At 46.3% G+C, this 57,671-nt stretch carries 47 protein-coding genes, 2 tRNA genes and 1 pseudogene (1 of these 50 only partly in view); 36 read left to right on the top strand and 14 right to left on the bottom strand.

What is annotated here, in order from left to right; genetic code table 11:
* Positions 1–176, top strand: partial view of a transcriptional regulator NrdR gene (nrdR, locus tag NLBNIHML_RS27155; RefSeq protein WP_036609807.1) — the end only. The gene continues 292 nt to the left of window position 1, outside the view; 176 of the gene's 468 nt are visible here — the last part of the coding sequence; the start codon falls outside the window, past its left edge; it ends in the stop codon at positions 174–176.
* Positions 177–361: 185 nt separating this feature from the next.
* Positions 362–434 (top strand) — tRNA-Ala (locus tag NLBNIHML_RS27160).
* 231 nt (positions 435–665) lie between these two features.
* On the opposite strand, the gene NLBNIHML_RS27165 is transcribed toward NLBNIHML_RS27160, so the two are convergent.
* Positions 666–4,286: an S-layer homology domain-containing protein gene (locus NLBNIHML_RS27165; RefSeq protein ID WP_494353225.1), complete on the bottom strand. Its 3,621-nt coding sequence runs from the start codon at positions 4,284–4,286 to the stop codon at positions 666–668.
* Positions 4,287–4,735: 449 nt separating this feature from the next.
* Here NLBNIHML_RS27165 and NLBNIHML_RS27170 point away from each other — a divergent pair, with 449 nt between their 5' ends.
* From NLBNIHML_RS27170 to NLBNIHML_RS27185, 4 genes are all read left to right on the top strand, one after another.
* A complete protein-coding gene (locus NLBNIHML_RS27170) occupies positions 4,736–12,778 on the top strand; it encodes an immunoglobulin-like domain-containing protein (protein ID WP_494353226.1) in 8,043 nt (2,680 codons plus the stop codon).
* Between the two features lie 349 nt (positions 12,779–13,127).
* Positions 13,128–13,940: an alpha/beta hydrolase gene (locus tag NLBNIHML_RS27175; RefSeq protein WP_494353227.1), complete on the top strand. Its 813-nt coding sequence runs from the start codon at positions 13,128–13,130 to the stop codon at positions 13,938–13,940.
* A 47-nt stretch (positions 13,941–13,987) separates the two neighbouring features.
* Positions 13,988–14,515, top strand: a complete 528-nt coding sequence (locus NLBNIHML_RS27180) for a MarR family winged helix-turn-helix transcriptional regulator (protein ID WP_339241037.1) — start codon at positions 13,988–13,990, stop codon at positions 14,513–14,515.
* A 179-nt stretch (positions 14,516–14,694) separates the two neighbouring features.
* On the top strand, positions 14,695–16,053 hold the full coding sequence (locus tag NLBNIHML_RS27185) for an FAD-binding oxidoreductase (RefSeq protein ID WP_494353228.1): 1,359 nt from the start codon (positions 14,695–14,697) through the stop codon (positions 16,051–16,053).
* 283 nt (positions 16,054–16,336) lie between these two features.
* Here the strand turns inward: NLBNIHML_RS27185 and NLBNIHML_RS27190 are convergent, their stop codons facing one another.
* The 3 genes from NLBNIHML_RS27190 to NLBNIHML_RS27200 form a co-directional block, all read right to left on the bottom strand.
* Complete coding sequence (locus NLBNIHML_RS27190; protein ID WP_339241040.1) at positions 16,337–16,633, bottom strand: putative quinol monooxygenase; 297 nt, start codon at positions 16,631–16,633, stop codon at positions 16,337–16,339.
* Positions 16,634–16,728: 95 nt separating this feature from the next.
* Positions 16,729–17,379, bottom strand: a complete 651-nt coding sequence (locus NLBNIHML_RS27195; RefSeq protein ID WP_339241043.1) for a nitroreductase family protein — start codon at positions 17,377–17,379, stop codon at positions 16,729–16,731.
* A gap of 26 nt (positions 17,380–17,405) precedes the next feature.
* Positions 17,406–17,825 carry a MarR family winged helix-turn-helix transcriptional regulator gene (locus NLBNIHML_RS27200; protein ID WP_253433129.1) on the bottom strand — a complete coding sequence of 140 codons (420 nt, stop codon included), beginning with the start codon at positions 17,823–17,825 and terminating at the stop codon, positions 17,406–17,408.
* 552 nt (positions 17,826–18,377) lie between these two features.
* On the opposite strand from NLBNIHML_RS27200, the gene NLBNIHML_RS27205 reads away from it, so the two are divergent.
* The 9 genes from NLBNIHML_RS27205 to NLBNIHML_RS27245 all read left to right on the top strand — a co-directional run bounded on the left by NLBNIHML_RS27205 (position 18,378) and on the right by NLBNIHML_RS27245 (position 31,155).
* Positions 18,378–19,979, top strand: coding sequence for an AraC family transcriptional regulator (locus NLBNIHML_RS27205; protein ID WP_494353229.1), 1,602 nt, complete (start codon positions 18,378–18,380; stop codon positions 19,977–19,979).
* Positions 19,980–20,087: 108 nt separating this feature from the next.
* Positions 20,088–21,068: an ABC transporter substrate-binding protein gene (locus tag NLBNIHML_RS27210; protein ID WP_494353230.1), complete on the top strand. Its 981-nt coding sequence runs from the start codon at positions 20,088–20,090 to the stop codon at positions 21,066–21,068.
* A gap of 33 nt (positions 21,069–21,101) precedes the next feature.
* A complete protein-coding gene (locus NLBNIHML_RS27215) occupies positions 21,102–21,881 on the top strand; it encodes a hypothetical protein (RefSeq protein WP_494353231.1) in 780 nt (259 codons plus the stop codon).
* A 333-nt stretch (positions 21,882–22,214) separates the two neighbouring features.
* Positions 22,215–22,736 carry a TetR/AcrR family transcriptional regulator gene (locus NLBNIHML_RS27220; RefSeq protein WP_339242991.1) on the top strand — a complete coding sequence of 174 codons (522 nt, stop codon included), beginning with the start codon at positions 22,215–22,217 and terminating at the stop codon, positions 22,734–22,736.
* Positions 22,737–22,853: 117 nt separating this feature from the next.
* Positions 22,854–23,807, top strand: coding sequence for an SDR family NAD(P)-dependent oxidoreductase (locus NLBNIHML_RS27225; RefSeq protein ID WP_494354768.1), 954 nt, complete (start codon positions 22,854–22,856; stop codon positions 23,805–23,807).
* Between the two features lie 987 nt (positions 23,808–24,794).
* Entirely contained in the window at positions 24,795–28,415 is a 3,621-nt protein-coding gene (locus tag NLBNIHML_RS27230) for a beta strand repeat-containing protein (RefSeq protein WP_494354769.1), read from the top strand.
* A 111-nt stretch (positions 28,416–28,526) separates the two neighbouring features.
* Complete coding sequence (locus NLBNIHML_RS27235) at positions 28,527–28,763, top strand: DUF896 domain-containing protein (RefSeq protein ID WP_339241052.1); 237 nt, start codon at positions 28,527–28,529, stop codon at positions 28,761–28,763.
* A gap of 334 nt (positions 28,764–29,097) precedes the next feature.
* A complete protein-coding gene (locus NLBNIHML_RS27240; protein ID WP_494353232.1) occupies positions 29,098–30,528 on the top strand; it encodes an NAD(P)-binding domain-containing protein in 1,431 nt (476 codons plus the stop codon).
* 135 nt (positions 30,529–30,663) lie between these two features.
* Positions 30,664–31,155 carry a hypothetical protein gene (locus tag NLBNIHML_RS27245; protein ID WP_339241055.1) on the top strand — a complete coding sequence of 164 codons (492 nt, stop codon included), beginning with the start codon at positions 30,664–30,666 and terminating at the stop codon, positions 31,153–31,155.
* Between the two features lie 119 nt (positions 31,156–31,274).
* Here NLBNIHML_RS27245 and NLBNIHML_RS27250 read toward each other — a convergent pair whose 3' ends face one another.
* Positions 31,275–31,958, bottom strand: coding sequence for a G1 family glutamic endopeptidase (locus NLBNIHML_RS27250; RefSeq protein WP_494353233.1), 684 nt, complete (start codon positions 31,956–31,958; stop codon positions 31,275–31,277).
* Between the two features lie 189 nt (positions 31,959–32,147).
* Here NLBNIHML_RS27250 and NLBNIHML_RS27255 point away from each other — a divergent pair, with 189 nt between their 5' ends.
* The 4 genes from NLBNIHML_RS27255 (at position 32,148) to NLBNIHML_RS27270 (ending at position 36,863) form a co-directional block, all read left to right on the top strand.
* The gene (locus NLBNIHML_RS27255; RefSeq protein ID WP_494353234.1) at positions 32,148–32,894 is read left to right on the top strand and encodes a DeoR/GlpR family DNA-binding transcription regulator; all 747 of its coding nucleotides are present in this window, start codon (positions 32,148–32,150) and stop codon (positions 32,892–32,894) included.
* A 2-nt stretch (positions 32,895–32,896) separates the two neighbouring features.
* A complete protein-coding gene (gene pfkB, locus NLBNIHML_RS27260) occupies positions 32,897–33,808 on the top strand; it encodes a 1-phosphofructokinase (RefSeq protein ID WP_494353235.1) in 912 nt (303 codons plus the stop codon).
* 92 nt (positions 33,809–33,900) lie between these two features.
* Positions 33,901–35,868 (top strand): PTS fructose transporter subunit IIABC, encoded by a 1,968-nt coding sequence (locus NLBNIHML_RS27265; RefSeq protein WP_494353236.1) that lies wholly within the window; start codon positions 33,901–33,903, stop codon positions 35,866–35,868.
* Positions 35,869–36,074: 206 nt separating this feature from the next.
* On the top strand, positions 36,075–36,863 hold the full coding sequence (locus tag NLBNIHML_RS27270) for a class I SAM-dependent methyltransferase (protein WP_472478898.1): 789 nt from the start codon (positions 36,075–36,077) through the stop codon (positions 36,861–36,863).
* Positions 36,864–37,002: 139 nt separating this feature from the next.
* Here NLBNIHML_RS27270 and NLBNIHML_RS27275 read toward each other — a convergent pair whose 3' ends face one another.
* The 3 genes from NLBNIHML_RS27275 to NLBNIHML_RS27285 all read right to left on the bottom strand — a co-directional run bounded on the left by NLBNIHML_RS27275 (position 37,003) and on the right by NLBNIHML_RS27285 (position 40,502).
* Positions 37,003–38,142 (bottom strand): zinc-dependent alcohol dehydrogenase, encoded by a 1,140-nt coding sequence (locus NLBNIHML_RS27275; protein ID WP_339241074.1) that lies wholly within the window; start codon positions 38,140–38,142, stop codon positions 37,003–37,005.
* Between the two features lie 77 nt (positions 38,143–38,219).
* Complete coding sequence (locus NLBNIHML_RS27280) at positions 38,220–39,383, bottom strand: oxalate decarboxylase family bicupin (protein WP_494353237.1); 1,164 nt, start codon at positions 39,381–39,383, stop codon at positions 38,220–38,222.
* Positions 39,384–39,623: 240 nt separating this feature from the next.
* Positions 39,624–40,502: an SDR family NAD(P)-dependent oxidoreductase gene (locus NLBNIHML_RS27285; protein ID WP_494353238.1), complete on the bottom strand. Its 879-nt coding sequence runs from the start codon at positions 40,500–40,502 to the stop codon at positions 39,624–39,626.
* Positions 40,503–40,665: 163 nt separating this feature from the next.
* Here NLBNIHML_RS27285 and NLBNIHML_RS27290 point away from each other — a divergent pair, with 163 nt between their 5' ends.
* The 4 genes from NLBNIHML_RS27290 (at position 40,666) to NLBNIHML_RS27305 (ending at position 44,719) form a co-directional block, all read left to right on the top strand.
* A complete protein-coding gene (locus tag NLBNIHML_RS27290) occupies positions 40,666–41,103 on the top strand; it encodes a MerR family transcriptional regulator (protein ID WP_339303152.1) in 438 nt (145 codons plus the stop codon).
* A gap of 33 nt (positions 41,104–41,136) precedes the next feature.
* The gene (locus NLBNIHML_RS27295; RefSeq protein WP_339241083.1) at positions 41,137–42,039 is read left to right on the top strand and encodes a LysR family transcriptional regulator; all 903 of its coding nucleotides are present in this window, start codon (positions 41,137–41,139) and stop codon (positions 42,037–42,039) included.
* A gap of 161 nt (positions 42,040–42,200) precedes the next feature.
* Positions 42,201–42,944: a spermidine synthase gene (locus tag NLBNIHML_RS27300; RefSeq protein ID WP_494353239.1), complete on the top strand. Its 744-nt coding sequence runs from the start codon at positions 42,201–42,203 to the stop codon at positions 42,942–42,944.
* A 158-nt stretch (positions 42,945–43,102) separates the two neighbouring features.
* Complete coding sequence (locus tag NLBNIHML_RS27305; protein ID WP_339241085.1) at positions 43,103–44,719, top strand: sensor domain-containing diguanylate cyclase; 1,617 nt, start codon at positions 43,103–43,105, stop codon at positions 44,717–44,719.
* Between the two features lie 47 nt (positions 44,720–44,766).
* Here NLBNIHML_RS27305 and NLBNIHML_RS27310 read toward each other — a convergent pair whose 3' ends face one another.
* From NLBNIHML_RS27310 to NLBNIHML_RS27320, 3 genes are all read right to left on the bottom strand, one after another.
* On the bottom strand, positions 44,767–45,129 hold the full coding sequence (locus NLBNIHML_RS27310) for a winged helix-turn-helix transcriptional regulator (protein WP_339241087.1): 363 nt from the start codon (positions 45,127–45,129) through the stop codon (positions 44,767–44,769).
* A gap of 222 nt (positions 45,130–45,351) precedes the next feature.
* Entirely contained in the window at positions 45,352–45,747 is a 396-nt protein-coding gene (locus NLBNIHML_RS27315; RefSeq protein WP_494353240.1) for a DoxX family protein, read from the bottom strand.
* 55 nt (positions 45,748–45,802) lie between these two features.
* Positions 45,803–46,795, bottom strand: coding sequence for a Gfo/Idh/MocA family protein (locus tag NLBNIHML_RS27320; RefSeq protein ID WP_494353241.1), 993 nt, complete (start codon positions 46,793–46,795; stop codon positions 45,803–45,805).
* A gap of 222 nt (positions 46,796–47,017) precedes the next feature.
* Here NLBNIHML_RS27320 and NLBNIHML_RS27325 point away from each other — a divergent pair.
* Positions 47,018–47,102, top strand: a tRNA-Leu gene (locus tag NLBNIHML_RS27325).
* Positions 47,103–47,203: 101 nt separating this feature from the next.
* Here NLBNIHML_RS27325 and NLBNIHML_RS27330 read toward each other — a convergent pair.
* Positions 47,204–47,389, bottom strand: coding sequence for a hypothetical protein (locus NLBNIHML_RS27330; protein ID WP_339241093.1), 186 nt, complete (start codon positions 47,387–47,389; stop codon positions 47,204–47,206).
* 158 nt (positions 47,390–47,547) lie between these two features.
* On the opposite strand from NLBNIHML_RS27330, the gene NLBNIHML_RS27335 reads away from it, so the two are divergent.
* Positions 47,548–48,696, top strand: a complete 1,149-nt coding sequence (locus tag NLBNIHML_RS27335; protein ID WP_494353242.1) for a sn-glycerol-1-phosphate dehydrogenase — start codon at positions 47,548–47,550, stop codon at positions 48,694–48,696.
* 227 nt (positions 48,697–48,923) lie between these two features.
* On the opposite strand, the gene NLBNIHML_RS27340 is transcribed toward NLBNIHML_RS27335, so the two are convergent.
* Positions 48,924–49,520: a helix-turn-helix domain-containing protein gene (locus NLBNIHML_RS27340; RefSeq protein WP_017689431.1), complete on the bottom strand. Its 597-nt coding sequence runs from the start codon at positions 49,518–49,520 to the stop codon at positions 48,924–48,926.
* A 438-nt stretch (positions 49,521–49,958) separates the two neighbouring features.
* Here NLBNIHML_RS27340 and NLBNIHML_RS27345 point away from each other — a divergent pair.
* The 10 genes and pseudogenes from NLBNIHML_RS27345 to NLBNIHML_RS27390 all read left to right on the top strand — a co-directional run.
* Positions 49,959–50,351, top strand: a pseudogene (locus NLBNIHML_RS27345) (phage holin family protein); the annotation flags it as partial.
* A gap of 285 nt (positions 50,352–50,636) precedes the next feature.
* Positions 50,637–50,924 (top strand): Dabb family protein, encoded by a 288-nt coding sequence (locus NLBNIHML_RS27350; RefSeq protein WP_339241097.1) that lies wholly within the window; start codon positions 50,637–50,639, stop codon positions 50,922–50,924.
* Positions 50,925–51,097: 173 nt separating this feature from the next.
* Positions 51,098–51,559: a DUF86 domain-containing protein gene (locus tag NLBNIHML_RS27355; protein ID WP_494353243.1), complete on the top strand. Its 462-nt coding sequence runs from the start codon at positions 51,098–51,100 to the stop codon at positions 51,557–51,559.
* Positions 51,560–51,569: 10 nt separating this feature from the next.
* The gene (locus tag NLBNIHML_RS27360) at positions 51,570–52,484 is read left to right on the top strand and encodes a DUF4261 domain-containing protein (protein WP_339260238.1); all 915 of its coding nucleotides are present in this window, start codon (positions 51,570–51,572) and stop codon (positions 52,482–52,484) included.
* A gap of 187 nt (positions 52,485–52,671) precedes the next feature.
* On the top strand, positions 52,672–53,052 hold the full coding sequence (locus NLBNIHML_RS27365) for a YtxH domain-containing protein (RefSeq protein ID WP_339241104.1): 381 nt from the start codon (positions 52,672–52,674) through the stop codon (positions 53,050–53,052).
* Between the two features lie 219 nt (positions 53,053–53,271).
* Positions 53,272–54,081, top strand: a complete 810-nt coding sequence (gene racE / locus NLBNIHML_RS27370; RefSeq protein ID WP_026081161.1) for a glutamate racemase — start codon at positions 53,272–53,274, stop codon at positions 54,079–54,081.
* 227 nt (positions 54,082–54,308) lie between these two features.
* Positions 54,309–55,520 carry a M14 family metallopeptidase gene (locus NLBNIHML_RS27375; protein ID WP_494353244.1) on the top strand — a complete coding sequence of 404 codons (1,212 nt, stop codon included), beginning with the start codon at positions 54,309–54,311 and terminating at the stop codon, positions 55,518–55,520.
* Positions 55,521–55,716: 196 nt separating this feature from the next.
* Entirely contained in the window at positions 55,717–55,974 is a 258-nt protein-coding gene (locus tag NLBNIHML_RS27380; RefSeq protein WP_017689423.1) for a hypothetical protein, read from the top strand.
* A gap of 141 nt (positions 55,975–56,115) precedes the next feature.
* Positions 56,116–56,418 (top strand): heme biosynthesis protein HemY, encoded by a 303-nt coding sequence (locus tag NLBNIHML_RS27385; protein ID WP_036670085.1) that lies wholly within the window; start codon positions 56,116–56,118, stop codon positions 56,416–56,418.
* A gap of 21 nt (positions 56,419–56,439) precedes the next feature.
* Complete coding sequence (locus NLBNIHML_RS27390; RefSeq protein ID WP_091032287.1) at positions 56,440–56,661, top strand: YuzB family protein; 222 nt, start codon at positions 56,440–56,442, stop codon at positions 56,659–56,661.
* A 105-nt stretch (positions 56,662–56,766) separates the two neighbouring features.
* Here the strand turns inward: NLBNIHML_RS27390 and NLBNIHML_RS27395 are convergent, their stop codons facing one another.
* The gene (locus tag NLBNIHML_RS27395; protein WP_342572493.1) at positions 56,767–57,165 is read right to left on the bottom strand and encodes a hypothetical protein; all 399 of its coding nucleotides are present in this window, start codon (positions 57,163–57,165) and stop codon (positions 56,767–56,769) included.
* Between the two features lie 150 nt (positions 57,166–57,315).
* On the opposite strand from NLBNIHML_RS27395, the gene NLBNIHML_RS27400 reads away from it, so the two are divergent.
* A complete protein-coding gene (locus NLBNIHML_RS27400; protein ID WP_091017568.1) occupies positions 57,316–57,597 on the top strand; it encodes a hypothetical protein in 282 nt (93 codons plus the stop codon).
* Positions 57,598–57,671: the final 74 nt, after the last annotated feature.

Here is a 57,671-nt window from a genome sequence, read left to right on the forward strand (position 1 = left end):
CAGCTGATGCTGAAGTGGAGAGTCGTCAGATTGGTGAGCTATTGATGGAACAGTTGTTTCCAGTCGATGAAGTGGCGTATGTCCGTTTCGCGTCGGTATATCGTCAGTTCAAAGATATCAATATGTTCATGAAAGAACTGAAATCCCTGTTGTCCAAAGACGATCTGGAGGATTAGTGAAGTGGGAAAGGGAGAAGAGCAGTCTGGAGTTCCAGTCCATGTGTACCAGTGAAATCGGTTGTTCTTCTCCAATCATTTTGGATCTTGAAAAATTGATTGACAGCGAAAGCTGGATTTTATATGATATAGGAGTCGCCTGTGGAACGTTAGCAGTGTTGGACAAGTTATCTATTTCATATCCTGGGGCCTTAGCTCAGCTGGGAGAGCGCATCGCTGGCAGCGATGAGGTCAGGGGTTCGATCCCCCTAGGCTCCATAACGAAGAACGCCATCACATTAGTGTGATGGCGTTTTTTATGTGGTGAAATAAATCAGAACATGATTAATGAAGTAGAAGGAATTGGGGACGTATATTCTAAATACCAAAAATCGAGGGTTTAAAGTCCTGACCGGGGAGTTGTCAAAAAAAGTGCAGTTTGAAAACAGGAGACCCATCCGGCTTGATATTGTCCAGCCGGGAGGGGTCTCCTTAATTCTGTATACGCTTTCACTTAGCCAGATATTCAACGAACCTTACAAAGATCGTGGCTACTTCGGCGCGGGTGGCGGTGGCTTTGGGAACAAAAAAGTTGCCCGGTTTGCCTAATATAATGCCGTTGCCTTGAAGCGTCTGAACGGCCTCCAACGCCCAGGAGCTGATCTCACTCTGATCCGTGAAGGGTTTAGAGTAGCTTTCAGGTATCTCATAGCCCTTGTAGTTCATGTAGTTGTAAAGTATCACCAGCAGCTGCTCACGCGTTAACGGCGAATTGGGGTCAAACAGGTCTGCGTTTGTACCGTTGACTATGCCTTTTTCGGCCGCCCACTCGGCTGCCGCGGTGTACCATTGTCCGTCCGTCACGTCATTAAAGCGGGAACTCGTGTAGCTGGAGAGGTTTACGTTCTCAAGATTGGCCAGTACCTGCACGAACATTGCACGCGTCATTGCGCTGCCCGGTGAGAACATTGTGGACGTCGTGCCGTTGAAAAGATCGTATGTGTAGGCGAAATTTATATCGTTGTAGAACCAGTCTTCCATGTTGGCATCCCTGAAAGGGTTGCCCGATATCACGAGGAAGCCCAGTGGGGTGGCGTCATCGAACACCAGCTCCGTACCCTCACGGATGTTCAGCGACATGCCGTTGTTTAAACCGACTCTTGCTCCGTCCGGTCCTACCACAACCGCTCCGCTGCTCCGTATCTTCGATCCACCGTGGAGATGCACCTGGTTGCCGTTTGACAGGTTCACATGCGCTTCTTTGCCGCCTATTGTGACCGTACCATCGCTCGCGATCGTCGAGCCACCCGAAATGGTCACTCTGCTGTTGCCGCCGGGTAGTGTCACTTCGGCGCTTTTGTCTGCCGGAATGATTACCTCACCGTTTGCGTCTATCGATGTGCCTTCGGGTACTTTAATCTTCGTCCCGCCTTTGGTCGCAATCTCGCCGCCGCCAGGCAGGGTGGTGTTGCCGTTTTTGTCAGTGATCACGGGCTTATCCTTCGGTGTATTCACTGTGTAGGTCGACTTCGACGTTCCAGCGTCTGTCCCGGTGCCCGTATTGTTGGTGTTGTGTGTATTACCACTGTTGCTTGTATTACCGGTGTTGCCCGTATTGCCGCCAGAATCAGGTACAGTGGGAGTCGTCGTCTTCATCGGTGTCGCCGTAGCACTGATCTCCGCGCCGTCTCCCTTCGCGTTCACCGCGATGATGGTGAAGTTGTAGCCTTGGCCGTTTGTCAGATTGTTGAAGGTATATTTGGTCTCCGCCGCTTCCAATGCAACCGGTGTTACATTTCCATACCATACCTTGTAGCCCAATATCGCGCTGCCACCATCGTCAGCAGGAGCATTCCAGCTCAATGTGACCTGTCCGTCACCCGCTGTCGCTTTGAAGCCACTCGGTGCACCAGGCACGGACGGTTTTCTCTGCGCGAACATCCAATCAAAGACGTCTGTGTAATCATTGTCCCAAGCCGGTAAGTTAGAGGACTGCGCCGTGGGAGCTATGCTCCAATTCCCCATAGTGATCTGGTTATAAAGCACCGCCGCTTCAACTTCATGCGCTATATAATCAGCCAGAACAGGTGTGTTGGCCGGATTCGGCCTCAGATTCGGCTGATCAAATTGATTGTAGGGCCACGTAAGAGCCTCATTACTCTCAAAGCGCGAAGCCCTCGCGTTGACCATTTTTGGCATATTGTTATTGATGAAGTTATTGAGGTTCGTCTGGTAGCCACCAACATTATGAGCATTTAAAAACATCCAATAGGCCAGGTTGTTGTGAGCGTCATTGTCTTTAGCGTTCGGTGAACCGCTTACCGGGGCCATAGGTGCGGCGGCAGCGAAGAAGCCGGGATAGCTGTTAACTAAGTTATTCGTATACTGGCCGCCCCATGAGAAGCCTGCTGCGTAAATACGGTTAGGATCTACTTCACCACTGGCAATCAGGGCGTCTATGACCTTCTTAACATTTTCTGTGGAGGGAACAGATACGCCATTATAGGAAAGATTCAGTATATGGCTGGCGTACTTATCGGGATTTTGCTCCATCTTTTTCATTAAAGCGACGGAACCGTTGGCGGATTTCATGGCTGCTTTTTGGTCTGTCGCAGCGTTTGTGCCGCCGCGTGACATGCCGTGGGTATATACATACAGCGGCAATCCTTTCATCACGTTACCTCCGTCATCCTTGTGAAGGTAGAGCGAACGATTGACCGAATTGTCCGTGAATGTTGTAAATTTATCGAGGATTGGATTCACAACTTTTTCCTGTTCAAAAACCACATTGTGAAGCGAATTCCCCTCTGTCAGTACGATTTCGCCCTTTTGAACAAGGGTGTAGACCTGCCTAGTCGAGTTACTGCTGCCATCCAGCGTTGTACTGCCGCCGCTCTCTGAATAAAACTCAGACTCAACAACGATGTAACGACCGCTCACCAGTCCGTCCTGATAATCTGGTGAATGGCTAATCGGCCCGACATAGCCGCGTACCTTTGGCTCGTCATTAGCGTATACCCTTGTGATCTTGCGTGGTCCTTCAAAGGTCACTGCTTCGCCGTTCAAGGTCGTGTTCCTAGCCGATAAGGCAAACAAGTCTGGATTAAGCGCGGAGCCTAATGCCGACTTCCCCTCGCCTAAATCAATGATAACAGCCGTTGTGTACTCGCCACTGGCGAAGTTGTCATTCCATACGATAAAAGGAAGTATCCCCGCGTCCGGATCGTTTCTGAAGGTCACATGAATGGCATGATCAGCCTCAATATTTGTAAAGGTATAAGTGCTAGCAGGTAGAGTCACAGTCTCGCCATCTACCGTTACGGTATCCACAATTTTGCCGTAATCGGGGGTAAACGTAATTTCTTTGTTAGAGCCCCGATCTACTCTCAGGACATCGCCGGGTGGGTTCGACATGATTGAGCCGCCTGGTCCCGCAGTGGCGGTAATTGATAATCTGGTGTCTAATTCATTGGCTGGGATGAGCTGCAGGCTGTCTGTAAATGAATCAGAGCTGGTGTAAGCTGCGTCTGGAACTCCAAAAGAGGAAACGACTTCATAGCGGTCAGCGCCATTTTCTGTCGAGTTATTGATGTAAACCTCAAAGGTAAGCTGTCCCTCCTCAAAGGTCAAATTTCTTTTGGGTATTCTCATTTCCACGATGTATCCGGTTTCCGTGATCTGGGTCCATGCAGCCCTGCCTGGAGCGGCCTGCCCTGAAAACACACCCGTCGAGCTGACTCGCCATTGATTTGAGCCGCCGCTTCCGGTACCAACATAAAACTCCAGGCTGTCATACCGGTGATCTGCGCCAGCTCCCTGATATAGATTACTGTCATTCACATCGACGCGGGCATACAGGTAGTCATGATCCCAAAGGATTCTGGCTGTACCCATGGCATGGGGTCTGGGGTCGGTGGGTACCGTGCTTTTGTTGATGTGATGCTCCATGGTTTGGCCCCAAAGTGGGTCGTTTGCCCCGAGTTCGGGAGTTCCAAAAATGGCGGTGGGTGTTTCATTCGCTTCTGCGTTCTCGATGTTGTCAGTGGCGGCAGCATAGCTGGTAGGCATTAGCGACGCTACCATGACCAAGCAACAGAGGAATGCGAGCATTCTGCTAAATCGTTTTGGCATAAATGAAAATCCTCCTTATTTTTTTGATCCGGTTCGCCCACGGCTTACCGACATCTTATTCGGACACGTTGTCAATATGACAAGCGTCCAACTATATATATTAAGTCTATCAGGAGTTAAATCCTTTAATTTACACATAAACCATACGTATACATCCAGAACGGCAGAGGTGCCGTTTTATTGCTTTGATAATCTTGTACGCATCTGTACATGTAGATTGCTTCATATGAAAGGTGTCGCAGTTTGCATTCATTTCAAATTGCAATAAAAAAATCCACTTTATGAACAAGAAACTACATTGAATTGGAAAGGTGGAAGACGTAATATGAGGAGAAATGTAAGCGCATTCATATCAGGGTGTTTCTTTAGCTCCTTGAGCGAGGTGCTCTTGTTTTAAAGGTGAAGTAAGGATTGTGTGCTTTTGAATATTAAACGAGGGGAAGAATGCTATGCGAAAGCGGATTTCAATCATAACGTTAGTTTTATTTTTGACCTTCAATAACTGTTTGAGTTTTGTTCTGCCATTTAACAATCAAGCTTCAGGGGACCCCGTAACACCAACGATATTGGCACATTATCCACTGCTTGAGGATGTACAGGATACATCCGGTAATGGCAAACATGGAACGGCTGTAGGCAACATTACGTATGCCGATGGTCTTACTTTACCTGGAGGAACAGATAGTACTACGAACTACGTGCAGCTTCCTACTGGATTGTTTGATCATCAAGAAAATACAACGATTTCTGTATGGATCAAAAATAACACGGGGAGCGGGAACTACTCCGCATTATTCTACGGTACGCCAGCAGCTGAAAATAAATTACCAACGAACTATTGGCTGTTTAATCCATCGAATCCAAGTGGTGATTTCAAGTCCGTATTTACGGATCGCAATAATGTGGACCAGCCTTGGACAACTGAGATTGGAGTATCAGGCGCTTCTACCTCACAATATCAAGGTCAATGGGTTCACTATACGACGGTCATCACAGAACGCTCTATTACAGGTTACATTAACGGTGTAAGTATAGGCACGGCCGCCAAAGAGAAAACAACAGCCAGCTTTGGTACGGATTTGCAAGCATACATCGGTCGCTCCAATTATTCAGGGGATGCTACTTTTGCGGGCAGCTTTCAAGATTTGAGAATTTACGGAGAGGCACTAAATAATGAAGATATCGCGGCAGTATATGAACAATCATTTAATGAAAAGCAAGTACAACAAGGAAAAATAGAGCTAACGTTAGGTGATATATCTGCCGTGACAGAATCTCTTGAACTTCCTTCTACCAATAAGTATGGCGCATGGATATCGTGGACTTCCAGTGATGAGAGTGCGGTTAGTACAACTGGGGAAGTGACCTTACGAGAAATGGAGCAACAAGTGACGTTAACTGCAACCATTTCTTTAGGTGGAAGCCAGGCAACGAAGGAGTTCGTGGTTACCTTACTACCTAAAGGTGCTACTGTGGAGCAGATTGCCGTTAAGGAGGTTTCGCTTAATGAAGCTGCACTTCGTTTATCCATGGGGGACAGCGAGACATTAGTGGCTACAATTTCACCTTCAAATGCAACCAATAAAAGAGTCGTCTGGACATCTAGTGACTCCAGTGTAGCGCTTGTCAATTCAACGGGTAATGTTACAGCGGTTAGTGAGGGTAATGCCACAATTACGGTACAGACTGAAGATGGAGAGTTTACAGCTACATCAGCCGTTACCGTTAAGGGAAAATCACTCAAAGATGATCTTATTCTTCATTACAACATGAAAATGACCGAAGAAGTAGACGGTCAACTTGTATTAAAGGATGTTGCCAACAAGGCAGTTACATTTGATGGAATATTTAAAAATCCAAACAATGGACAGTTCATTTCAAATAGTGAAGTTGCTTTTATTTCATTTAATGGTGGAAGCTCTACATCGAACAGTGGATATGTTGAGATTCCCAAGGGCTCCAATCGACAGGATCTATTACAAGGTCTGAATGAGATTACCGTATCTTCCATCGTAAACTGGACGAATGACGGTACGAATCGCTGGATTTTCGGTTTGGGTACAGTGTTAACGCCAGAAACGAACAAATATTTTTTCGTAACCCCGCGTCACGGTAGTGGATCAGGCAATATGATTGCTACAGGTATCTCCAAAAATGGCTGGCCGAACGAAGCCTTAGTTACAGGTGGCGCAAACTCCAACCTGATCGGTGGACAGTGGAAGCATGTAACGGTGTCCTTCTCTGAAGCTAGCAACAAGATCACATTATTCGTTGATGGAGTTAAGGTTGCTTCAGGTAATACGAAGGGACTAAAGTTGTCAGACATTATTAATCCGGATGCTACGTTTTCTGGCTTTATCGGTAAGTCCATCTTCGCGAACGATCCATACCTTCAAGGTAGCGTGGCTGATTTCCAAGTATATGATCGTGCGTTGACTGAGCAGGAAATGGGCGAGTTATATCAACAAGAAGCAGCAACTCACATCTCCAAAATACGTCAGCTTACTGTTGATGATGCAGCGAATCAACTTGACATCGGTCATTACTTAGACGGGGCAGATCAGAGTGCTGAGCAGATAACGAAAGACCTTACCTTACCGACGAGTGGTAAAAACGGCGTAAACATCACGTGGAGTTCCAGTCATCCTACGGTCATTTCTAACAGTGGTACTGTACAACGTCCTGCTGTTGAAGCAGGTAATGTTCAAGCAGAGCTTACCGCTACTTTAACGTATCAAGGCGTATCTAGAGCGGCTGTATTCCCGGTTACGATCTTGAAGCAATTCGATGATCAGCAGAAGGTTGATCTGGACGCTGAACAATTAGAGATCTACAACGCGGACAATGTTAAAGGGAACTTACGTCTTGTCACTACAGGTGAACAAGGCTCCACCATTACATGGACATCCAGCAGGCCGGCGGTCGTTAAAGGAACGGCTGAAGCGGCTGGTAACGCTACACAATTAGGCTGGGTGAGCCGTCAAACTACGGATATACCCGTTACGCTAATCGCTACGATTACGAATGGTACAGCTTCGAAAGAGCTAACGTTTAACGTTACGATTAGAAAAGCAGCTGCACCAGTACAGCCTGATGCGTACTTCTTTGCATACTTTACAGGTGAATATGAGGGCGGTGAAGAGATCTCCTTTGCTACAGCGGAAGATCCATTGTTCTGGAAAGCACTGAATAATGGAAAGTCGATCCTGCAATCGAATATGGGGGAAGAGGGACTTCGTGATCCATTCATTATTCGGTCAGCAGAAGGTGATAAATTCTATATGCTGGCAACCGATTTGAAAATGGGTGAAAGTACAAATTTTGATCAAGCTCAAATGACAGGCAGTCATTACATGATGGTTTGGGAGTCAGAGGATCTCGTGAACTGGAGTGAGCAGCGAATGATCAAGGTGGCTCCTAGAACGGGAGGAAATACGTGGGCGCCAGAAGCGATCTATGATCCGGTAACTGGAGAGTATATTGTATTCTGGGCATCATCGATGAAAAACACAGAGACATATGGTGATTATAACGGAAGACCCGAAGGTCAGTACAATGTGATGTACTACGCAACAACAAGAGACTTTTACACTTTTTCAGAGCCAAAGGTCATGATTGATGAGTCACTTCCGACCATTGATTCGACGTTTATTGAGCAGAATAATATGTTGTACCGATTCACCAAATCAGAAGTAAATACGAAAGTGTATGTGGAGAAAGCACCAAATTTCTACTATGACAAAGACGGTATTGCAGCAAATGGCCTTCAATATGAGGCTGTTCCGGGTACACGTGATAACAAACTTGGCTTGATCGGAAAAAATGGCAATAACGAAGGACAAACGATTTTTAAAGATATTCATAAAGACAAATGGTATCTGTTCCTTGATTCATGGCCATATCATGTACGATATACAACAGACTTGGACAGTAGCACGCAATATATTAACAATGTGTTAAGTAGTGATCAATATGCACTTCCGCCAGGACCACGACACGGGACGGTAATTCCAATCTCACGTGCGGAGTATGATGCTTTGCAAGAGAAGTATGCATGGAAAGGTCCAGCACCATCAGCAGACCCGGTTGTACATTACTCATTTGATGCAAATACAGTGAATGGTACAACGTTGAATGACATTTCTGGTAATGGCCATCACGCAACACTCGTAGGTGGAGCAACGATTAATGAAGAGGATCGGATCGGTAAAAGTGGTGGTGCACTAGAGTTTAATGGATCAACAGGATATGTGAAGCTGCCAGATCACTTGATTCAATCCTTGAATCTGGAGAAGGCTACGTTCTCTACATGGGTTCAAATGGATAAAAATCAAGCCAATCAAAGAATATTTGATTTTGCTTCCGAAACAGGCAGACAGGTTAACCGCAACACCATGTACTTGAGTACACAAGGGGATACAGGTAGTCTGGAGTTCGCTGTCGTAACCCCTTTTACAGAGAAATTTAGCAATGACAGCACGAAACTAGGATTAGATTATAAATATGCAGTGAGAAATGCTGGACTTTTACCAACGAAGACTTGGCAGCATGTTGCCATTACAATGGATGAATTTGATGCCGTATTGTACGTGAATGGTCAAGAGGTTAAACGCAGCTCGACATTTAACGTGGAGCCGAGAATGTTACTGGAAACAACGATGAATTATATTGGTAAATCGAGAAACAGCTCTCATAGTCTATTTGATGGTAAATTGGATGATTTCCGTATCTATAATCGTGCATTATCCGTTGAAGAGATTGCAACTTTGGCTAATGAAGACGTTACTCCTCCAGTAGAGCAGCCATCTGGGGCAGAACTCATTCTCCACTACGATATGAATTATATCGATGGTGCGACAGTTGTTGACCAAACAGGAAACTTTAACGGAAAATGGATGAATCCGTCTAAAGCAGAATGGATTAGTACACAAGATGCGGGTGTACTAAGCTTTACTGGTGGCACAACTAACTCCTATGTAGAGCTGCCACAAGGAGTTCTCGATGGATTAACGGATATCACCGTTTCGTCCATTGTGAACTGGAGCGGTAAAAATGCTGCGGAGTGGTTATATGCATTAGGAAGACCAAACAGTAATACGCACTATACGTATTTCACACCACGTTATAACGCTAACGGTCTGGCTCGCTTAGGTATCGCGACAAATGCCTGGAATAATGAGTCTTCAACTTCGACCACGGGCTTAAAGAATAATGAATGGAAAGTCGTTACAACTGTTGTTTCAGGTACAGATGGTACACTAACGCTTTATATTGATGGTGTTGCTGTTGCATCAGGATCAACAAATGGTATGACGTTAGAACAAATAAAAAATATCTCAGGAAGTAGTGGAACCATTGGGAAGTCATTTTATCCGGCTGATCCATACTTCGGCGGGTTGATTGCAGACTTCCAAATCTATGATGGTGCGATGACAGCAGCAGATATTGCATCACTGAAGGCTCGTGCAGATCAGAAGATTGCTTCGATGAAGGGCATGTTTGTATCGGCTGCGAAAGAGAAATTAACCATTCATGATCTTCTTGCCTCGAATACATCCAAAGATGCGATTATAAGCAATGTAACTTTGCCAACATCAGGTGCTTATGGCACAACAATAAGCTGGACTTCGGATAAGGGGAATGTCATCTCAACTACAGGTGCCGTAACCAGACCAGCTAACGCAACGGGTGATCAAGTTGTAACGTTAACAGCAGTATTTTCAGATGGTACAGAGACAGCTCGCAAAACCTTTACGTTGATGGTTAAGGCATTGCCAAGCGATGCCGCTTCTGTAGATGAAGCAAAAGCAGCGCTAGTCGTTCATAACATTGGTGATGTTAGAGGTCATCTCTCATTACCGAAATCTGGACTATATGGAACAACCATTACTTGGGCTTCTGTTCAGCCCAATGTCATTTCAGTGACGGGTGAAGTACAACGTCCGGCGTACGGTAGTGGAGATATAGACGTGAAGCTTACAGCTACGATTACATTAAATGCAGCATCCGCTACAAAGGAATTTATGGCGAAGGTGAAGGATCGGCCTGCTGATGAAAAATATGCGGGATACTTCTTCACATATTTCACTGGAGAAGGTAGCTCAACAGGCGAGCAAGTTCACTTTGCACTAAGTAACGGTAATGATCCATTGAACTGGCGAGAATTGAATAATGGTAAACCTGTATTGACCTCTACCTTAGGGGAGAAGGGAGTACGAGATCCATTCATTATTCGTTCGCCTGAAGGTGACAAGTTCTATATGATCGCTACCGATCTGAAAATTAACGGCAATGGTGACTGGGGCAAAGCACAGACATGGGGCAGTCGTTCGATTATGGTGTGGGAATCGAATGATCTGGTCAACTGGACAGATCAACGCATGGTAGAGGTTGCACCGGAAGAAGCAGGTAATACCTGGGCACCAGAAATCATGTACGACAAGACTACAGGTGAATACATCGTATTCTGGGCTTCAAGAATGTTTGTCGATGCATCCCATACAGGCAGTGCATATCAAAAAATGATGTATAGCAAGACAAGAGATTTCTATACGTTTACTGAACCGCAAGTATATTTGGATTATGGATATTCCATCATTGACACAACGATGATTGAGCATGATGGAAAAGTGTATCGTTTTACAAAGGATGAGCAGGACAACGGAGCTTCTGCTCCATTTGGCAAGATGGTCTTCCAAGAGGTTGGTAACTCGATCTTAGATCCAGCCTTCAAGATGATTAATCAAGGTGTGGGTAACATGAAATGGGTTGAGGGTCCAACGATCTTCAAATCAAATACAGAAGAAAAATGGTATTTATTCGTAGATGAGTTTGGTGGAAGAGGTTATATTCCATTCGAGACAACCAATCTTGCATCAGGCGAATGGACATTATCTTCCAACTACAACTTACCCGCCAGTCCGCGTCACGGAACGGTCATTCCCATTACACAAAGTGAGTATGATGCACTCAGTGGGAAGAACGTACCCGTTAGCGGAATTAGCTTGGACAAAAAGACAATGTCCATCTTAGAAGGTCAATTAGGGCAGTTGACAGCTACGATCACACCGGCAAATGCAACGAAAAAAGCAGTAACATGGAGCTCTAGCAATCCAGCTGTAGCCACTGTAAGTGCGACGGGGCGAGTAACAGCGGTGGCAGCAGGAACAGCAAGTATTACAGTCACTACAGTAGATGGTGGGTTTTCATCCAGCGCTACAGTAACAGTAACACCATTGGTTGATGGGACTCCAGAAGCACCAAGCAGTGGGGATGGAAATGGTGGCGGTAATATCCCTGCACCTACAGCACCACCAGCTACAGGTGGAAGTGAGCCAGTGGTGACGGACAACGGACAAATAACCATCAAGCCAGTCGTAAATGAGAGTCATGCTTCCAACGTGAAGTTAAGTGCAGATACGGTGAAGCGTGCGCTTGATCAAACGACAGGCGGTAAGCTACAGGTGCGAGTTGAAGGTGATCAAAGCTTGAACGGGCTAACGATTGAGTTAGCAGTAGATGCGCGCTTAACAAGTGGATCTTCTACGGTAGATCGCATCGAGATCAATACAGGCTCTGCAGTCGTAAGCGTGGCAACCGAACTGCTCGGAACAGGAACAAGTGCGGGGAAAACGTTAGGATTGTCGATTAAGAAAATAACAGCTAATCAATTGTCAGCTAGTGCACAAGCTGGGCTAACAGGTGAGGTCGTATATGATATTGAGTTAACGATTGATGGTAAGAAGCTTACAGCGTTTGATGGCAGAGATGATCTCGTGATTGCATTGCCATACACCCTAAAAGCTGCCGAAAATCCCAACAATGTCATCGTATACGATGTGAAGGACAACGGTGAGCTAAGAGTGGTGACGAATGGTAAATACAATGCAGCGACAGGAAAAGTAGAGTTCAAGCCAACGTATCTAAGCAAGTATACGGTAGCGAATGTTGCAACGGGCTTTAAGGATGTGACCCAAGACTGGGCGAAGGATGCCATCTCAGCATTGGGAGCAAGAGGCATTGTGAAGGGTGTAGGCGACGGCGAGTTTAATCCGAAGGGTCAAGTGACAAGAGCAGAATTCATCACCATGCTGATGAATATGTTGGAGTTATCGGATGAGAGCGCAACGACAAGTTTTAGTGATGTGAAGTCAGGAGAATGGTACCATGGAAACATCGCAACTGCGCAGAAGCTGGGGATTGTGAACGGAAAACCAAATGGAAGATTTGGAGTTCATGAGAACATTACGCGAGAAGATATGGTGGTTATGGTATACAAGGCGATCCAAATAAAGCAACTAGCGTTAGCAGGTGGTGAAGCTACTGCTTTCAAGGATGAAGCAAGCATCGCAAACTACGCGAAGCAAGCGGTAGAGGCAATACAGGGAGCAGGCATCATAAACGGTGTAGGTAACGATGAGTTTGCACCGAAGAAGAATGCCAGCCGTGCAGAAGCAGCAGTGATGATCTATAATGTGTTGAGTTTGATGTAGGCACGTGCTCCGTGCATTAAGGAATAACAAAGCTAAAAACGTTACCACTTCTTGTGGTAGCGTTTTTGGCGTACCATTTCGATTCCCTCATGTTCAATACCTAAAACTTGACCACTAACACAAGGACTCTTGAGTGTAAGTGGTTTTTTTATGATTCATAGCAGTGATACTTATCCTTTTTGAGAGCGCTTTTAAATTAATGTAGACAAGAGAACATACCAGATGATATATTGTTTCTGTAAGAAACAATATTATTTTTGTTGAGAACTGTATTATACGTGTCCTTGTTAAGGGCGGAAGAAATGATCTCTCGGAGCTTAAGCTTGGACACTACAAAAGGGACGGGGATATGATGACTAAAATCGAGACAACAGTTCAATCCTTTGACGGTACACAGCTTTATTTCAGCAAGGATACAGTGGAAAATGCCAAAGCCGCTGTCGTTATTGTGCACGGATTAGCGGAACATACCGGTCGCTATGATTATGTGACAGAGAAGCTGAGTCAGCGCGGGTTTAACGTATATCGATTCGATCATCGCGGTCATGCCAGATCGGAAGGACAGCGTACGTTCTACAGTGATTTCCACCAGATCATAGAGGATGTCAACGTTGTGGTGGAGACTGCTTTGCAAGAAAGCGGAAATCTTCCGCTGTTTGTTATCGGACATAGTATGGGCGGCTTCGCAACATCGTCTTTTGGAACGAAATATCCAGGCAAGGTTAAAGGTATCGTGTTATCCGGAGCGCTCACTCGTTACAATACAAAAGTTGCCGGAGAACTGCCGATGGATCTGCCTACAGGCACGTATTTCCCGAATGAGCTGGGCAGCGGCGTATGTAGTGATCCCGCAGTTGTATCCGCTTACGCGAATGATCCACTAGTTGAAAAGCAAATCTCTGTAGATTTGTTTAACAGTCTGGGAAATGGCATAACATGGCTGAAGGAGAACGCTGAGCAGTTTATAGATCCCGTACTTGTTCTGCATGGGGCGAATGACGGGCTGGTCAGCGAAAAGGATTCTCGTGATTTTTACGGAGATATCGCTTCAACCGATAAAACACTCAAAATTTATGCTCATCTGATGCATGAGATATTTAATGAACCAACCCGTGATGACGTTATTGAAGAAGCAATCACATGGATTGAAAAACGGATCTGATTTCAGTAGAGTAAGAGAGAGAATCTGAATGATGAAAGGGATTATCCATGAAATTAGATTGGATGGGCGACCATCGGGAACTGATTGAAAAAATTATCAAGTACGGCAATGCGTACTCGAACACCTATAAGTTGCAGCGAAGTTATGGTACGGATATGATGTTCTCGGCTTCACAGATTCAGACGCTGGAATACATTCTGGAAGCCGAGGATAAGGAAGAGAAGATGACGGAAATGGCTGCGCGCCTGGGCGTAAGCCGCAGTACATTTTCCAAGAATGTGAAGAATCTGACCGAAAAAGGACTGCTCGAGAAATTCCATCTAAGCGGTAACCGCAAAGATATTTACGTCAAACCTTCGGCAAAAGGGCGCGAGGTATATGGCAAGTATACCGAATTTGTGCGAGAGCTTTGCTTTGATGAGATTTTCAAGTATGCCGATCAGATTTCAGATGCCGACAAACAAAACTTTATTCGCATTATGGATATGTTCGCCGATGTACTCGTCTGGTATGGTGAAAAGGAACAGGAAGCGCGTAAATTAATCAGAATTGATTCGGATTCGGGCAGCGACTAGTTTCGAGACAAAGGGATTTTCCTCAAGGCTGTTCTGTGGCCGGAAAGGAAAATTCCTTTTTGCTTGCTCTGAAACACGAATCTTGAAATTAAGGCACTAGCCCATTCCCTCCGCGAATGTCCGTCATACAGTATAAGGTGCTCTCGTGAACTGCTGTATGACAAATGTTGAATAGGGAGATGGATAGATTGAAATCAAAAACGAAACTGACCGGACGAGTGATCTTCAGAGGTGATCCAGGATATGAGGCCGCCCAAAAAAACTGGGATCCGCATACGGACAGATTTCCTAAAGTATTTGTTTTTGCTCAGAAAACAAAAGATGTCTCCAATGCCATCCGATGGGCTCGTGAGAATGATGTGCCGATCCGGCCGCGAAGTGGCAGACACGCGCTTGAAGTGAACCTTTCACAGGTGAATGGCGGTATCGTGATTGACGTGAGTGATCTGAATTCGATCAAGCTTGATAAAAAAAATGGAACCGTCGTTGTAGGAACAGGCAACCGGGTAGGAAGAATTGCGAATACCCTCGCCAAGCAAGGATTCATCGCTCCTTTTGGTGACAGCCCTACCGTTGGAATCGGTGGGATTACGTTAGGCGGGGGAATTGGGCCTCTCCAACGTACCATAGGTCTCATCAGTGATAACCTGCTTGAAGTGGAAATGGTGGATGCCAACGGAAAAGTCATTCGGGCGAATAAAAAGCTTAATGCAGATCTCTTTTGGGCCTCACGTGGTGGGGGTGGTGGTAACTTCGGAGTGTACACCCGCTACAAATTCAAAGTGCGCCGGGCTCCAGCGAAAGCGACAGTATTTAAAATCACCTGGCCATGGGCTCAATTCGAAAAGGTGCTCAAAGTATGGCAGCGGTGGGCTCCCTCTGTTGATACGAGATTGGGCAGCGAGTTGTCCATCGGACCGAAAAAAGGTGGTAACGTTATGATGGAGGGACTGTTCTTAGGCTCTAAAACAGAGGCCCTCCGATTATTGCAGCCAATGACTAGTGTCGGCACACCGACGAGCTCCACGGTTCGTTTGTTGCCTTACCCGGAAGTTGTGAAGTTCTTATTGCAGCCTGACCCGATTCAAACGCAAAGGTTCAGTAACCAGTTCTCCTCCGGTTTCGGAAGAAAACCATTTCCTGATAAGGCCATCAAAACGATGCGGGCATTTTTGGAGAATATAGAAGAGGGGCCAGGCGGGTTCTATTTCCTGAACTGGGGTGGAGCGGTAAGTCGCAAATCACCTCGATCAACCGCATTTTTCTGGCGGAAAGAGAAGTTCTATGTGGAATGGACCAGTACGTGGATCAAACCTTCCCATGCCGCTAAAAATATTGCACTCGCTCGTAATACTCGCAAGAAATTGCAACCATACATTGTCGGTTCCTATATCAACGTTCCAGACCAAGGAATCAAGAATTCCGGTCCAGTGTACTATGGAGCCAACTATGCCAGACTGCGGAGAGTCAAAGCCAAGTATGATCCGAAAAATGTGTTTAACAATCCGCAAAGCATCACGCCTGCTCGGAGAGTGTAATCCATATTCACTTGTTCACTGTCTAATTAATGAGTGAAGAAACACGCCTTATTGGGCGTGTTTTTGGTATGTAAAATATTAATGCCAGAACAAGGAATGAAATCAACCTGTGAACAAGCATGAACAAGCGTGAACGACGGTCAATGGAAAGATATACGACGCACACTCAGAATATCACGACCGTAAATACTTTTTTCACCGAACAACGAAAAAACCGCCCTCGGTCATATGACCAAGAGCAGTTTCTTCACATGCCAACTAGGCATGTCAGTTGTTGGAGCAATTAAACGTTAACTTTTTCTCCAGCAAATACTTCCACGTTCATTGGTGCGGCCATAAAAGCTGCTGCTTGTTGAACAAAAGCCTGGAAATGTGAGCTTGTGTTGTGGGAAGCTGTAGCAGCTTCATCTTTCCACAGTTCAATCATCGTGTATTGTTGTTCGTGTTCTGTGCTTTTTGTCAGATCGTAGCTGATGTTACCTTCTTCTTGACGTGTAGCCGTGATCAGTTCTTTAGCTGCAGCCAAAAATGCTTGTTCTTGAGCCGCTTGAATTTGCAGATGTGCGTGAATGATAATCATAATAGTTAACCCTCCAGAGTGTGTTTGAGATTTGTTAGTGATATAAACCTATTAAAAGCAAATAATCATGACTTACAGGGAAACAGCCCCTGATATTATGCCCAAGTTGTGATGGTTTCTACTGGCAGACGATAGGAAGGATGACCTTCTTTCGCTGATTTACCAATAGAGATCAACATAACGGGTTGATAACGCTCTTTGTCCATACCGAATACTTCTGCAATTTGATCTTTCTCATAACCACCAATTGGGTTGGTGTCATAACCATGAGCACGTGCTGCAAGCATCAATTGCATGGAAGCAAGGCCAGCATCGATGAGGTTAACGTCACGAAGATCGGAAGCAGCCATCTTTTCGTAATAAGGCATTACAGTTTTGAGCTGCATATCCTTAATGTCTTGTGGCATGTAACCAAGTTCTACAGCTTTACCAAAAATCTCATCCATATATTCAACGTTGTTCATGTCAATGAATACGCCAATAACAGCGGCAGAAGTCAAAACCTGATTTTGATTGAATCTTGCAAGAGGAGCAAGCTTTTCTTTGCCTTCAGCTGTATCTACAACCAGAAAACGCCAAGGTTGCAAATTGATCGAAGATGGTGCACGGGAAGCTTCTGACAGAATTTCTGTCATTTCTTCACGGCTGATTTTCACTTCAGGATCATACAGTTTAACAGAACGACGACCGTAGGTAATCTCGTTAAAATCATTTGTTTTTTGGAATTTGCTTTGAATCGTACTCATGAATGGATCTCTCCTCTATATATGGGTTAAAAATTGTTCTGCATACGTTCGAGGAAATCAGCGAGCGCTTGAACCTCGTCTTCACTGAAATCCTGCAAAATCTGATTGATGAAATTCGTCTTCTCGGCTTTATAACCTTCAATCTGCTTTCGACCGTGGTCCGTGAGACGAACAAAAGTTACCCGATTATCTTCAGGGTTTTTACGTCTTGTGACCATCAGGTCTGCCTCAAGCTGCTTCAAGTGGCGTGTAATCGCAGCACTATCAATGTTAATGATTTTCTGCAGCATGGACTGGTTGATCTCATCGACCTGATCCAGTTCATGGAGAATCTCAAAGCGTGAGGAACTGATACCTGTGCAACGTTCGAACTTGGGACTGATTTTGTTGCCCAACACGTTCAGCAGGTTGATGATCTGTTCTTCTTTGGAAACAATACGTGTCATGACTAGACCTCCCGGGTGAATCTGAATCATGAACAACGGCGTATGTTAACCAATAAATGATGTTACAGTATACAATGCCATTGCCTAATGATTATTTGTATGCTCTCGATCATTGATGTATCAATAGTTGATGCCTCAATCATTGATGGCTCAATTAATATATCATGCCTTTTATGATTTTGCAACAGGTTGTGAAGAAAAGATGATTATACCTGGGTTATCCCAGTGCAGAAGCATGTCTTCTGTATAGGATGTCCATCTGTATGAGTTTATATCGATGGTCCATGTTATTGAGAATTATTATCAATTGATCTATAATAATTAAAAAGACATGATATATCGAGCGAACGCAACAGGCAGCAGTTCTTACAACAGCTGAGCAGCATGAAGGTGCATATGGATCGGATGGTAAGTACAGAAGATATGAATTTGAATGATCACATCAAGCTGTGGAATCGCTGGATACGATCACAAACATATTACGGAAAGCAAAATAATAGAGCTTAGTTAGGCGAGTATAGGCTTCGATCCGAAAAGGGAAGGGACGTCAGCATGAACGAAAATAATTGGATCAAACAAATGGAGCAACTACATTTCTCTGCTGTCCACGTCTGCCAGTACTCTAGTAATCCGGGTACTCTCAGCCGCAGGGTCTGGAAGAGATACGCCATTTGCAGGATTATTGCTGGCAAGGGATCTTTGACTATGAATAACGTTATACATACGGTGTCCCAAGACGATTGGTTTTTGTTGAAGCCAGGAATGCATGTGGAGTTTCAGACAGATATGGAAGCCCTGGTCCGATATCAGATCATTTTATTTTCCTGTGTGACACTTACCCGGAGTCGAAATGCTTGGCATTGCGGTGCGTTTGATTTTCCTGTTACAGGCAAGCTTAACATTTCTTCCAACGCGTCTGATATTCGGGAGAGCATGGATACCCTGGTACATGGAAAAGACTCTTTCACGAGTCTGGGAAAGACGCGCAGGAAACATCTTTTGCATCAGTTATTGATTCAGCTAATGATACACGTGAATGAAGCAGCTCCGTCTTTAGCGGGGATGGATCGGGCACTTGAATACATGACGCATCAGTATATGAAAGACATTCGAGTCGATCAGATGGCCGGCATGGCAGGGCTTAGTGTGAATCATTTTATAAGAACGTTCAAACGGCAATTAAATATGACTCCGATCGAATACATCCTGAAACAACGTATGGCGAAGGCCAAGCAGCTGTTGTTTTCTTCAGATAAAATCAAGGAAATTGCGGAGCAGGTAGGCTATAGGGATGAGCACTATTTCAGCAGAGTCTTCAAGAAAAACGAAGGTATCGCCCCGACGTTATATATGAAGAATAAAGTGAGTCGCATTGCCACATTGTATTACGGGTTGGATGACTACGTAATAACGCTTGGTATGACGCCAGTGTCCGCACTATCTTATGGTCAGAGAGTGGCTCGCCATGTTGCTGTTCCTGAGCTTCAAGTACACAGTCATCAGGGACTTATCCTGGACAGCTTCAATCAGAACTATGACGGGTTGAGGCGAGTCCAACCGGATCTGATCATTACAAGTAATCGTTTGGAGCCGAATGCATCCCTGCATCATATCGCCCCCACCACTATGCTGGAACATACCAACCATTGTGGTGAAAGACTTCTGTATATAGCGGACATTATGGGACGTACCGAACAGGCTGTGCAGTGGATTGAACAACATGCGAACCTGAGTCAGGTGCTTCGAAGACGAATTCAATCGAGATGGGGGAAACAGAGTGCCATGTTCATCCGAGTGACTTCTCATTTCTACCGAATGTATGGATTAAATAACCAGACAGGAGCCCTATTGTATGATGATTTAAGATTCCATTTGCCTAGCCATTTCCCGGAAAATCAGTGGGCTGTGGAGACGCAAGTTAGCGATTTGCAGTTATATGACGCGGATCATGTGTTTGTAATGGTCGATCCCACGGAAGCGGCGCACGCTCAATTACGGCAATTGCAGCAGTCTAGTGAATGGTTGGCATTAAAGGCTGTTCAAGAAGGCCATGTCTATAATGCAGGAGATATTTTCTTCAAGACGCTGGGGCCAACCGGACGGATGTGGGCTATGCGATATGTAGCAGAGCAGCTTGGTATTACTGTACGGTGATATTGTGCAAGTGAAGAGCGTGGAATAATCCATGGCAAGCTTGTTTGCTTTTCCCTACTATAATGATAATGATTATTATTATTAAATAGTAGAGGAGATTCACTACAAATGGTAAGACAGAGAGTAGCAACGATAGTACTATTGGCCTTGCTTATATTCGTACTGGCCGCATGTGGCAAGACATCGGAAGTAAATGAAGCAATGCCTGAGCAACAGGATACACCTGTGGAAGAGAGTGGTACACAAACGATCGAGCATCTTAAAGGAACAGCGGTTGTACCGCAAAAAATAGAGCGTATGGTTGTGTTGTCTGCCGCTTACATCGATCACATGTTAACGATTGGTGAGAAACCAGCAGGCGTTAATGTAGAAGTTCGTTATGGCGGAGATTATCTGCCTTATCTTGCAGATCAGCTTGCTGATGTGCCAACAGTAGGGTCGGCAGATAGTCCTAATCTGGAGGCTATTCTTCAGATCAATCCGGATGTCATCGTTGTTGAGAGTCGAACTGCTGAGAGTACATATGAGCAGTTGGAGAAAATTGCTCCGACGATTGTACTTGGTAATGAATGGCTGGATTATGAAGATGACACAACGTATTGGACACAGGATCTGTTGACCATAGCCGGGTTGTTCAACAAGGTCGATCTGGCCAAGGAGAAAATCGCAGAGGTGGAGCAACAGGCGGAACAACTAAAAGCGAAGATCGAACAATTGGATCAGAAAAAGCTGGCTTACTTGCGTGTCAGAGAGAAGACTTTGCAAATTTATGCGGAAAAAGGGCATCCAACCAACACGCTGTTGTATCATGATCTTGGATTTGTGCCCACTGCTGTGACGCCTGGCGAACAGCGTGAGGACCTGTCCATAGAGAAAATCGCGGATATTGATGCCAATTTCGTCGTTCTTGAGGTTGATCCGAATGCCGAGGACTATCTAAACAACATCCATGCAAGCTCACTCTGGAAGAAAGTGCCGGCTGTTGGTGAAGATCAGGTCTATACGACAGACTCGTTCTGGTTATTTAAGGGCTGGGGAGCAATCGGTCGCAGCGAGATTATCAACGAAGTTGAAGATATGATTCAATAGATGGGACATTATCCAGGACATAACCATTCAGAGATGTCGGAAGTATTACAGCAATTTTTTGTGACGACGATCCGAGCAGACTGCAATGATTCCAAGTTTCCTTTCCGAGTGAAGGATTTGCTGGATGAAGAGAAACGAGACTTAATATTGCGTGAACAGGCTATGCAACAAGGGCTTCAATTGGATGGAAAAGGGAGTGTAGCTGTCGGTACACTTTTTGCCAAGCGCTATTCGGTGTTGGTAATGGCCGTGATCTCTGCATTCAGTCTATACGACACTACACTTAGTATGGCCGATGATGATATACGGTTCGCATTGAATGGATCAGGCGGCATGCGATATGAGGCTCTGCTAGAGAAAATCTTTCTGGAAGGTCCCGATCCTGTCCAGCGCAGGTCAGAGAGTACCTTGCTCAAGAAGAGAATGCTGTTACATCTGGTACCTGTTCTGCGAGCAGTAGCCATTAGTACAGGAGCGAGTGATAAGGTCATGTGGTCTCTGGTTGCGCATAATGTGCAACAATTGTATGAACGCATGATTAATGATCAAAGAATATGGAAGACGGATCAACGGCTTGCACAGATCAAGGAAGATCAGAGCATATGGCTTGACGAACAAAATGAAAATGCATTTACATTTGCCATGAAGCTGAATCACTTTGATCACCCCGAGTGGCAAGGACCGCCGTTCTTGATACGTCGATATTGTTGTTTGGCTTATCAAGTTGGAGACGGAAGTCATACACATGGTTATTGCGACAGTTGTCCGAAGCTGGATTCGGAATCCCGATTGCATAATCTTCTACAGGAGTGAACTGACATTTTCGTACCGCATCGTCGTATCTGCTTCGATCCTGGTTCTCTTCGAAACTGACGCCAGAGGCTTGGGCGAGACCATGTCCCCAAATCCTCTTTATAAAGAATCGGTCTGGACATCGACATGCTCCATAACCTGCAGCGGCTTAAGCCAGCGTCTGCGGGTTTGTTGGTTTTGGACGGGAAAGTTCAGGCAAACGTAGGGATAAAATCCGAGTAAGCTCAAAAATGAATGACTTTTCACGTTTTTGGATTTTGCGTTGATTACCTGGATCGGATATACTTCAAGTTATTGATCAATTCATAACTGTGCGTTGGAAGGGGAAAAATGATGGCTAAAGATACAGCAGCATCGGTTAATCGGCGAAATGATATTATCTCTGCAGCGATTGACGTCTTCGCGGAAATTGGTTATTACCGTGCGACTACAGCTCAAGTGGCTGAACGGGCAGAGATTTCACAGCCGTATATCTTTCGTTTTTTTAAAACAAAAGAAGCTTTATTATTAACTGCAATTGAAGTCTCATGGACACGAGTGATTGAAGCGTTCCGAATCGTTGTGGAGACGGCGACGCCAGATCAGTTGGAAAATGACTTAATTCAAGCCTACGATAAGATTCTGGAATCTCACAAGAGCGAGATCTTGCTTCAAATGCAGGCGCAAACCATCCGGGAAGAAGTCATTCGTCAGGCCATGCAAAAAGGCATTGGTGATGTACGAAGCATGGTACTGGAAGCTTTCACAGTTGCAGGAATTGCGGAACCACTCAAAAGAACCATGATTTTCCTGGCGATTGGGATGTTGTGTAATGTATCTACAGCATTGGATATGCCGGAGCTGAAGGATCGATAGAGAGGGAGTGAAGTCCCTTTTTTAAATTTAGTTATTGATCAATCACTAAATATGGTTTATATTGTTCTCAGGAAGTAATTGATCAATCACTAAATTAATGAAAGAGGTCGGTATATGATGAAAAAAGCTATTGTTATTGGAGCCACAGGTGGAACAGGTGCAGCGATTACGGAGGAATTGATTAGACGGGGAATTTCTACGATTGCATTTGGGCGCTCTCGTCAAAAACTGGAGCAACTTGCGGTAAAGCTGGGATCTCCGAGTCACCTACAAATCGCAGTGGGAGATGCATTTCAGTCGGATGATATTATTGCTGCTTCCCAGGAAATTGATGTCATGTTCCATTGTGCGAACGTTCCGTATAACGAGATGGAGAGCAGACTGATTCCGCTGGGTGAATCCGTTATGACGGCGGCAGAACACTTGGGGCTGAACGTGGTTGTAATAGACGGAATCTACCCTTATGGCAAAAGACAAATGAAAGAGGTTACGGAAGAACATCCGAAGCAGCCACATACCCGCAAAGGCAAGACACGACTTGCCTATGAACAAATGTTATTCAGCAGAAGATGGAGCAGAGCTCAGGTGATGATTGTTCGCTTGCCAGACTATTATGGCCCAACGGCCAATCAGGCTTCCTATCTGGGTTCCACGCTTGAAGCGATAGCGAAAGGCAAGATGGCTTTTTTTATCGGGAATATGAAGGTAGCCAGAGAGTATATCTATTTGCCGGATGCTGCGGTCATGGTGGTGGAATTGGCAAGCAGGGAGACGACATATGGGCAGAACTGGAACATTCCTGGATCGGGGATCATCTCGGGTCATGAGATTGTGCATATGGCACAGAAGGCTGCGGGGAGAAGAAAACCTGTGATCGCGTTAGGAAAAGTGGGACTGTCATTGATTGGACTGGGTGTACCCGTTATGAAAGAAATTGTAGAGATGTTATATCTGACGGTGGACCCGTTGATCTTGAGTAGACAAAAGTATGAAGAACGGATTGGCCCGGTTGTGGCAACATCTTTTGAAGAAGGAATTGCGTTAACGATTAAGGAGTTGCAGGGGGAGTAGAAGGGAATATATCTTTCGGGACAAGTAATTGATTGATCACTAACTATGGGAGTTTCAGAGGTATCCTGAATGGGGGCGCACAAAGCTAGTCCTGGGCATAGAGTGTACTATTGTAAAAAGCGGAGATTTGACGTGGGTGTACAAGGAGGGGGGGATTTTCTAGTGAGCGTTATGTCCAAAAAGAAACGCAAGATTTCCTCAATTAGTAAAGTTAAACGGAAAGTAAAAAAACAAAAAAAGCACGCTAGCCTTAGGAAGAGCAAGTCTTGTAAAAAAGGCAGACGTAAATGCAAAAAAAAGAAAAGCCACAGAAGCCCTTTCCTTCGAGGCCCACGGGGTTATCGGGGGATGAGAGGATACACTGGAGCAACTGGAGTTACAGGGTTAATCGGAGACCCTGGATCTCCTGGCAAAAGGGGAGCAATCGGTCTAACAGGACGAACTGGAGTAACTGGAATTACGGGAAGTACCGGAGTAACTGGAGCCACAGGAGCTACTGGACTAATGGGGACCACAGGTGTGACTGGAGCTACAGGATTTAAAGGTACGACCGGACCAACGGGTGAGGCGGGAGCAACTGGCATCGGATCGACTGGAGTCTCAGGAACAACCGGCGCAACTGGAATAACCGGATTTGGTAATACAGGCGTGACTGGTGCTACAGGAAATACTGGTATAACTGGCTTTACGGGCAGCACCGGATTTACAGGAGCAACTGGTCCAACTGGAATTGGTGTGATGGGACTAACTGGTTTTACGGGCTCAACCGGTGAAACAGGAGTCACGGGTCCGACTGGTGCAACTGGAATTACTGGCGTTACCGGAGAAACGGGTCTAACTGGGATAACAGGAGTCACGGGTAACACAGGAGTAACTGGCGCAGCCGGAACGACAGGTAGCGTAGGTGTGACCGGAGCTACTGGAGAGACGGGGGTGACCGGGGTTGCAGGTACGGATGGTGCCACGGGGGCTACTGGGATAACCGGAATGACTGGATTTATGGGGACAACTGGAGTAACCGGTGAAACAGGGACAACAGGAACAACAGGTGTTACTGGAGAAACGGGGTTAACTGGGGCCACCGGAACGACTGGTGTGACGGGACTCATAGGAGTTACTGGGATTACTGGTCCTACCGGCTCAACAGGAGATACAGGAACGACGGGTCCAACAGGTGTAATAGGAGTTACTGGCGTAACAGGGACGACTGGAGCGACAGGTCTAACCGGTCTCACGGGTGTGACCGGAGCCATTGGAGCGACTGGGGAAACGGGACCTGCTGGGATAAATGGAATGACAGGTTCAACCGGCACGACAGGTATTACTGGAATTACTGGTGCCACTGGAGAAACGGGCATAACAGGGGACATAGGTTCAACTGGTGTCACGGGTCCCACTGGTGCTACTGGAGTAACTGGATCTACGGGAGATACAGGAACCATAGGAATGACAGGTGCAACTGGACTTACTGGTATCACGGGGATTACCGGAGTTACGGGCATAACAGGTATGACCGGTCTAACGGGAGTCACCGGTGCGACTGGCTTAACTGGCGTTACGGGTATAACTGGTGTGACCGGTGCAACCGGATTAACTGGAGAAACAGGAACCACGGGCATCACAGGGGAGACGGGTGTAACAGGTGTTACAGGTCCGACTGGGGTAACCGGATTAACTGGAAGTACTGGCATAACTGGTACGACAGGATTCACCGGGACTACGGGTATAACCGGCGAAACAGGCACGACGGGTGTGACAGGGCCAACAGGGGCAACTGGCGAAACAGGAATTTCGGGATTAACAGGTGTCACAGGAATCACAGGAGCAACGGGTAGCATGGGAGTTACTGGCGAGACAGGAACTACAGGCATAACTGGCGTTACGGGAACTACAGGTGCGACAGGAACCACTGGAGAAACTGGAATTACTGGAGAAACAGGTAGCACTGGCATCACGGGTGCGATAGGTGTTACAGGTGCAACAGGTGCAACGGGTATTACAGGACAGATAGGGATAACCGGTGTCACAGGTACCACCGGTGTGACGGGGCCAATAGGTGCAACTGGCGCAACGGGAATCACAGGAGCTACGGGTGTAACAGGGAATACAGGTATCACAGGTGCAACTGGAGGAACTGGTATTACAGGAGAGACAGGGCTTACGGGAGTCACAGGTTCAACTGGTGTTACCGGACCCACTGGAGAAACGGGATTTACTGGGGCTACCGGATCTACCGGATCTACCGGCACGACCGGCATAACGGGAGTAACAGGGGTAACTGGAAATACTGGATTTACAGGTGCAACAGGTGTCACGGGTATTTCAGGTGAGACAGGGATAACTGGAGTCACAGGTACGACGGGTGTGACGGGGCCAACAGGTGCAACTGGGGAAACAGGAATTACTGGAGCAACAGGTAGCACCGGCATCACGGGTACGACGGGTGGGATTGGGTCAACCGGTGCAACAGGCGCCACGGGTATCACAGGTTCGACTGGGGTAACTGGTACCACTGGAGAGACGGGATTTACGGGAGTCACAGGGGTAACTGGTGTGACCGGACCCACTGGATCTACTGGAGAAACGGGATCTACCGGCACGACTGGTATCACGGGAGCAACAGGTGCCACTGGCACGACTGGCGAACAGGGCACGACCGGCATAACCGGTGCAGCGGGTATTACAGGAGAGACAGGGATAACCGGAGTCACAGGTCCAACTGGTGTGACCGGACCCACTGGATCTACTGGAGAAACGGGATCTACCGGCACGACTGGTATCACGGGAGCAACAGGTGCCACTGGCACGACTGGCGAACAGGGCACGACCGGCATAACCGGTGCCACGGGTATTACAGGAGAGACAGGGATAATCGGGGTCACAGGTACAACGGGTGTGACGGGGCCAACAGGTGCAACTGGCGAAACAGGAATTACTGGATTTACGGGTGTCACAGGCTTAACGGGAATCACAGGAGCAACGGGAGCAACAGGTGGCACGGGAGTTACTGGCGAGACAGGAACTACTGGAGAAACTGGATTTACGGGAGCAACAGGTGGCACGGGCGTCACCGGCATCACGGGTGCGACGGGTGTGACTGGGGTAACTGGTATCACTGGAGAGACGGGATTTACGGGAGCAACAGGTGCCACTGGCACGACAGGCGAACAGGGCACGACAGGCATAACTGGTGCCACGGGTATTACAGGAGAGACAGGGATAACCGGTGTCACAGGTACGACGGGTGTGACGGGGCCGACAGGTGCGACCGGCGAAACAGGAATTACTGGATTTACGGGTGTCACTGGCGTAACAGGAATCACAGGAGTTACCGGATCTACCGGCATCACGGGTGCGACAGGTGTGACCGGGTCAACTGGTGCCACAGGTATTACAGGAGAGACAGGGATAACCGGTGTCACAGGCACGACGGGTGTGACGGGGCCAACAGGTGCGACCGGCGAAACAGGAATTACTGGATTTACGGGTGTCACTGGCGTAACTGGAATCACAGGAGTTACCGGATCTACCGGCATCACGGGTGCGACAGGTGTGACCGGGTCAACTGGTGCCACAGGTATTACAGGAGAGACAGGGATAACTGGGGTCACAGGCACGACGGGTGTGACGGGGCCAACAGGTGCAACTGGCGAAACAGGATTTACAGGTGTCACAGGTATCACAGGTACCACGGGAGTTACCGGCGAAACAGGAACTACAGGCATAACTGGGGTCACAGGTCCAATTGGTGTTACAGGACCCACTGGATCTACTGGAGAAACGGGATCGACTGGGTCAACCGGATCTACCGGCATCACGGGTGCGACGGGATTGACTGGAGCAACAGGTGCCACTGGCACAACAGGCATAACTGGTGCCATGGGTATCACAGGTGAGACTGGGGTAACTGGTATTACTGGAGAGACGGGGGTTACGGGAGTTACAGGTACCACAGGATCTACCGGACCCACCGGATCTACTGGAGCAACTGGCATAACCGGCACGACTGGATTAACTGGTGTTACGGGTGCAACAGGTGCGACCGGAGCTACGGGAATAACTGGCACTACAGGAGCAACAGGAATCACAGGGGCTACAGGAGCCACTGGGCCAACCGGGCCTAACTTTGCTACAGAAGGGTTTTCAGCCTTCTTGGCTACACTTTCTACAGCAACGAGCACACAATTAACCAACTGGACGACAACAAGTCCTTATTATGGTAACGCCAACTTCAACGCAACGACAGGAAATTATACGGTACCAGTGACAGGCAGATATTCCATTGTGGCCACGATCAATTATGCAACGACCGCAGCGATCGCCTTATCACTGGGCGCTGGGGTTAACCCAGCCTTTCTTGTCCAGAGAACATCACCTACGGTAACTACGCTTGTTAGTGGTTTGTTGCCCATCTTAAACGTAGCCGTTACATTGCTTACTCTACGGGCAGTCTTGGGGAGCAGTTCTGTTACTTTGGCGGTAGAAGTGGCATTGAATGCTGGAGATGTAATTGGATTGTTCTATGCCGCTAACGGGCTAACGATTACGTTGAACCTGGGTAGCGGCGCAACAAATGGTATTTTTTGGTCTGTACATGAGATCACCTAATAACTTTCCAACGGATTGTGCCTATGGACAAATTCGTAAACTTGTAATAAGTTAGTTTGAAGATATTCGAAATATCTTTTGGAAAGTGGACTAAGAAGTGAGGTGGATTTCATGATTCCTATTCTGGGACGAATTAACGAATTAAGTCGAAAACAACGTAGCGTTGGTTTGACCAAAGAAGAACAAAGCGAGCAGCACGAGCTTAGAAAACAATATTTGCAGGCTATTCGAGGTCAGGTACTGACAACCATGCTGGCAGTATCCGTTGTGGACCCACTGGGTCATGATGTGACCCCTGAGAAATTAACCAATGAAAAATTGCAGCGCCGTGAACAGGCCGGCCAATAGCATTCCTTTAATAAGACAGACCAAGGTACATCTTGGTCTGTCTTTTTTTGTTTTTTGCGAACCTTGAGTCTAAAGGAAGCACACCAAAGAGGAAGGTACCGTCCTGTTAGGTAATTCGTGCGGATTTACAAGCATGTTAGTTATTTTTAGTTTTGATGACAATAAAGCTTCCGTCAACTTCAATTCATCTTCGATAACCCCTATAATAACGCTAATATATTTCAAGAATACAAGGGAAAAGAATCATTTTTCGTGTATTAACTAACAACAAACTGACATCAAAATGATTGAAAAAGACTATTTCATATATGTATCTCGAAAGGGTTGATGAATCATGAGCCTGGAAGCTTTGAATGAGCGTGTGAAAAATGATCTGGATTATTTGTCATTTGGCGGTACGAATTGGGTGCGTCCAAGAGAACATGCAGAGGGTCATGTCTATGATGTTGTCATTGTGGGCGGGGGTCAGAGTGGATTAGGGGCGGCATTTGGACTTCTTCGAGAACGGATCTCCAATATTGTCATCATTGACGAGAATCCATCAGGGTTTGAAGGACCTTGGGAGACTTATGCGCGTATGGTAACTTTGCGTACTCCCAAGCATCTGATTTCCATCGATCTGGGTATCCCCTCGTTAACCTTTCGTTCATGGTGGGAAGCACAGGTTGGACGCGAAGGTTGGGAAGAGGTAGACAAGATCCCGCGTGGAGAATGGATGAATTATTTGCGCTGGTATCGGGAAGTGCTGAATCTGCCTGTGCTTAATGAGGTGAAATTGACACTTGTTGAGCCGATAGAGAACGGAATACATCGACTTCATGTGAATAAAGCAGGAACTCAGATGGATGTCATACTTGCTCGTAAAGTCGTGTTTGCTACGGGGATACAAGGTGGCGGAGAGTGGCATGTGCCATCCATGATTGCGGATAGATTACCTCGGGAGCTGTATGCCCATACGTCTGAAGCGATTAATTTTGATCGGTTAAAAGGTAAAAGGGTTGCTGTGCTTGGTGGCGGCGCTTCTGCTTTTGATAATGCGAGCTATGCTCTTGCCACGGGTGTGGCGGAAGCTCATGTATTTGTAAGGCGGGAACAGCTGCCTAGTGTTAATCCCATTCGTCAGATGGAGCAATCCGGGATGATCGAGCGATACCATGCTCTTCCGGTTGCCGATAAATATGAAGTGATCTCTCATTTCTTCAAATTCAATCAACCACCTACCAACGATACGTTTAATCGCGCGGCAGCCTGGCCTGGATTCGAACTTCATTTGAACTCGCCTTGGCTGAATGTCGAAGCGACGGAGCAGGGTGCGGTTGTGCATACGGCACAAGGAGCATATACGTTTGATTTTCTAATTATTAGCACAGGTCTGCTAAGTGATCCGGCGCTTCGTCCTGAACTGAGGCTCGTAGAGCCATACATTGCGCGCTGGAAAGACCGTTATGAGGCTCCGTCAGAGCATCGCAATGAATTACTGGATGCACATCCTTACTTGAGTTCGGGGTTTGCGATGACTAGCAGGAGTGAACAAGGTGAGAAGCAGTTACATGGACTGTTTATATTCAATTACTCTGCACTTGCCAGCTGTGGTTTGTCGGCATCGGCCATATCGGGGACCAAGAGTGCCGTGCCGAAACTGGTCTCTGCCATAGCGGATCAATTGTTCCTCGATGATCGGGAGGTTATTTTGCAACAATTCTATGCTTATGAAGAACAGGAATTTACGGCTACATGGGTGAAAACGGGTGCACTCGCTGAGTAAACGCACCTCCATAAGATAGCGAACGTGTGGCATCTGATGCTGCACGTTTTTTGGTTTTTCACATGATGAAGGTTACACTTGCCTTTAAATTGTTGTAAAATGTCGGTTGGAACATGTTAAAGGCAGGGATAATAGATGAATGAAATAAAAATGAACTATGAACAGTTTAGAGCCCATTTGAAAAAAGCGTCGCGCAAACGGAATGTACCTTTGATTAAAATAGTTGCATTTCAAGAGAAATACATGAAGATTGAAGAAGTGCAATTTTACGATGTGGAACAAAATCATATGAGTGTTCAGGCCTGCAATACGTTGTGGTTGCATCTGGAGAATAAATCTTTCCGTAATATGGTGTCCCAACATTTGCAGTTCTATAGAGATATGAAGAACCTGGGTCGGCATTCCTTTGAGAATCTGATCAAAGAACTATATGATACGTCTGTTCCTGTGCTGCTCGATTACAATCCCGCTGATTATTACACCTCGGGACAGCTCGCTGAGATTCTGGTCATGGACGAGGAGAAGCTGATTGAACAATTAGAGATGGGACGCTTCAAGGGGGCGTTTATTAATGAGGATGGCAAATGGCTTAAACCCAAACCGGATGCCATGCTTGTAGAGTCTTGAACATCATGAGATTCCCATGCACAGCAAAATCCTGCAAACGCCGCGCATAAAGCGCTGGAGGCTGCAGGATTTTTGATGGAGATACGAAAAAACATCGTTCGATCATTAGAATTAGATACTCAAGTGTCGCGACGTACCGTGAATCCGTCTTTGCAACGATTAGGATTGCCAGGGATGGAGACCATCCTCCGCCCTTGAATCATAATTCCCTTTTGACAGGTACGAAAAGCAGGAGACTTTCCGTTCAGGCGACATTTGTTGAAGGTTACAGGGGTAAGCCGCGCCATGGAGGCGATAGAGCTTCCAACAGTGGGAGCTTCAACAATCCATTCCGCAGAGGATTGCGGACCTGAATAACACTGAATGGTGCGGAAGGTCCAGCCTAACGTTAGATTAGAGAGCGTAATGCACCAGGTTTTGGGCGTTAATTTGGCGATGACTGCTCGAATGTGATGGCCAGGGGAAACGGGATGTGGAATAATGGTTTCTGCGTTAGGCAGGATCTCCCACCAGGCATAATAGCTAGCCTTGCCTTGAAACCAGTCATGACCTGTTCCGGTCTGAATCAGACTGCTATTTTTGAAGCCATCAATCCCAATCCATGCGGATGAATACGAGTTACCTTTGCTAGGTAGAACACAGGGAACTGTCCATTCTGCTGAGATGCGGCGGTATTGGTGTAGTGTTCCTGTACAAGCATAACCGCTCCAGTTGGATGAGACCCATCCAAAACGCGAAGAGGAATCTTTCTTTTTCTGATGCAGGGAACAGGGTTTTCGCCGTTTGTGTGGACGATCTGTCATCAGGTCACCACCTTCTATAAAATCGGGACTAGATTATCAGATGCGTGTTTGAGGATTGGGGAAATGGACAACTGGACAAGAAAATGAGTCGAACGATGCAACTTTTTGAAGGTTTTTAAATTATTTTGAATGAAAATGGTTGTTTTTTGAGGAGATTATGATACTATAGAAGCAGTTGGAGGAATGAAGATGCTGACTGAAGAACGATATGCTGCAATTATAGAGCGCTTACATGCACAGGGGATTGTGAAATTGCAGGAGCTTGTTGATGTGTTAGGTGCTTCTGAATCAACGATTAGGCGTGACTTGATTGATCTGGAGAGTCGTCAGATGCTCAAACGCATCCATGGCGGTGCCGCACTGGTGAACGAAAAAACGCTTGAACCGGGCATGGAAGAAAAAACGTTCAAAAACATTCAACAAAAAACAGCGATTGCTCGCTTGGCTGCAATGGAGATCGCAAATGGCGAATGCGTATATCTGGATGCAGGAACGACAACATTAGCCATGATTCCCTTCATTGAAGCGAAGGACGTAACGGTGGTTACCAACGGACTTTCACATGTTGAAGCTTTGGTAAGCAAGCGTATTCGCAGTTACTTGCTTGGAGGTATGATGAAAATTCATACGAAAGCGGTCATTGGCAGTATCGCATTACAGAACATGGATAACTTCCGTTTTGATAAATGTTTTCTTGGAAGCAACGGCGTTGACCCTGAAATGGGGTATACAACACCCGATCCGGAGGAAGCCTTGATTAAAAGGCGTGCACATCAATTGTCGGGAAAATCTTATGTGCTGGCTGATTCCAGCAAAATAGGGGAAATTACTTTTGCCAAATTGTTTGATTTGGAGGAGGCTGATTTGATTACCGAGCAGATGCCAGAACATTGGCGGCCTGGAATCGCCCAGAAAACTAAAATAATTGAGGGATAACGATGATATATACAATAACACTTAACCCGTCCATTGATTACATCGTGGAAGTTGATGAGCTGAAGCTTGGTGGATTGAATCGAATGAATCGGGATTTGAAGCTGCCTGGAGGCAAAGGCATTAATGTCTCTCGCATACTGAATCAACTTGGAGCAGATAACACGGCCATTGGTTTCCTTGGTGGATTCACAGGGCGTTTCATTAATGACAAGTTGCAAGAAGATCACATCCGGACAGACTTTGTCACAATTGCAGACGATACGCGTATTAACATCAAGTTGAAGCACGGAGAAGAGACAGAGATTAATGGTCTTGGACCTGCAATAAGCGGAGAAGAAGCAGAGCAACTGCTTCACAAATTGTCTTCCTTGGAAAAAGGAGATATTGTCATTCTCTCCGGAAGCGTACCACCTGCTCTTGGAACGGATTTTTATGATCGTCTCATTAAAGTCTGCAAGCAAACGGGTGCGGAATTCGTGATTGATACAACTGGCCCTGCGTTAATGGAAGCTCTTGAACATGCACCATTGCTGGTGAAGCCAAATCATCATGAACTAGCCGAACTGTTCGGTGTAACCATTGACACTCGCGAGGAACTGGTTTTATACGGGCGCAAGTTGCTTGAAGCCGGAGCCAAACATGTATTGATCTCCATGGCAGGCGAGGGTGCACTATTCATTACCAAAGCAGAAGTCCATCATGCGAGTGTACCAAAAGGTACTGTGAAAAACTCGGTGGGTGCTGGTGACTCCATGATTGGTGGATTTGTAGGTACCTATGTACAGAGCGGCGATCTGCTGGAAGCTTTCCGCACAGGGGTTGCATCTGGAAGCGCGACTGCTTTCTCGGATGATCTAGCAACACGTGAATTGATTGATGAATTACGCAATCAAGTAACTATTACGACGATCTAGTCTAACGGAAATATAAAAGTTTCTTATTTGTAATTGTAATGTATTGAGGCCTGCCCATCGCAGGCCGATAGAACCTAAGGGAGTGTACCAAGATGAGAATAACAGACTTGATGATCCAGGAAACGATGATCATGGACCTGCAAGCCACAACGAAAGATGAGGCTATTGATGAACTGATTGCAAGCCTGAACCGAAGCGGACGTATTAATGATCCGGTCCTGTTCAAGGAAATGATCTATAAAAGAGAAGCTGAATCCAGCACGGGGATCGGTGGCGGAATTGCGATGCCACACGCCAAAACAACAGCAGTGAATGAACCAACGGTTGTATTTGCCAAGAGTAGACAAGGCCTTGATTTTGAAGCGTTGGATGATCAGCCAGCTCATGTGTTCTTCATGATTGCCGCTCCAGAAGGCGCAGGGAATACCCATCTGCGTACGCTTGCAGCTCTTTCCAGGTTGTTGATTGATAGCGATTTCATCTCACAGTTGATGAGTACAGATACACCTGCCGAAGTCAGTGCATTGTTTGATGCCAAACAGGCGGAAGCAGCAGAAAAAGAAGCGGCCAAAGAGAAAGCAAAAGCTGAAAAAGCAGCAAATGCCTCATCCGGCTCTACTAGTGGTCAGCCACAGAATACCTCTGGTGTGATCGTGGGTAACGCAAACTCGGAAGATTTTGTTGTTGCGGTTACAGCCTGTCCGACAGGTATAGCGCATACGTTCATGGCTGAAGATGCACTTAAAAAGAAAGCTCAGGAAATGGGCATTAACATTCGCGTAGAAACAAACGGCTCCGAAGGAGCACAGAATGTGCTGACGGCTGATGAGATTGCCCGCGCCAAAGGGGTTATCGTTGCCGCAGACAAAAATGTAGAGATGGCACGTTTCGATGGTAAACCGGTATTACAAAGACCGGTGAGCGATGGAATTCGCAAATCCGAAGAGTTGATCCGCAAAGCTGTTAACGGTGATGCACCGATCTATCACAGTCAAGGCGGAGGTACCAAGGAAGAGGGAGCAAGCACTGGCAAGATCAGTGTAGGTAGCAAAATCTATAAAGATCTGATGAATGGTATCTCTCATATGCTGCCGTTTGTTGTAGGTGGCGGTATCCTTCTCGCAATCTCATTCTTGTTCGAGCAGATTGCTAGTCCTGATAATCCAATTGTGCAACTGCTTCAAACGATCGGTGGCGGAACAGGTGCATTCCACTTCCTAATTCCGGTCCTTGCCGGATTTATCGCGATGAGTATTGGTGATCGTCCAGCCCTGATGCCTGGTATGGTCGGTGGATTGATGGCGGTTAACTCGAACGCAGGTTTCCTTGGTGGTCTGGCTGCCGGTTTCCTGGCGGGTTATGTAGTCATTGGTCTTCGTAAGGCATTGAAAGGTTTGCCAAAAGCAATTGATGGTTTGAAACCAATCTTGCTGTATCCGGTATTCGGTTTGCTGATCGTAGGTGCAATCAGCTTCTACGTCTTCGATCCAATCTTTGGTTCCCTGAACACATGGCTTGTAGATGCACTAGGTAATCTGGGAACAGGAAATAAAGTATTGCTTGGGCTGTTGCTTGGTGGCATGATGGCGATCGATATGGGCGGACCGTTCAACAAAGCGGCATATACGTTCGCGATTGGGGTATTCACATCCAGTGGTAACACAGACGGTGCATGGATGGCGGCGGTTATGGCAGGTGGTATGGCGCCTCCTCTGGCAATTGCCCTGGCAACGACGTTCTTCAAATCCAAATTTACGGAGCAAGAACGCAAATCGGGCTTGACCAACTATGTTCTTGGATTGTCTTTCATTACGGAAGGTGCAATTCCATTTGCAGCAGCTGATCCACTTCGTGTATTGACATCATGCATCATTGGTTCTGCTGTTGCGGGCGGACTGACACAATTGTGGAGTATTAATGTACCCGCTCCGCACGGCGGCATCTTTGTTGCTGCACTGGCGAACCACGCAATATTGTTCCTGCTTGCCGTTGCCATTGGTGCAGTGATCTCCGGTCTGATTCTGGGCTTGTGGAAGAAATCACCAACGCTTGTGAAGTAAGGAATATTAGAAACATCTCCTGGGTGGATTTCACCTGGGGGATGTTTTTTTTTTTGTTTCAACTTTTTCATCAGACAACGGAAATTTGCCTCTGAATTTGTGTTTGTGTAAAATGCTTATTTAGCATTCATATGAATATATGGTAAAATAAAAATATATAATGAAACAGTGTTTCAACTAATGAAACTTATGCAGGAGGAATTTGAATGTCTGATGTAATCAAGAGTCAGGTGCAGAAGCAGTTTGCGAAAAATGCAGGAAAATACGTGACGAGTACGGGACATGCCAAAGGTGAAGATCTCGAGTTGCTCGTGTCTTCATCTCAAGCTACTCCAGATATGAACGTGTTGGATATCGCCACTGGAGGAGGACATGTCGCCAATGCTTTGGCTCCTCTTGTTCAGCGGGTGACTGCCCTGGATTTAACGAAGGAGATGCTGCAGGCAGCTGAACAGTTTATCCTGGGGAATGGACACGATAATGTAGATTTTGTAGCCGGGGATGCGGAGAAGCTACCATTCGATGATGATGTCTTTGACCTTGTGACCTGCCGAATCGCGGCTCACCATTTCCCGGACGTTTCTTCGTTTGTTCACGAGGCGTTGCGAGTCATGAAGCCTGGTGGAAGGTTGTTATTGATTGACAACGTGGCACCTGAACGTGATGAGAATGACCAGTTTTACAATGAAGTAGAGAAGTGCCGAGATGCAAGCCATGTTCGAGCATGGCGCAAGACGGAATGGATTCATATGCTGGAGTATGCGGGCTTCCGAATGGAAGCGATGGTTTCTTTCCAGAAGCGCTTTAAATTTGAAGAGTGGTGTAATCGTGCAGCACTGCCGGAACAGGAGAGGGGTGTACTTGAAGCAAGCATGTTAAGCGCACCGTCCATCATCAGGAAATTTTTTGATTTTGAAGTGACAACGAACGGGAAGCTCGACAGCTTCCAAGGAGAAAGTGTATATATTCAAGCGACTAAGCCGACTCATGTCTGATTCAATAGAGCAGACCATTAAGTTGGCAGGTTTTGAACGACTAAAAGGGCGGATATTAATCAACAAAAACAAGCAGAGTACCTTGAACAGGTAGATCTGCTTGTTTTTTTGGCATATTTATAATCATCAAAGCGACGGTTCAGGGTTTTAGTATAACCTTGGTACATTCGTCTTCATGATCGTTGAAAATACGATACGCATCGCTTGCATTCTCCAGTGGAATTCGATGGGAGATGATCTCGGTTGGATCAAATTCACCAGCTGTGATTTTACGGAATAACTCAGGCATGTAATGTATAACAGGGGCTTGTCCCATTTTGAGATTGATATTACGTTCAAACAGATTGCCTAATGGAAACATGTTGTAGGAAGAACCATATACACCTGTAAGTTGAAGTGTACCGAATTTGCGAATGGCCTTCATGCCAATCTCGATGGCACTCAGGGAACCGCCATGCAATTTCAGCTTCTGTCCAATTTCCTCCAGCGTGCTTTTTTTGCCATCCATACCTACACAGTCGATGACAACGTCGGTTCCACCTTGTGTAATCTCGCGAATGTGTTCACCCATATCATCGTAATCTTCAAAATTAAAAATCTCTGCATCGTTCAAACGTTTGGCTTTCTCCAGTCGATAGGGCAGGCGATCTACAGCAATAACGCGTTTGGCACCTTTCATCCAGGCGAACTTTTGCGTCATCAGTCCAATGGGGCCACTACCGAGTACGGTAACTGTATCTCCCGGTTTAACTCCCGCATTCTCGACACTCCAGTAAGCGGTTGGAAGAACATCGGACAGGAACAATAAGGCCTCATCTTCCAATTCACAGGATTCCGGGATCACAAACGGTGTGAAGTTCCCATAGGGAACACGCAATAACTCTGCCTGACCTCCAGGGTGGTTGCCGTAGCGCTCAGTAAATCCAAAATAACCGCCTGTATGAATATCCGGATTGCCATTGGAATTATCGCACTGACTCTCCATGTCATGATTGCAATAGAAACATTCGCCACAAGCGATATTAAAAGGCAGGACCACACGGTCCCCCTTCTTCACACGTGTTACTTCCGGACCGACTTCTTCTACAATGCCCATCGGTTCATGACCGATAACATAATCTTTGGCAGCGGGCAGGGCTCCCTGATAAATGTGCAGATCGGATCCACATATGGCTGTGGAAGTAATACGAACGATAATGTCATCCTTCTGTTGCAGTGTGGGATCTTCAACCTCTTTGACTTGAATGTCCTTCATTCCCTGAAACGTAACGGCTCTCATCTTCATATTCCTCCTTGTATAGTGGGATTCTCTGACAATTACCCCTTTTCAGCTCAAATGATAGAGAAGATACTAAATTAAACCACAGGCCATTTTATTTTTCGCAGCGCATCGAGCAACTCAGGGGGCGCATTCAGATTGTCGCGGACCAGATCCCGCGGGGTTAACGCCATCCATTGATTCAGGGACACATCCTCAAATCGATCACTTCGGAATATTTCCAAAAACCATAAAGTGTCTGTACCGGTATTCTGTATATAGTGTCCCATTGCGACAGGAACATATCCGACATCTCCAGCCCGATAATCAAATGTTCGAGCAATGCCATTGCCTCCAAAGACGGTCATTCTTCCTTGTCCTGTCAGATAATATTGCCATTCATCTGCATTAGGATGCCAGTGCAGTTCACGCATGGCGCCAGGACGGATCTCAACAAGTGCAGCTGCAACAGTAGTAGAGATGGGAAAGTTGGTGGAGTCTACAATACGGACGCTTCCGCCAGGTGTAATGAGTGGTTCCTGCGCCAGCAATCGATGTTTGAAAGTGAGCGGAACGGTACCGTATGGCGACTGAACTTCCTGGCTCTCGATGGAGCCCGGGACAGTATCTTGGAAAATGTACACCTGTTCCTTCGGCATCGACTGAAAAGCAGATTCGGGCACGCCGAAATTGACAGACAATACTTCCGGTGGTGTATGGGCAAACCAGTCGGATATGGATAACGTATTCAGATCGGAGAAGGACCCGTCATCAAACACGAGTAGAAATTCACAACCATCCTCCAGTCCTTGAATGGAATGGGGGAGACCCTTTGGGAAAAACCAGAGATCGCCCGGCCCAACATCTGCAATAAAATTACGTCCGTTCTGATCCACCGAGGTGATTCTCGCTGTTCCCCAGATCATATAGGCCCATTCGGATTGCTGGTGCCAATGGAGTTCTCGTACACCGCCGGGTGTCAGGCTCATGTTCACACCAGCCAGTGTCGTGGCAACAGGAAGATCCCGTACGGTAATTTCACGTGACCACCCCCCATGGTTCAATTGCATATGGGTATCGGAAAAAGACATTCTCAGATTGGGCAATAACCCGTTATCGGTAGCTGGAGGTACCAGCATATCGGGGTTTTGTATATCTCTCATGACATCTCTGGGTCCCAGATCAGGTCCTCCAGCGCCATCACTGCGAATGGGTTGCGGGATGAGAAGAGGTTTATCATTTGGTTGCTGTCCTTTGGTCATTGAGTGATCCCTCCAGATTCAGTGGCATGTCACACGCGACATGGTATCGTTATGTCTACACCTATGAATCAGGGCCTGGATAATATGAGGGACAAACGACAAAAAAGACGTGACCGCATGCAGTCACATCTTCTGGTTATCGAATCAGATGAAGGCAGAATTCCAGATCGGATTGAAGATGCCCGTTCATTAGGCGCTCAGCGTGTTTTTGTTATATTTCGTCCTCCTGGTACATCACGATTAGGATGGGGTGGAGGCAGGTTTTTCACGCTGCGTTGTACGAAAACGCTGCTCGTAGATTTCGTGTACACGATGGAGAACGGCAGGACCTTGCTCGGTAAAACGAAGCGCTGTCGCTTTATTTTTCACCAAGAAAGTACCGGATTCATGTCTGGTGGGTGATAAAGCCGCACTGTAGAGCAATGAAGCGCCATGACTCGGATGGGGAAAGAACCATTTCATAATGGGTTTGATATAGAAGGGCAGACCGGATGTTTTGTTGCCCCGTAGCGTATTATTTCCACCGGGATCTACGCTTAGCAGTTGTATGCCATCTCCCTTGGCAGATTTGGCAACCTCGCGTGTCCACAGAGATAAGCCGAGCTTAGAAATGGCGTAGGGACCAAACAGCTTTTTGAATTCAGCTGGACGTTCCAGGATGTTTAGATCAAATTGTTTGACCATTTTGAACGCGGTGGTGGAAGTATTAATGACGGTCTTCATCTGTCCTTTGAGCAATAGCTCAGCCAATTCCATGTAAATGATATAAGGGATTACCGTCTGAAGTTCGAAGTGTAGTTCATGCCCCTGATCAGAGAAACGAAGCTCGGAGGCGCTCCCCCCGGCATTGTTAAACAAGACATCAATCGAATCGGTATCAGATTTGATCTGATCCAGTGCAGTTCTCAGGCTATCGTAGTTGGTCAGATTGGCCTGAACCCAACGCAGCTTGCCTGAACGTAAGGCGTTCTGAATATCGGTATCCTCGGCTGGGAAAGCTGACCGGTTGAGACCGATTACCTGCCATCCTTCATCCAATAACTTGCGTGTCAGTTCAAGACCAATTCCTGACGTTGAGCCTGTGATGAGAGCGGTGTGAAGCTGATTTTGGTTATTCATGTATACCTCCAGAAGAATGGGATTACAGAGCGAATCTGTATGCTGCGCTCATTCTATAACTTGGAGTCGACTCCAAGTCAAGAGGGGCTCGAATGGATCATGCTTGACTTGGAGTCAACTCCAAGTTGTAATATGGAGAGAAATGAATGTGGAGGAGGCCCATATGTTGAGCGACCATGTCATGTTCTCCATCAAAGAAACGTCAGAGCAGGCCGGATTATCGGAAGATACCATTCGTTATTATGAGAAGATCGGGCTGATTCCCCGGGCTGAACGCAAGCCTAATCGCCATCGGGTGTACCGCTCGGAGGACATCCATACGATGAAGTTGATCACTTGCCTCAAAAAAACAGGAATGTCTCTGGAGGAAATGAAGCCCTATTTGCATATGTCCATAGACTCGGATCTCGCAGATTTCCCGGAGGAGCGGGAAAGGCTGGTGAATTATCGAAGCAAAGTTGAAGCACAGATTGCTTCGCTACAGCAGGTCGTTGATTTTATCGATGAGAAGTTGGATAAACGAAGTATGTTTCCTGATGAGTGCCCTATTACCGGGGAAAACCAGATGTCTGTTTTTGAGAAAAAGAACATATTCGTTTGACGGACAATTGATATTGAAAAGAGGAAATCTGCCTTGACTCTACAACAATTAAAATATGTAATTGAAGTGGCCACACGCGGCTCGATGAATGAAGCAGCCAAACGCCTGTTTATCTCGCAACCCAGCCTGTCGAATGCCATTCGGGATCTGGAGCAGGAGTTACGAATCACCATTTTTGAACGTACCAATAAGGGGATATCTCTGTCCAAAGAGGGCGTTGAATTTCTAAGTTACGCACGTCAGGTGGTAGAACAGGCTGAACTGTTGGAGAATCGGTATCTGAACGCCAAGCCATCTCCGCAGCATTTCTCCGTATCGACACAACATTATGCGTTTGCGGTGAATGCCTTTGTTCGTCTGGTACAGCAATATGGTCAGGATGAATATGAGTTGGCGCTTCGGGAGACAAAGACCTACGAGATTATTCAGGATGTGAAAAGCCTGCGTAGTGAGATTGGCATCCTGTATTTGAATGAATTCAATGCCAAAGTGATTAACAAATTGTTAAAAGATGCAGGTCTGGTCTTCACAAGCTTGTTCACAGCCAAGCCCCATATCTTTATCAGTGTGAAGAACCCGCTTGCGAAGCAGGATTCGGTTGCGATTGAGCAGCTGCAAGATTATCCGTATCTGTCATTTGACCAGGGAGAGTACAATTCCTTTCATTTTTCCGAAGAAATCCTGAGTACGTTATCTCACCCCAAGAGCATACAGGTCAACGACCGCGCAACATTATTTAACCTGTTGATTGGTTTGAATGGTTATACGATCTCTACCGGTGTGCTTAGCGCTGATCTGAACGGAAACGAGATTATTCCTGTACCGCTGGAATGTGAGGAAACCATTAATGTGGGCTGGATAAGTCATAAGAGTACTTCTCTCTCTAATCTGGGCGTGGAATATGTCCGAGCTTTGCATGAGGCTATAGGGTCTTAATGATGTTGGGAGGTTCGTCAAAAATCCGTTTCCGTACAATCGGGAGCGGTTTTTTTTGTTCTGTTGCGATCACTCAAGTAGAGGGTGGTATGTTGTCATCCCGTGTAATAGAATGAAGGTATATGTCGAATAGGTGTGAGAGCACGAAGGGAGAACGGTTAGTGAGAGTTCTGTATCGAAATAAAAGTGAACAGCATGAGCTGACGGTATATGATACCAAAAAGCTATATGGAGAGAAGGGGCGATTTCGTGTATTGGAGTTCTCCAATGCAGCTGTGCAGGGCGCAATGGATCTGGATGAGCCTGCCCGGATGGTCTTGGAGTATCCAAGAGCGATGGTACATCTAATGGAACTGAATCATCCTGAATTTGAGAAGGTATTTGTGGTCGGACACGGTATTGGCACATTGCCAACCTACTTGTCTGATTGTCAGGTAAAGGTGGCTGAGCTGGACGCAGAGGTCGCTGAGCTGAGCCGAACTTTTTTTGGATATGAAGGAAGTCCTGTACTCATTGGGGATGGTCGTGAATTATTAGGGCAGGAGCCTTCAGGGATATATGATTATATTATTGTTGATGCGTTTACGGCAACGGGTACACCCGAGCATTTGATATCCAGTGATTTTTTTGCCTTGGTCAAGGACAAGCTGGACAAGAAAGGTGCTGTGCTCCTTAATGTGTTCGGTCATGTTGGCGATGACCGGCTTGTGAGTGCGATCTATGCGACACTTCAGGCACACTTTGCTTATACACGTGCATTTGCATTGCCCACAGAAACAGCGGATGAATTTCAAAATCGTATTTTAATGGGCAGTCATCATGCGATCGAATTTCAGATTCCCCACATGGCGGGGTTTGTTGAGCAGGAGCCGGAAGAAGGATATATCATCGTTGATCCAGACTGAACCTGAACAGTGATTCTTCCAGGGAAAGTAAATGTCATTAAATCGTCAATCTTACGATGTAATTGTTAAGATTTCTCAAACTCTTTATTTGATCTTAACAACTTTCGTATAAGATAGAGGGAATATGCTTTTTCATGAAAATCCGGGGGAAGTAAATAATGATTGCACAGATCAAAAGATCCAAATTACGAAGAAAAATAAAAAACATCAAGAAAATCAGTCTTACAGCTTTACTCGGTGGGCTGGTCACCATATCCGTCTTAATGACATTGACCCTCATGGTCATCTCATCTTATACATCTCAGAAACAGTCACTCATTGATAACACCCTAACGCTAAACTATGCAAGCGCTGTGCAAATGAGCCAAACCCTGGATTCGCTTTTTAATTCCATGCAGGAGAGCTTGAAATTTGCAGCCCAATATTTCCCTGATATGGATCAAACCAATGCTAAAGAATTGAATTCCACATTGGATTTGGTTCGCAATAGCAGTAATTTTTTTAATTCCGTTGCTTTGGTAGATAAAGCAGGAGTAGTCAGGTCTACCTCACCTTACTCGCAGGCTAGCGTAGGTAACCATGTTAGTTCAGATGCAGCAAAAGAAGCGATTAAATCGAGAGCTTCCTATATCTCCGAAGCGTACCAGACACCCCGAACCAAACGCAGAATTGTATTTGTCAGTGAACCGATCTTTGATTCGGCAGGTGCGTACCAAGGAACGATTGGTGGAAATATCTTTTTGCAGGAAGATAATATTTTGAGTCTGTCTTTTGGCAGTCAGCTCAAGACAAGCAATGGTTCCTACTTTTTTATTGTGGATAAGAAGGGCACGTTGTTATTTCACCCAAACACCAACCGCATTGGGGAAAATGTCAGTAAAAATGAAGTGGTACAGAAGCTGCTCATAAATGAGAACGGTAAAGAACAATACAAGAACCTTGCAGGTGTGGATTCACTTGCCGGTTATTACAAAGTTCCGTCAACAGACTGGGGCGTCGTCATCGTGTCTCCAACCCAAACGGTGTACGATCAATTGAATCATCATATCCGTATGTTGTTACTGTATACTTCTGTGCCTTTCCTGATTCTGACTCTAATTGTACTTCGGGTGGCACGTAAGCTGGCCAGTCCGTTTGTGTTGCTCGCTGATTTGGTGAATCAGGTCGATAAGGGACAAGTGGATCTGCCGGTGATGAAGCCTCATTGGAACAGGGAGGCGGACCTTCTTACACGTACCGTTGTTGGCGCGTTGGCGAACTTTAGGAAGCAGAAGAACCAGCTTGTCTATGATGCCAGAACAGATGTTTTAACAGGTATGAACAATCGCAGAACCTTCGAAGAAGTCATTCAGGAATGGATTCAGGATGAAGCACCATTCTCCATAATTGTTCTGGATATTGACCGCTTCAAGTCCATTAATGATACATTCGGGCATCATGCTGGGGATGAAGTGCTGAAACACATTGCCAATATCATTCAATTGTCTGTTCGCACGGAAGATGTCTGTGCTCGTTTTGGTGGAGAGGAATTTGTAGTCTTATTAAGGAATTCCGAGTCTAACGTGGCTTTTGAGATTGCTGAACGTATCCGAATAACGGTCGAAGAAAGCATATTGCCTATTGATCGTTCCGTAACCATCTCAGCTGGTATTGCTGAATATCCGAAGCACTCCACAACATCCACAGAACTGTTTCACTTGGCCGATAATGCATTGTATCAAGCGAAGGAAGAGGGGCGTAATCGTACGGTTACGATCCAGACGGTTATCAAATAAACAAAAGAAGCTGCTCCCTAAGAACAAGGGACAGCTTCTTTTGTTTTCTATACCTCTTGTGAGGATCTGGCCAGCACCTCATTGGTATACGTTTCTCCCCAATCTCGCATGCTGAAGATAATTGGTCGTAGCGTTTCACCAAATGCTGTGAGCGAGTACTCCACTTTTGGTGGGATTTGGGGGTAGATTTCACGATGAACAATTCCGCTGCTTTCCAACTCTCGAAGTTGTAGGGTGAGCATACGCTGGGTGATGTCAGGAAACAATTTGCGAAGCTCATTGAATCTCAGAGGACCAGAGAATAAGTGATACAAAATGGCACCTTTCCATTTGCCTCCAATCACACTAAGAGTAACTTCCACGGAACAGCCGTATGGCGTTGGACATGGCTTGGTTGCATCTTTTTTCATTATTAGTGCACCTCCACTTTACGGTGATAATCTATGGTATCCATTTGGGTGATTACATTACATATCGTACGTATAGTTCATGAAAGAGCATATCACTTATTATGCAGATTATAAACCCTAATCCTAGGCGCAGGCAGATGTGATGATGTCTGTAAGAAAAAAAGAGCCCCCGTTTCGGCTTGCGAAACATGGAGGCTCAATAAATGGGATGAATTTTGTACACTATATCAGGGCATCGAGGGAATATGCACCAGCTCCAGCGAGAGCAACACCAAGTAATGATCCAATCATCACAAGGTTATATTCGAATCCTCCGTTCAGATTCCATAGACCTTTATCTGCGTGAACCTTGGCTATGGCTACAATCATCGGAAGCATGAGTAGAATGGCTCCAACGATAATCCATAGACCGACTCCAAACAGGAATCCACCAATTAATTCAGCAAGTCCTGCGCACACGGCCAACGCTCTAGCGGGTTTCAGGCTAATCGCTCCGAAAAATTCAGCCGTCCCTGATACACCCTCACCCCCAAACCAGCCAAACAGTTTCTTGCAGGCATGTCCGATCATAATAAAACCGATAACGAGACGAATAATGAGTAGACCCGTGTCTAACATGAGATGATTTCCTCTTCTCTGAATGTGTTAAAGTATGATAATGAGTGTGTATATGCTACTTCAGTGATGATAGAATGGAGTCACATAGAGCCATCGTTGCAATATTATCCTTGGCGCTAGAATGTGGGACTGTCTGGTTCTGGCAGCACGTGATGAAGTGCGCCATCTCACCAACGAAACCGCGTAGATAAAGGTCGCGATAAGCTCCTGACATGGGAGATCCGGAAGGGGTATATACGGTATCTTGCTCCTCGAGAGATTTCCAGGGAAGGCTTGTCGAGCTTCGGGATTGATGGACAGTAAGAGTGTTGATCTCTTCAGCTGACGCAAATCCGTGATCAAAGGTGACGAGTACACTTTCACTCTCCCGTGACCAGGCACTCATGCCGGTAAAATAAGCACTGCCTACCACGTTATTTTCGAATACAAGGGAAATGCTTTGATTAATGTGCTCCCCATCCTTCACGGTTGTGCCTGTAACACGTATAGCTTCTCCGAATAAGTAGCGCATCAGATCGATCATATGAATGGCAGCGAGTTTGATGAACTGCTCCTCATCCTTGCAAAACGGGGTGCTGTCTACAGCGAATTTCATCTGAAACGAACGCACTTTACCTAGCGATCCACCATTAATGAGTTCTTTTAACTTCAAGTAGACCGGAGCATAACGCTTCATAAAACCAACCATGACAACGACGCCAGCCTGCTCGGCAGCTTCGGCTACAGTGGAGGCTTCCGCAGCGTTCCATCCAAGCGGCTTGTCCACGTATACATTTTTGCCAGCCTGAATGCATTCAAGGACAAGAGCAGTCTGATCCATAGGCTGGGCGACCACAACGACTCCATGACAAGTTTCCTGCTGTAACATAAGCTGAGCGTTATCATACGCTTTGCCATTGCTGCCAAATCTCAGCAGAGCTGCTTCAGATCGTTCCGTACTGCGAGTGGCAATGGCCTGGATCTGCGCTCCGCATTCAACGACAGAAGGATATATATTCGTGGATGCATGAAACCCGGCACCGATAAAGCACAGATGGGTTGTTTTCAAAATGAGATCTCTCCTTCAATGTATCATTCGTATTGGTGGTTTGTTTGCTTGATAATACGATAGGGTGTTTGACGTTGATAAAAAAGGACATATGTCCTTTTTCTGAATGGATAAAAAGAAGTTGCATTATTATTTTGGAGCATGTATACTCTGAATTACGGTAAAACAAGGAATTGCTTCACCGGAACGCTTTTCATCCATGGATGAGGAGATACATAATATGCGGTCGTGGCGGAATTGGCAGACGCGCACGGTTCAGGTCCGTGTGGGCTAACCCCCCGTGGAGGTTCGAGTCCTCTCGACCGCATCAAACCAAAGAAAGGTTCGCGAGTTGCTTTAGAGCAATTCACGAACCTTTCTTTTATTTTTACAATAACATTGTGAATTCGGTATTTCGCTGTTGGCACTCTAATGCTGACGTTGCCGCAGAATGACTGCCATAATGAGGCCGGTGATAGCTCCAGCTATTCCAAACAGTGTAACACTGGCAATAACCTCAACGGACTGGAGACGAAACAAAAAAGCGATACCGCTGCCAAAGGTGGTTCCGGCGAGAAATCCGAGCGATATTCCTAATTCGTTGGTTAATTTCATTAATTCACCTACTTGGACATGTGAGATATGGATTTGCAAATATGGGGAACAGGAAGTAAAGTGTGATCAGGAAAATCATCACATTTTATTTCCTTTTTTATCTTGCGGTTTTAACACGTTAATTATGCATGATATCTCATATGGGAGGGTAAGAGCGAATGAATATGAACGAACGAATTGCAGCGTGGAATGAGGAAGCACAGCAGTGCGCTTGTGGTCATCAACACCGAGTGGTAGATATGCTCATTCATCTGGAAGCCGGGGCCATTCAGAGGTTACCTGGTTATTTGTCTGAACAAGGGTACCGCCATGTGACGGTTGTTTATGATCGACATACGTTTCGGGCTGCCGGATCTGATGTGCTGAACAGTGTTCGGGAAGCGGGAATGCATGTGGATGAGATCGCTCTGCCGGAAAATCGTACGGGTGATGTTATTGCGGATGAAGCAGCTATTGTGCAGGTCATGTTGGGTGTGAAATTGGAAAGCCAGGCTGTCATTGCGGTGGGCTCAGGTACCATTCATGATCTGGTGCGATTTGTATGTTCCAAAATGAACAAGCCCTTTCTGTCGATACCGACAGCGGCTTCAGTGGATGGGTTTACCTCTGCAGGTGCGCCCTTAATTGTAAGCGGCATCAAACAGACATTTCAGGCTGTTCCGCCTGAGGCCATCTTTGCGGATATGAATATTTTGGAGCAAGCTCCCCGAGAGATGACGGCTGCTGGATTTGGAGATATGCTGGGCAAATATACTTCCCTTGCAGACTGGATTGTTTCTCGAGATCTGGGAGGAGAACAGTTCTGTCCGGTCGCTTATCGGATGACAGAAGAAGCGCTGAATTCCTGCATTAATCAGGTACAAGCTATTGCGGAGGGGCGAGCAGAGGGAGTAGCTGCATTAATGGATGCATTAATTATTTCTGGCATCTCCATGCTGATCATTGACCATTCCCGCCCGGCATCCGGGGGTGAGCATCACCTGTCTCACATCTTGGAGATGGAACTGATGCAGGCTGGAGAAAGACCGGTTCTGCATGGTGCCAAAGTTGGGGTGGCCTGTGCATTGCTTACGGTGAGATATAAAGAACTTGCACAAACTTCGGGTGAACCAGTATTTGCGATATATAACCAATTACCGGAGGCTGCTCAGCTCATCGCATGGTTGGAGCAAGTAGGTGGACCTGTGACTACTGAACAACTTGGTGTAACCCCGGAGATGGTGGAACATGCGTTTACCACAGCGCATACGCTTCGTCCTCGATATACCGGATTGAAATATATCAATGAAGTGTTAAAAACGAGGTAAGGGTTATTTCTAAGGATGTATGGTCTCCGAGATTGCATAGTATTGGCTTCTAGTGGGCTGAAATGGCCTTGGTTTGGATTAGAAAGCCGTGAAGGGGATCACCTGACGGCGTTGGCGTAAGTGCCAGCAAGGCTGCTTCAAGGTCGGGAGAGAAGAGGGGGATGTTTCATTTTAAAAAGGCTCTGGCCTCCTGGGAGGAGATCAGAGCCTTTTGGTTGTTCGCTTATTTAGTTGTTGCGACGATCTTTCAAGATGACATCTGCGAACAAAATAGTTTTCGGGATGCGGAAAAATTGCTCCGCTTGTTCCTGAAACGCAGCGGAAGGCAGTGTTCCCTGATGCAGCCATTTGCGGAAAGTGCCGGGATGAACCCCGATCCAGTGGCTGACATCTGTCACCGACAAATCATGGACCATACACAAGCCTGTCAAGATACGGTTACTAACCGGAGAACGGGTCACTGTACGCTTCATGAAGCGAGATGACTCGGGTTGACATATGACAGGGCTATTACGCACAACTTCCTCATTAAAAAGAATGTGGCGGGGATAGCCGAGCAATTGGCAGGTCTTGTCCAAATTGGTACTGCCGGGTATCCGTCCTTCATATACCCACGCACTGACACTGCGTGAAGAGATGGAAAGGTCTTCTGCGAGCTGGGACAATTTGATATCATTGGCCATCAGCACGGCGAGAAGAACACGATTACGGATTTGACAGCGTGTCGGTTTTCGGAATCGTTTAACACGGACGCCTTTTCCCAAGTATTTACGGTTGATCAGAGACCACGCCTGGATGGAATGTTGTTCTGGTTGATTAGGCATATTTCCTCCGATTTTTTTTAACCAAATACTACAATAAACAACGGGGTACTTTCAAGTGCCGGGTTTACCTGTTTCAAATGCGTCAATGCGTCAATTCCTGATAAAGAGGGAACTACGAACTAGACCATACGCAATTCACATCCTAGTATATTCCTAGATTACAATGTTTCACTAAAAATGAAGGGACAAAATGAGCAGGATTAAAGATAATATAGTTCTAATTACTTATTATTAGGTCTGAAGAACTTTTATCTATTTTTTGTTGATATGATGCGGTTTATTTCCCTGAATTCCCCAAAAATTATTGGATCTGCTTCAACGCATCCGGTAGAAGGTGTGCACAAATCTGAAAGATAAATCCGCAAGTTCAGCATGACATGTGACCTGTCAAATCTCTTACTTTTACATATATTGTAGGGTACTCAAGTAAAGGGAGAGGTGAGGAACGTGAATCTGTCTGTGAATACCTTTGCTGCCATCTCGGGAGCGATAGTTACGTTTGCTTTTGGTGGATGGGATCAATTGCTGAGCCTGCTCGCGGTCGCGATGGCTGTGGATTATGTCACAGGTTTGGCAGCTGCGGTGAGAAGTGGTACGGGGTTGAATAGCAACATTGGCTTCTGGGGGCTTGCTCGCAAAGGGCTCATGCTGACCGTTGTCTTGCTTGCTCACCGAATTGACCTGATCATGGGAACCGATATTATCAAGGGAGGAGCTATTTATTTCTACCTCGTCAATGAACTGATCTCGATAACTGAAAACTATGCGAGAATCGGCCTTCCATTGCCCGGAAAGCTCAGACAGGCTATAGCAGTGTTGAAGAAACAGGAAGATCAGGAGTATTTGCCGGATCGGGAATGGTCAATTCCACAAAGCGAGGATAGTCTCCAACAGCAGGCTGAAACAGGACAAACTTCGCAGGATGAATCCGCGAAACAGGTGGAAGATGGTTCCCGAGAAAAATCCGAACCGAAAAGAGATGGTTCGGGTTAGTTTTTCTTTTCAAGAGAACGTTTCCAAGTATCCTTTCGTAATAGAGAACGTTATGATATATTTTGGATACATGAAAATTCATTCATTTCTACTATTATTATATTAAACGAGGTGCTTGCTCAGATGATTAAACATATTGTCCTGTTCAAAATGAAAGATCGCTCAACAGAAAGTATTGAAGCTGCTGCCCAGGTACTCCGTAATCTGGAGGGTAAGATTGATGTTCTGGTTTCACTTGAAATCGGGATTGATGTGCTTCGCTCGGAGAGATCGTTCGACATTTCACTCACGGCGGAGTTTGCGTCACTGGAGGATCTTCAGGCGTATCAGGTACATCCGCTTCATCAGGAAGTTATCAAGTACATGAATGAAGTCAGAGAACAGTCGATTGCAGTGGACTACGAGATCTGATCTGTTATTCAAACTACGTTGAGATAAAGGGGACTCTGCATGAGCGATTTAAGAGACGTTATGGAATTTCTATATATTTTTGTTGTGTTTCTAATCGCTTGTCCTGTGATGATATTCTGGCTTAAGCGAAGAGGGAAACGGAACCGATAACTCACTGAACGGGAAGTGAACGAATGTATTATGTGAACAGAGAACAGATTGCCCGCCGGCTTGCTGCTGTATCGGAAGTAGCTGAAGGGCTTCGCCGCGCAGCGCAGGCTTGGGATGGCAGTCTCATGCTGGGGATGGTTCAGGAGCGGTGTCTTCATCTGGCGATCGAGATTGTTACCGATGTGGGAAGTTATCTGATTGATGGCTTCATCATGAGAGATGCGAGCAGCTATGATGATATTATTCAGATTAATTATGAAGAAAAGGTTTTTGACAATTCGACCTATGAGATCTTGCGTCAGCTTGTGACGTTACGTAAACCACTGGTGCAGGATTATTACAGTTGGGAGCGATCTGAGCTCCATCCGCTTAGCATAGAGTTGCCGAACATACTTGAACATTTTACTACACAGGTTAGCGCATACGTGGAAACAGAACTTGGTCCTTTCAATGCGGCACAAGCCGAGGGACAGCGCAAGGAATGAGGGAAATCGCATGACAAATGAATCAAAAGAATTCAATGAAGTAAATACTGAAAGAAAAGAACCGAATGAAACGCCTTCCGGATTCCATCCGGTGTATATGGTTGAGCTCCTGTTCCGGGAACGTCCGGAGGTAGATCGCCTGCGTTTGCAGGAAGCGATGATTCGTCATACAGGACAAGTTCGACTGGATGTGAAACAAGGAACTGGAGAGCAAGAGCATGAGATGTTAGTCTTCTACCATCTGGACCATAAGGTATCTTTTCAGGAAGGGGCTATCCCTGCTCAGACCTGCATGCTTCCAGTGAATGAAATCGCAGATCGTGCACGTTTTGGCGGAGCTGTGCAACAAGCATGGCATTGGCCGGAAGTGGGACAAGTTGTCAAAGCTTCGCGTTATTCCATCCGGATACATGATATGTTCACGGCTGCCATGCCTCGTAAACAGCGTTTGGAGCTGTTCCAGAAAACTGTACTGGCAATTATGGAGAGTTTGACCTGTGATGCGCTGTATTGGTATGGCAGTGATAAGCTGGTTGAACCGGAAGCTTATACGCAAGCTCAGGAACGTGAGGAACATCTGTATGCAGCTATGAACGTTCGGATGTATCAGGCTGGAGGTACGGAGGAACAGCGCGGGTTGGTCATGGATACCGTAGGATTGTCTGCGCTGGGTGTACCTGATGTACAGTGTCACTTCGTTGGTCTTGATCCAGATACGGTGGCACAGACCTTACTGGGTGCAGCGTATTACATATTTGATCAGGGAGATGTCCTGCAAGATGGACAGACGCTGGGTTCGTCAGGTGGACGTCGCTGGCGTTGTGAACATCAGGCGGCATTAATTGCACCAGGACGATATGTCATTGATTTGGACCCGGGTGATGAGCATGCGGCGGCTGATCTTGAGCCGGCTCGTCAGAATTGAGTTTAAATCCAAGACATTCTGTAGCCATTCAAAAAGGGCGTTCAGATTATTTTTAACATCTGGAGTGTCAAGTCAAGCATGTGCTGCTTATAATGCATCAACAGAGTAGGCATTCGCCCGGATGGCTGAGCGACAGATCGTTGCTTCTGATCCGGTACTTAAACCATAGTAAAGGGAGAGATGTGACGTGAAGGATTCTAACAAAAGTTTGTTGTGGGGAGCTCTTATTGGCTCTGTGGTAGGTTCTGTTACAGCGTTATTGCTGGCGCCGAAATCGGGTCGTGAACTTCGTCAGGATATTACAGAAGGTGCTCGTCAGGTATCGGAGAAAGGTCAGGAACTGGCTGGAATCGTGGGGGAACAAAGTTCACAGATCGTATCCAAGGTTAAAGAGACCGCAGATGTCGTGATTCAGGATATTCAATCCTGGCGCAATTGCGGCGAAGGAAAAGAAATTCGTATATCGGCAGCCATTGTAGATACCGCCGATATCGATAAAACAGTTGATGAATCCGGCAATGACATCGTAGCGAAGCTTCCTGCGGATGAGTCCAAGGACGACAACTAAGCAAGCTTGAGATAAGCAGGCTTTCCTCTATTTAGAGGAGAGCCTGCTTTGTTGCGTGTCCCACACATAGAAGACGTGGCGCTGATTTAATTTGAACGCTGCGATGAAATCGGGTAAGATGTAGGTACCTTTTTGCCGGAATGTTCATACGGTAGGAAGAAAGCTCTGGGAAACAAACGTAATGAGAACCAATTCAATGAAGAAGGAAGCGGTGTGTTCGTGCAGCAAGCAATCGCTATATTAGACTCCGGTGTGGGGGGATTGACCGTCGCCAAGGAAGTGATGCGTCAGCTCCCGCGGGAAAAGATCATTTATTTTGGGGATACTGCCCGGACACCGTACGGACCCCGTTCGTCCGAACAAGTAAAACAATTTACGGAACAAATCGTTGATTTCTTGATCCAGTTCGATCCGAAGGTTATCGTTATCGCCTGTAACACAGCAACAGCGGCCGCGTTGGAGTATATCCGTTCCAAGGTGAATATGCCCGTCATTGGTGTTATACATCCGGGTGCGCGGGCAGCAATCACAGCGACACGTACAGGACGTATTGGTGTGATTGGTACCACGGGTACCATAGGTAGTGGGGCTTATACATCGGCACTTAAACAGTTGTCCCCCTATATTGATGTGGTAAGTCAGGCTTGTCCGGCGCTGGTGCCGTTGGTGGAACAAGGTGAATTTCGTTCCGAGCACACGACACATACGGTGGAGCAATCATTAGGCGAGATCAAACAGCAGCCAATAGATTGTCTTATTCTGGGTTGTACGCATTATCCCTTTCTCATGGACACCATTCAGGAAGTTATGGGACAGGAAGTGAAGTTAATCAGTTCGGCAGATGAAACGGCACGTGAAATCAGTACGATTTTATATGATAAACGAAAGTTGGCCAGTGGGGATGAGACTCCGGTGCATCAGTTTTTCTGCACTGGCGACCCTCGCATGTTCCAGAATATCACTCGTCGCTGGTTGGGAGAGCAGATCTCCAAGACTCCTGTTGTATGGCAGGTTACGCAATTATCATAGTTATACTCAAAATATGCATGAATCAGACTTTAAATTAATGTATTTAATAATGAATGATCCCGGAACTGTGAAGTTTCGGGATTTTTTGTCATGATTATGCATCAACAGGTGATGAACATGATTCATGTCACATGACGGACAACCCGACCTGCATACATATGTTACATAGACGAAGTTGGTGAGAACCGGACAGGAGACCTGTCTTTTCCTGTGGAAAGGAGAGCAACATGGAACTGCAATGGATTATCGTTCAGCGGGGAGATACACTGTCGCGAATTGCGTCAGCACACCGTATGACCAGGGAGTTACTTGCCGCACTGAACCCGGAAGCAGCCGCCCAGCCTTACTTGCTGGCAGGTCAGATGCTGCGTATTGTGCCCGGGACAGGTCGCAGATATGCTGTACCGCCTGGAGAACGTGTAGGGGAGATTGCAGGGAGATTTGGTCTGGAGGAAGAAGCGTTGCGACAGGCCAATCCCGAAATCACCAATATTACCGACTGGGTTGGTCGCTGTATTCATATTCCGGTTTCGAATGGAAAAACTATTGTAAAGATTCAGGGAGAGTATGGTTATAGAGAATTAATCAAGGATATAAACAAGCTGGAGCATCAATACCCGTTTATCGAAACGGGGTCCATTGGAACAAGTGTCATGGGGAAGTCGCTGCCTTATTTACGAATCGGGCAAGGGCCGAGACATATCCATGTTAACGCTTCTGTTCATGCTAATGAGTGGCTGACATCAGCAGTTCTGATGAAGTTTATCGAAGAGTATGCCGAGGCATATAGTGCACATGGGACATGGCATCAATACCAGACGGAACGCTGGATGAAAGAGACGACACTCTGGGCAGTGCCGATGGTTAATCCGGACGGGGTCGAATTGGTTCAGGAAGGTGTAGTCAATCACCACCCACATGCACAGCAGTTGTTAGCCTGGAATGCCGGCAGATCAAATTTCACCCATTGGAAGGCCAACATCAGAGGTGTGGATCTGAATGATCAATTTCCCGCCCATTGGGATGATGAGGTAGCGAGAAGAGGTGTGATCTCACCTGGTCCCAGGGATTATGCAGGGACAGCTCCATTAACCGAACCGGAGGCACAGGCGCTTGCGCAGTGGACGAAGCAACACACATTCGAGGCGGTTGTATCCCTGCATAGTCAGGGACAGGAAATCTATTGGAACTACCGTGATCTGGAACCCAGAGAGAGTGCTCCGCTGTCGCGTAGACTCGCCAAAGCTTCGGGTTACAAAGCGGTGAAGCTCGGTGGCAGTGATGCCGGATACAAAGACTGGTTTATCCAAGCTTTTGGTAAGCCGGGCTTCACGGTGGAAGTTGGGTTGGGTGTTAATCCGCTTCCCGTTGAACAGTTTGATGATATCTGTATCGAAGTGGGAATGTTGCTGGCTGAACTGTTATCTAATGGACAGTGAGGCAAGACCCTGAATGATGATGGTGTGAAACTTAACGGTAGATCATTCGTATAACAGGAACGGACGCTATGAGCGACGTTCCGTTTTTATTATTTTTTTATTGTGGCTTATTATGACATACGTTCTGGATGGTTTTCGAACGGGTAATGATGGATGTGCCGTTTGGCGATATATATTATTATACGGAGGGATTCGCATGAAGTGGAGAAGACTGCTGTCATTCAAACGATGGACACAAGTTTTCAAAAGGCTCCCCCGGCTGCTCCGGGCTCCGCAGATTCCTTTGGGAGAAAAGCTGTTATTTATTATTCCGGCCCTGTTGTACTGGGTGCTTCCTGACGTGATGCCGTTTATGCCCATCGATGATATCGGGGTTACTTTGATTCTGATGAATTGGTTTGTGAGCCGGGCAGAACGTAAATATCCTGTGCTTCAGGAGGGTGCACCTTCTTAATATGCAGCTCATGAATCATTTTAACATTGAATTCGCATCAATGTTATTGCGAAGAGCGGTAACTTTCTTTACAATAGATGCTGTAGTTTAAGAATGCTGAAATTGTTGAAACCTGCAATTACAATATAGGAGATGAAGAGAATGAACTGCAAAATTACGCGTAATGCTGCTAAAGTATTGAAGCTTGAATTGGACAAGCCGGAGAACGAAGGAAAAAAACTGCGCGTTGTCATCACACATGCACATGGTGACCATGCTCACTACGGGCTTGATCTCGACACACCAAAAGAAAATGATACAGTTGTATCTACCGATAAAGAGATTGATGTTATTCTTGCGAATGACCAGCCTCTGTTGAACGGTGTTAAAATCGACTATCTCTACTTCCCTGAAGAGGGATTCGTTATTACGAATCCGTCCCAAGGCAATCACGGCGACCACTAAGGGCGCGAAGAAGGGGAACTCATGGCTAACGATATCCGCGTATGCGAAAAGTGTAATCATGTTCGATTGAAATCGATTGTGCCCAAGCTGCAAAAAATGGCTCCAGACACGGAGATCAAGATTGGGTGCAAATCCTATTGCGGTCCTTGCGCGAAACGTGCATTTGTTTTTATCAACGGTCGGTATATCAGTGCGCCGACTGAAGAAGAAGTGCTCGTCAAAGTTGCAAAGTTCGTCAAGTAATAGGATGAGATATAACAAGGTGAGTGAATGAAAAGTTCACATATCAGAAAGGAGGGGCTACGAGCCTCTCCTTTTTTTGCGTTTGGGTAGTAGTGAAAGGATAAGTTACTCTATAGCGCCCTTGTTCGTTTCAGTGATTTCGAAGGAATCTTCTCTAATTTCAATGGCGATGACGGTATCATCTTTTTTCAAAAAATGTACATGCCCCAGTCGTTCTTCCTCTAATTCCACCCAGCCTGTATCTGCTAACTTCTGAAAATAATCCATTGGCGGGTATAGTCCTTGCTCACCCCCAATATGCTTTAGTTCATATTTAACACCCTCTTTAAGGGTGGGATGATCGGAATAAGCTTTGCCTTCAATAAGCTTCGCATTGCTTGGAACCGGGATATCGGGGTTAATGGATGATTCTGTATATCCTTCTATCTCGTATGTTGCTGGAGCACAGCCTTGTACCCAGATGAGCAGGGGCAACATACAGAGTGTCAGTACTATTTTCTTCAAATGAATTCCTCCCGACTCAGCATGTTTACCTAATAAACGTAGTGAAAGCAATTAAAGTTACGATAAAATCATAAAAGAAGAATAAGGAAGGCTTGTGCTATCCATCCTAAAGGGGTAACAGGAACATGATAATCCCAAGGAGGAATACTCATGCCGAAGCGTTATGATTCCAGTTTGCAAGCCGATACCACCGTATCTCAGGCGCAAAATGCGGTGAACAAGCTTCATTATGCTGTATCTCAGGCCCTGTCACACCCGACAGCACAAACCATAGTACAGGCGGAACGTCGTCTGGCACATACGGAGCAGGCAATGCGTCAAGCAGAGCTTTCGCTCGGAGGACAAGGCGTTGAGTTAGCAGAAGAGATGTTCATCGAGGAGAAGAGAAGATTGAATTCAATCCAGAGTCAGCACGGTCAAGGGAATTTATAACGTTCCTGTCACATCAGAACCCGCAGGGCAGCAATGCTTTGCGGGTTTTTTATATCTTTTGCAACGACTCTCGA

The sequence above is a fragment of the Paenibacillus sp. JNU01 genome, from assembly GCF_059130585.1.

Bases quoted from the DNA above. Each gene is read 5' to 3' on its own strand.
- NLBNIHML_RS27165 (WP_494353225.1), bottom strand. From the start codon at position 4,286: ATGCCAAAACGATTTAGCAGAATGCTCGCATTCCTCTGTTGCTTGGTC.
- NLBNIHML_RS27170 (WP_494353226.1), top strand. From the start codon at position 4,736: ATGCGAAAGCGGATTTCAATCATAACGTTAGTTTTATTTTTGACCTTC.
- NLBNIHML_RS27175 (WP_494353227.1), top strand. From the start codon at position 13,128: ATGATGACTAAAATCGAGACAACAGTTCAATCCTTTGACGGTACACAG.
- NLBNIHML_RS27180 (WP_339241037.1), top strand. From the start codon at position 13,988: ATGAAATTAGATTGGATGGGCGACCATCGGGAACTGATTGAAAAAATT.
- NLBNIHML_RS27185 (WP_494353228.1), top strand. From the start codon at position 14,695: ATGGATAGATTGAAATCAAAAACGAAACTGACCGGACGAGTGATCTTC.
- NLBNIHML_RS27190 (WP_339241040.1), bottom strand. From the start codon at position 16,633: ATGATTATCATTCACGCACATCTGCAAATTCAAGCGGCTCAAGAACAA.
- NLBNIHML_RS27195 (WP_339241043.1), bottom strand. From the start codon at position 17,379: ATGAGTACGATTCAAAGCAAATTCCAAAAAACAAATGATTTTAACGAG.
- NLBNIHML_RS27200 (WP_253433129.1), bottom strand. From the start codon at position 17,825: ATGACACGTATTGTTTCCAAAGAAGAACAGATCATCAACCTGCTGAAC.
- NLBNIHML_RS27205 (WP_494353229.1), top strand. From the start codon at position 18,378: ATGAACGAAAATAATTGGATCAAACAAATGGAGCAACTACATTTCTCT.
- NLBNIHML_RS27210 (WP_494353230.1), top strand. From the start codon at position 20,088: ATGGTAAGACAGAGAGTAGCAACGATAGTACTATTGGCCTTGCTTATA.
- NLBNIHML_RS27215 (WP_494353231.1), top strand. From the start codon at position 21,102: ATGTCGGAAGTATTACAGCAATTTTTTGTGACGACGATCCGAGCAGAC.
- NLBNIHML_RS27220 (WP_339242991.1), top strand. From the start codon at position 22,215: ATGGCTAAAGATACAGCAGCATCGGTTAATCGGCGAAATGATATTATC.
- NLBNIHML_RS27225 (WP_494354768.1), top strand. From the start codon at position 22,854: ATGAAAAAAGCTATTGTTATTGGAGCCACAGGTGGAACAGGTGCAGCG.
- NLBNIHML_RS27230 (WP_494354769.1), top strand. From the start codon at position 24,795: ATGACTGGATTTATGGGGACAACTGGAGTAACCGGTGAAACAGGGACA.
- NLBNIHML_RS27235 (WP_339241052.1), top strand. From the start codon at position 28,527: ATGATTCCTATTCTGGGACGAATTAACGAATTAAGTCGAAAACAACGT.
- NLBNIHML_RS27240 (WP_494353232.1), top strand. From the start codon at position 29,098: ATGAGCCTGGAAGCTTTGAATGAGCGTGTGAAAAATGATCTGGATTAT.
- NLBNIHML_RS27245 (WP_339241055.1), top strand. From the start codon at position 30,664: ATGAATGAAATAAAAATGAACTATGAACAGTTTAGAGCCCATTTGAAA.
- NLBNIHML_RS27250 (WP_494353233.1), bottom strand. From the start codon at position 31,958: ATGACAGATCGTCCACACAAACGGCGAAAACCCTGTTCCCTGCATCAG.
- NLBNIHML_RS27255 (WP_494353234.1), top strand. From the start codon at position 32,148: ATGCTGACTGAAGAACGATATGCTGCAATTATAGAGCGCTTACATGCA.
- pfkB (WP_494353235.1), top strand. From the start codon at position 32,897: ATGATATATACAATAACACTTAACCCGTCCATTGATTACATCGTGGAA.
- NLBNIHML_RS27265 (WP_494353236.1), top strand. From the start codon at position 33,901: ATGAGAATAACAGACTTGATGATCCAGGAAACGATGATCATGGACCTG.
- NLBNIHML_RS27270 (WP_472478898.1), top strand. From the start codon at position 36,075: ATGTCTGATGTAATCAAGAGTCAGGTGCAGAAGCAGTTTGCGAAAAAT.
- NLBNIHML_RS27275 (WP_339241074.1), bottom strand. From the start codon at position 38,142: ATGAGAGCCGTTACGTTTCAGGGAATGAAGGACATTCAAGTCAAAGAG.
- NLBNIHML_RS27280 (WP_494353237.1), bottom strand. From the start codon at position 39,383: ATGACCAAAGGACAGCAACCAAATGATAAACCTCTTCTCATCCCGCAA.
- NLBNIHML_RS27285 (WP_494353238.1), bottom strand. From the start codon at position 40,502: ATGAATAACCAAAATCAGCTTCACACCGCTCTCATCACAGGCTCAACG.
- NLBNIHML_RS27290 (WP_339303152.1), top strand. From the start codon at position 40,666: ATGTTGAGCGACCATGTCATGTTCTCCATCAAAGAAACGTCAGAGCAG.
- NLBNIHML_RS27305 (WP_339241085.1), top strand. From the start codon at position 43,103: ATGATTGCACAGATCAAAAGATCCAAATTACGAAGAAAAATAAAAAAC.
- NLBNIHML_RS27310 (WP_339241087.1), bottom strand. From the start codon at position 45,129: ATGAAAAAAGATGCAACCAAGCCATGTCCAACGCCATACGGCTGTTCC.
- NLBNIHML_RS27315 (WP_494353240.1), bottom strand. From the start codon at position 45,747: ATGTTAGACACGGGTCTACTCATTATTCGTCTCGTTATCGGTTTTATT.
- NLBNIHML_RS27330 (WP_339241093.1), bottom strand. From the start codon at position 47,389: ATGAAATTAACCAACGAATTAGGAATATCGCTCGGATTTCTCGCCGGA.
- NLBNIHML_RS27335 (WP_494353242.1), top strand. From the start codon at position 47,548: ATGAATATGAACGAACGAATTGCAGCGTGGAATGAGGAAGCACAGCAG.
- NLBNIHML_RS27340 (WP_017689431.1), bottom strand. From the start codon at position 49,520: ATGCCTAATCAACCAGAACAACATTCCATCCAGGCGTGGTCTCTGATC.
- NLBNIHML_RS27350 (WP_339241097.1), top strand. From the start codon at position 50,637: ATGATTAAACATATTGTCCTGTTCAAAATGAAAGATCGCTCAACAGAA.
- NLBNIHML_RS27355 (WP_494353243.1), top strand. From the start codon at position 51,098: ATGTATTATGTGAACAGAGAACAGATTGCCCGCCGGCTTGCTGCTGTA.
- NLBNIHML_RS27360 (WP_339260238.1), top strand. From the start codon at position 51,570: ATGACAAATGAATCAAAAGAATTCAATGAAGTAAATACTGAAAGAAAA.
- NLBNIHML_RS27375 (WP_494353244.1), top strand. From the start codon at position 54,309: ATGGAACTGCAATGGATTATCGTTCAGCGGGGAGATACACTGTCGCGA.
- NLBNIHML_RS27380 (WP_017689423.1), top strand. From the start codon at position 55,717: ATGAAGTGGAGAAGACTGCTGTCATTCAAACGATGGACACAAGTTTTC.
- NLBNIHML_RS27385 (WP_036670085.1), top strand. From the start codon at position 56,116: ATGAACTGCAAAATTACGCGTAATGCTGCTAAAGTATTGAAGCTTGAA.
- NLBNIHML_RS27390 (WP_091032287.1), top strand. From the start codon at position 56,440: ATGGCTAACGATATCCGCGTATGCGAAAAGTGTAATCATGTTCGATTG.
- NLBNIHML_RS27400 (WP_091017568.1), top strand. From the start codon at position 57,316: ATGCCGAAGCGTTATGATTCCAGTTTGCAAGCCGATACCACCGTATCT.